Annotated in this window: 56 protein-coding genes, 1 tRNA gene, 1 rRNA gene and 2 riboswitches (1 of these 60 running past the window's edge); of the genes, 20 read left to right on the top strand and 38 right to left on the bottom strand. The window is 40.6% G+C overall.

All coding sequences use genetic code 11. The features are described from left to right. Window positions 1-130, top strand: partial view of a recombinase family protein gene (locus CSV72_RS06615; protein WP_099677698.1) — the 3' end only. 428 nt of this gene lie to the left of the window's left edge; 130 of the gene's 558 nt are visible here — the last part of the coding sequence; its start codon lies beyond the left edge, outside the window; its stop codon occupies window positions 128-130. 220 nt (window positions 131-350) lie between these two features. On the opposite strand, the gene CSV72_RS06610 is transcribed toward CSV72_RS06615, so the two are convergent. Beyond that, entirely contained in the window at window positions 351-1,895 is a 1,545-nt protein-coding gene (locus CSV72_RS06610; RefSeq protein ID WP_099677697.1) for a multicopper oxidase family protein, read from the bottom strand. 185 nt (window positions 1,896-2,080) lie between these two features. Next, window positions 2,081-2,653 (bottom strand): exonuclease domain-containing protein, encoded by a 573-nt coding sequence (locus CSV72_RS06605; RefSeq protein ID WP_099677696.1) that lies wholly within the window; start codon window positions 2,651-2,653, stop codon window positions 2,081-2,083. A 186-nt stretch (window positions 2,654-2,839) separates the two neighbouring features. Further along, a riboswitch (TPP riboswitch) is annotated at window positions 2,840-2,951 on the top strand. A gap of 81 nt (window positions 2,952-3,032) precedes the next feature. Between CSV72_RS06605 and CSV72_RS06600 the strand changes: the two genes are divergently transcribed. From CSV72_RS06600 to CSV72_RS06590, 3 genes are read left to right on the top strand one after another with little or no spacing between them, the layout of a single operon-like run. Then, window positions 3,033-3,602, top strand: a complete 570-nt coding sequence (locus CSV72_RS06600) for an ECF transporter S component (RefSeq protein WP_255407589.1) — start codon at window positions 3,033-3,035, stop codon at window positions 3,600-3,602. Window positions 3,603-3,623: 21 nt separating this feature from the next. Beyond that, window positions 3,624-5,090, top strand: coding sequence for an ABC transporter ATP-binding protein (locus CSV72_RS17220; RefSeq protein WP_099677695.1), 1,467 nt, complete (start codon window positions 3,624-3,626; stop codon window positions 5,088-5,090). Further along, complete coding sequence (locus tag CSV72_RS06590) at window positions 5,068-5,838, top strand: energy-coupling factor transporter transmembrane component T family protein (protein WP_099677694.1); 771 nt, start codon at window positions 5,068-5,070, stop codon at window positions 5,836-5,838. The genes CSV72_RS17220 and CSV72_RS06590 overlap by 23 nt, the downstream gene beginning before the upstream one ends. 71 nt (window positions 5,839-5,909) lie before the next feature. On the opposite strand, the gene CSV72_RS06585 is transcribed toward CSV72_RS06590, so the two are convergent. From CSV72_RS06585 to CSV72_RS06560, 6 genes are all read right to left on the bottom strand, one after another. Then, a complete protein-coding gene (locus tag CSV72_RS06585; RefSeq protein ID WP_099677693.1) occupies window positions 5,910-6,344 on the bottom strand; it encodes a DUF6526 family protein in 435 nt (144 codons plus the stop codon). Window positions 6,345-6,522: 178 nt separating this feature from the next. Further along, window positions 6,523-6,933 (bottom strand): universal stress protein, encoded by a 411-nt coding sequence (locus CSV72_RS06580; protein WP_099677692.1) that lies wholly within the window; start codon window positions 6,931-6,933, stop codon window positions 6,523-6,525. Between the two features lie 267 nt (window positions 6,934-7,200). Next, window positions 7,201-7,332 (bottom strand): universal stress protein, encoded by a 132-nt coding sequence (locus CSV72_RS17145; protein WP_255407588.1) that lies wholly within the window; start codon window positions 7,330-7,332, stop codon window positions 7,201-7,203. After that, window positions 7,305-7,520 (bottom strand): universal stress protein, encoded by a 216-nt coding sequence (locus CSV72_RS06570; RefSeq protein ID WP_099677690.1) that lies wholly within the window; start codon window positions 7,518-7,520, stop codon window positions 7,305-7,307. Before CSV72_RS06570 ends, CSV72_RS17145 begins: the two co-directional genes overlap by 28 nt. 184 nt (window positions 7,521-7,704) lie before the next feature. After that, window positions 7,705-8,256, bottom strand: a complete 552-nt coding sequence (locus CSV72_RS06565) for a biotin transporter BioY (RefSeq protein WP_099677689.1) — start codon at window positions 8,254-8,256, stop codon at window positions 7,705-7,707. Window positions 8,257-8,552: 296 nt separating this feature from the next. Then, a complete protein-coding gene (locus CSV72_RS06560) occupies window positions 8,553-9,071 on the bottom strand; it encodes a TetR/AcrR family transcriptional regulator (protein ID WP_099677688.1) in 519 nt (172 codons plus the stop codon). Window positions 9,072-9,554: 483 nt separating this feature from the next. On the opposite strand from CSV72_RS06560, the gene CSV72_RS06555 reads away from it, so the two are divergent. Then, the gene (locus tag CSV72_RS06555; RefSeq protein ID WP_099677687.1) at window positions 9,555-10,808 is read left to right on the top strand and encodes a dicarboxylate/amino acid:cation symporter; all 1,254 of its coding nucleotides are present in this window, start codon (window positions 9,555-9,557) and stop codon (window positions 10,806-10,808) included. A gap of 69 nt (window positions 10,809-10,877) precedes the next feature. On the opposite strand, the gene CSV72_RS06550 is transcribed toward CSV72_RS06555, so the two are convergent. Next, window positions 10,878-11,981: a threonine synthase gene (locus CSV72_RS06550; protein ID WP_099677686.1), complete on the bottom strand. Its 1,104-nt coding sequence runs from the start codon at window positions 11,979-11,981 to the stop codon at window positions 10,878-10,880. A gap of 92 nt (window positions 11,982-12,073) precedes the next feature. Here CSV72_RS06550 and CSV72_RS06545 point away from each other — a divergent pair, with 92 nt between their 5' ends. Then, window positions 12,074-12,730, top strand: a complete 657-nt coding sequence (locus CSV72_RS06545; RefSeq protein WP_099677685.1) for a reverse transcriptase-like protein — start codon at window positions 12,074-12,076, stop codon at window positions 12,728-12,730. Window positions 12,731-12,873: 143 nt separating this feature from the next. Here CSV72_RS06545 and CSV72_RS06540 read toward each other — a convergent pair whose 3' ends face one another. Both CSV72_RS06540 and CSV72_RS06535 read right to left on the bottom strand, forming a co-directional pair. Continuing rightward, on the bottom strand, window positions 12,874-13,509 hold the full coding sequence (locus tag CSV72_RS06540) for a GGDEF domain-containing protein (RefSeq protein WP_158232166.1): 636 nt from the start codon (window positions 13,507-13,509) through the stop codon (window positions 12,874-12,876). Between the two features lie 109 nt (window positions 13,510-13,618). Next, a complete protein-coding gene (locus tag CSV72_RS06535) occupies window positions 13,619-14,185 on the bottom strand; it encodes a DUF4256 domain-containing protein (protein ID WP_099677683.1) in 567 nt (188 codons plus the stop codon). Window positions 14,186-14,503: 318 nt separating this feature from the next. Here CSV72_RS06535 and CSV72_RS06530 point away from each other — a divergent pair, with 318 nt between their 5' ends. Continuing rightward, window positions 14,504-14,938, top strand: coding sequence for a universal stress protein (locus tag CSV72_RS06530; RefSeq protein WP_099677682.1), 435 nt, complete (start codon window positions 14,504-14,506; stop codon window positions 14,936-14,938). 60 nt (window positions 14,939-14,998) lie between these two features. Here CSV72_RS06530 and CSV72_RS06525 read toward each other — a convergent pair whose 3' ends face one another. After that, on the bottom strand, window positions 14,999-15,484 hold the full coding sequence (locus CSV72_RS06525; RefSeq protein WP_099677681.1) for an STAS domain-containing protein: 486 nt from the start codon (window positions 15,482-15,484) through the stop codon (window positions 14,999-15,001). Window positions 15,485-15,661: 177 nt separating this feature from the next. Between CSV72_RS06525 and CSV72_RS06520 the strand changes: the two genes are divergently transcribed. Both CSV72_RS06520 and sdaAA read left to right on the top strand, forming a co-directional pair. Then, window positions 15,662-16,717, top strand: coding sequence for a M42 family metallopeptidase (locus CSV72_RS06520; protein ID WP_099677680.1), 1,056 nt, complete (start codon window positions 15,662-15,664; stop codon window positions 16,715-16,717). Between the two features lie 181 nt (window positions 16,718-16,898). Beyond that, window positions 16,899-18,476 (top strand): L-serine ammonia-lyase, iron-sulfur-dependent, subunit alpha, encoded by a 1,578-nt coding sequence (gene sdaAA / locus CSV72_RS17140; RefSeq protein ID WP_099677679.1) that lies wholly within the window; start codon window positions 16,899-16,901, stop codon window positions 18,474-18,476. Between the two features lie 87 nt (window positions 18,477-18,563). On the opposite strand, the gene CSV72_RS06510 is transcribed toward sdaAA, so the two are convergent. From CSV72_RS06510 to CSV72_RS06500, 3 genes are read right to left on the bottom strand one after another with little or no spacing between them, the layout of a single operon-like run. Next, window positions 18,564-19,388: a MetQ/NlpA family ABC transporter substrate-binding protein gene (locus tag CSV72_RS06510; RefSeq protein WP_099677678.1), complete on the bottom strand. Its 825-nt coding sequence runs from the start codon at window positions 19,386-19,388 to the stop codon at window positions 18,564-18,566. Window positions 19,389-19,406: 18 nt separating this feature from the next. Next, a complete protein-coding gene (locus CSV72_RS06505) occupies window positions 19,407-20,075 on the bottom strand; it encodes a methionine ABC transporter permease (protein WP_099677677.1) in 669 nt (222 codons plus the stop codon). Next, window positions 20,068-21,081 (bottom strand): methionine ABC transporter ATP-binding protein, encoded by a 1,014-nt coding sequence (locus CSV72_RS06500; RefSeq protein WP_099677676.1) that lies wholly within the window; start codon window positions 21,079-21,081, stop codon window positions 20,068-20,070. The genes CSV72_RS06505 and CSV72_RS06500 overlap by 8 nt, the downstream gene beginning before the upstream one ends. A gap of 120 nt (window positions 21,082-21,201) precedes the next feature. After that, window positions 21,202-21,313: riboswitch (SAM riboswitch) on the bottom strand. 228 nt (window positions 21,314-21,541) lie between these two features. On the opposite strand from CSV72_RS06500, the gene CSV72_RS06495 reads away from it, so the two are divergent. Further along, window positions 21,542-22,708 (top strand): pyridoxal phosphate-dependent aminotransferase, encoded by a 1,167-nt coding sequence (locus CSV72_RS06495; protein ID WP_099677675.1) that lies wholly within the window; start codon window positions 21,542-21,544, stop codon window positions 22,706-22,708. Between the two features lie 126 nt (window positions 22,709-22,834). Here the strand turns inward: CSV72_RS06495 and CSV72_RS06490 are convergent, their stop codons facing one another. The 4 genes from CSV72_RS06490 to CSV72_RS06475 all read right to left on the bottom strand — a co-directional run bounded on the left by CSV72_RS06490 (window position 22,835) and on the right by CSV72_RS06475 (window position 27,233). After that, window positions 22,835-23,797 (bottom strand): tRNA dihydrouridine synthase, encoded by a 963-nt coding sequence (locus CSV72_RS06490; RefSeq protein ID WP_099677674.1) that lies wholly within the window; start codon window positions 23,795-23,797, stop codon window positions 22,835-22,837. Window positions 23,798-24,064: 267 nt separating this feature from the next. Beyond that, window positions 24,065-25,546, bottom strand: a complete 1,482-nt coding sequence (locus tag CSV72_RS06485; protein ID WP_099677673.1) for a glycine betaine uptake BCCT transporter — start codon at window positions 25,544-25,546, stop codon at window positions 24,065-24,067. Window positions 25,547-25,938: 392 nt separating this feature from the next. Further along, a complete protein-coding gene (gene bluB, locus CSV72_RS06480) occupies window positions 25,939-26,586 on the bottom strand; it encodes a 5,6-dimethylbenzimidazole synthase (RefSeq protein WP_099677672.1) in 648 nt (215 codons plus the stop codon). A 233-nt stretch (window positions 26,587-26,819) separates the two neighbouring features. Then, window positions 26,820-27,233 (bottom strand): carboxymuconolactone decarboxylase family protein, encoded by a 414-nt coding sequence (locus tag CSV72_RS06475; protein ID WP_085131854.1) that lies wholly within the window; start codon window positions 27,231-27,233, stop codon window positions 26,820-26,822. Window positions 27,234-27,612: 379 nt separating this feature from the next. Between CSV72_RS06475 and CSV72_RS06470 the strand changes: the two genes are divergently transcribed. Then, window positions 27,613-27,909, top strand: coding sequence for a hypothetical protein (locus CSV72_RS06470; RefSeq protein ID WP_099677671.1), 297 nt, complete (start codon window positions 27,613-27,615; stop codon window positions 27,907-27,909). A 67-nt stretch (window positions 27,910-27,976) separates the two neighbouring features. Here the strand turns inward: CSV72_RS06470 and CSV72_RS06465 are convergent, their stop codons facing one another. Beyond that, on the bottom strand, window positions 27,977-28,885 hold the full coding sequence (locus CSV72_RS06465; protein ID WP_199170066.1) for a DMT family transporter: 909 nt from the start codon (window positions 28,883-28,885) through the stop codon (window positions 27,977-27,979). A 389-nt stretch (window positions 28,886-29,274) separates the two neighbouring features. Next, the gene (locus CSV72_RS06460; protein WP_099677669.1) at window positions 29,275-29,991 is read right to left on the bottom strand and encodes a toast rack family protein; all 717 of its coding nucleotides are present in this window, start codon (window positions 29,989-29,991) and stop codon (window positions 29,275-29,277) included. Between the two features lie 264 nt (window positions 29,992-30,255). On the opposite strand from CSV72_RS06460, the gene CSV72_RS06455 reads away from it, so the two are divergent. Then, window positions 30,256-30,558 (top strand): LLM class oxidoreductase, encoded by a 303-nt coding sequence (locus CSV72_RS06455; RefSeq protein ID WP_233191122.1) that lies wholly within the window; start codon window positions 30,256-30,258, stop codon window positions 30,556-30,558. Window positions 30,559-30,790: 232 nt separating this feature from the next. Then, window positions 30,791-31,528, top strand: coding sequence for a hypothetical protein (locus CSV72_RS06450; RefSeq protein WP_099677668.1), 738 nt, complete (start codon window positions 30,791-30,793; stop codon window positions 31,526-31,528). Between the two features lie 51 nt (window positions 31,529-31,579). Here the strand turns inward: CSV72_RS06450 and CSV72_RS06445 are convergent, their stop codons facing one another. Together CSV72_RS06445 and CSV72_RS06440 are read right to left on the bottom strand one after the other, a co-directional pair. Beyond that, window positions 31,580-33,217, bottom strand: a complete 1,638-nt coding sequence (locus CSV72_RS06445; protein ID WP_099677667.1) for a thiamine pyrophosphate-binding protein — start codon at window positions 33,215-33,217, stop codon at window positions 31,580-31,582. Beyond that, window positions 33,214-35,973 (bottom strand): bifunctional diguanylate cyclase/phosphodiesterase, encoded by a 2,760-nt coding sequence (locus CSV72_RS06440; RefSeq protein WP_099677666.1) that lies wholly within the window; start codon window positions 35,971-35,973, stop codon window positions 33,214-33,216. The genes CSV72_RS06445 and CSV72_RS06440 overlap by 4 nt, the downstream gene beginning before the upstream one ends. Window positions 35,974-36,567: 594 nt before the next feature. On the opposite strand from CSV72_RS06440, the gene CSV72_RS06435 reads away from it, so the two are divergent. The 4 genes from CSV72_RS06435 to glpK all read left to right on the top strand — a co-directional run bounded on the left by CSV72_RS06435 (window position 36,568) and on the right by glpK (window position 41,362). Then, entirely contained in the window at window positions 36,568-38,211 is a 1,644-nt protein-coding gene (locus CSV72_RS06435) for a glycerol-3-phosphate dehydrogenase/oxidase (RefSeq protein WP_099677665.1), read from the top strand. 44 nt (window positions 38,212-38,255) lie between these two features. Beyond that, window positions 38,256-38,810 carry a glycerol-3-phosphate responsive antiterminator gene (locus tag CSV72_RS06430; RefSeq protein WP_099677664.1) on the top strand — a complete coding sequence of 185 codons (555 nt, stop codon included), beginning with the start codon at window positions 38,256-38,258 and terminating at the stop codon, window positions 38,808-38,810. Between the two features lie 188 nt (window positions 38,811-38,998). After that, a complete protein-coding gene (locus CSV72_RS06425) occupies window positions 38,999-39,838 on the top strand; it encodes an MIP/aquaporin family protein (protein WP_099677663.1) in 840 nt (279 codons plus the stop codon). 30 nt (window positions 39,839-39,868) lie between these two features. Continuing rightward, the gene (glpK, locus tag CSV72_RS06420) at window positions 39,869-41,362 is read left to right on the top strand and encodes a glycerol kinase GlpK (RefSeq protein ID WP_099677662.1); all 1,494 of its coding nucleotides are present in this window, start codon (window positions 39,869-39,871) and stop codon (window positions 41,360-41,362) included. Between the two features lie 112 nt (window positions 41,363-41,474). Here glpK and CSV72_RS06415 read toward each other — a convergent pair whose 3' ends face one another. Genes CSV72_RS06415 through CSV72_RS06405 form a run of 3 tightly spaced genes read right to left on the bottom strand, consistent with a single transcriptional unit; the run spans window position 41,475 to window position 43,785 of the window. Then, window positions 41,475-42,416 carry a hypothetical protein gene (locus tag CSV72_RS06415; protein WP_099677661.1) on the bottom strand — a complete coding sequence of 314 codons (942 nt, stop codon included), beginning with the start codon at window positions 42,414-42,416 and terminating at the stop codon, window positions 41,475-41,477. A 16-nt stretch (window positions 42,417-42,432) separates the two neighbouring features. Next, window positions 42,433-43,485 carry a plasmid pRiA4b ORF-3 family protein gene (locus tag CSV72_RS06410; RefSeq protein ID WP_099677660.1) on the bottom strand — a complete coding sequence of 351 codons (1,053 nt, stop codon included), beginning with the start codon at window positions 43,483-43,485 and terminating at the stop codon, window positions 42,433-42,435. 54 nt (window positions 43,486-43,539) lie between these two features. Continuing rightward, entirely contained in the window at window positions 43,540-43,785 is a 246-nt protein-coding gene (locus CSV72_RS06405; protein WP_099677659.1) for a DUF6429 family protein, read from the bottom strand. Window positions 43,786-44,148: 363 nt separating this feature from the next. Here CSV72_RS06405 and CSV72_RS06400 point away from each other — a divergent pair, with 363 nt between their 5' ends. Continuing rightward, window positions 44,149-44,784, top strand: a complete 636-nt coding sequence (locus CSV72_RS06400) for a 2OG-Fe(II) oxygenase (RefSeq protein WP_099677658.1) — start codon at window positions 44,149-44,151, stop codon at window positions 44,782-44,784. A gap of 290 nt (window positions 44,785-45,074) precedes the next feature. Here the strand turns inward: CSV72_RS06400 and groL are convergent, their stop codons facing one another. After that, on the bottom strand, window positions 45,075-46,709 hold the full coding sequence (gene groL / locus CSV72_RS06395; protein WP_099677657.1) for a chaperonin GroEL: 1,635 nt from the start codon (window positions 46,707-46,709) through the stop codon (window positions 45,075-45,077). Window positions 46,710-46,764: 55 nt separating this feature from the next. After that, the gene (gene groES / locus CSV72_RS06390; RefSeq protein ID WP_099677656.1) at window positions 46,765-47,049 is read right to left on the bottom strand and encodes a co-chaperone GroES; all 285 of its coding nucleotides are present in this window, start codon (window positions 47,047-47,049) and stop codon (window positions 46,765-46,767) included. A 195-nt stretch (window positions 47,050-47,244) separates the two neighbouring features. Between groES and CSV72_RS06385 the strand changes: the two genes are divergently transcribed. Then, entirely contained in the window at window positions 47,245-47,976 is a 732-nt protein-coding gene (locus CSV72_RS06385) for a CPBP family intramembrane glutamic endopeptidase (protein WP_233191120.1), read from the top strand. Between the two features lie 423 nt (window positions 47,977-48,399). On the opposite strand, the gene dacB is transcribed toward CSV72_RS06385, so the two are convergent. The 4 genes from dacB to CSV72_RS06365 all read right to left on the bottom strand — a co-directional run bounded on the left by dacB (window position 48,400) and on the right by CSV72_RS06365 (window position 51,748). Then, complete coding sequence (dacB, locus tag CSV72_RS06380) at window positions 48,400-49,890, bottom strand: D-alanyl-D-alanine carboxypeptidase/D-alanyl-D-alanine endopeptidase (RefSeq protein WP_099677655.1); 1,491 nt, start codon at window positions 49,888-49,890, stop codon at window positions 48,400-48,402. Window positions 49,891-50,024: 134 nt separating this feature from the next. Beyond that, window positions 50,025-50,828 (bottom strand): twin-arginine translocase subunit TatC, encoded by an 804-nt coding sequence (tatC, locus tag CSV72_RS06375; RefSeq protein ID WP_099635414.1) that lies wholly within the window; start codon window positions 50,826-50,828, stop codon window positions 50,025-50,027. Between the two features lie 17 nt (window positions 50,829-50,845). Continuing rightward, entirely contained in the window at window positions 50,846-51,037 is a 192-nt protein-coding gene (locus tag CSV72_RS06370) for a twin-arginine translocase TatA/TatE family subunit (RefSeq protein ID WP_029055052.1), read from the bottom strand. Window positions 51,038-51,100: 63 nt separating this feature from the next. Next, window positions 51,101-51,748, bottom strand: a complete 648-nt coding sequence (locus CSV72_RS06365; protein WP_099635413.1) for a redox-sensing transcriptional repressor Rex — start codon at window positions 51,746-51,748, stop codon at window positions 51,101-51,103. 153 nt (window positions 51,749-51,901) lie between these two features. On the opposite strand from CSV72_RS06365, the gene CSV72_RS06360 reads away from it, so the two are divergent. After that, window positions 51,902-53,827 carry an ABC-F family ATP-binding cassette domain-containing protein gene (locus CSV72_RS06360; RefSeq protein ID WP_099677654.1) on the top strand — a complete coding sequence of 642 codons (1,926 nt, stop codon included), beginning with the start codon at window positions 51,902-51,904 and terminating at the stop codon, window positions 53,825-53,827. A gap of 857 nt (window positions 53,828-54,684) precedes the next feature. Here the strand turns inward: CSV72_RS06360 and tsaD are convergent. The 6 genes from tsaD to rrf all read right to left on the bottom strand — a co-directional run bounded on the left by tsaD (window position 54,685) and on the right by rrf (window position 57,653). Next, the gene (gene tsaD / locus CSV72_RS06355) at window positions 54,685-55,704 is read right to left on the bottom strand and encodes a tRNA (adenosine(37)-N6)-threonylcarbamoyltransferase complex transferase subunit TsaD (RefSeq protein WP_099677653.1); all 1,020 of its coding nucleotides are present in this window, start codon (window positions 55,702-55,704) and stop codon (window positions 54,685-54,687) included. Then, window positions 55,704-56,153 (bottom strand): ribosomal protein S18-alanine N-acetyltransferase, encoded by a 450-nt coding sequence (gene rimI, locus CSV72_RS06350; protein ID WP_099677652.1) that lies wholly within the window; start codon window positions 56,151-56,153, stop codon window positions 55,704-55,706. The genes tsaD and rimI overlap by 1 nt, the downstream gene beginning before the upstream one ends. Beyond that, window positions 56,146-56,847: a tRNA (adenosine(37)-N6)-threonylcarbamoyltransferase complex dimerization subunit type 1 TsaB gene (gene tsaB / locus CSV72_RS06345; RefSeq protein WP_099677651.1), complete on the bottom strand. Its 702-nt coding sequence runs from the start codon at window positions 56,845-56,847 to the stop codon at window positions 56,146-56,148. Before tsaB ends, rimI begins: the two co-directional genes overlap by 8 nt. Further along, on the bottom strand, window positions 56,844-57,293 hold the full coding sequence (tsaE, locus tag CSV72_RS06340) for a tRNA (adenosine(37)-N6)-threonylcarbamoyltransferase complex ATPase subunit type 1 TsaE (RefSeq protein WP_233191118.1): 450 nt from the start codon (window positions 57,291-57,293) through the stop codon (window positions 56,844-56,846). The genes tsaB and tsaE overlap by 4 nt, the downstream gene beginning before the upstream one ends. Before the next feature lie 144 nt (window positions 57,294-57,437). After that, window positions 57,438-57,513 (bottom strand) — tRNA-Asp (locus CSV72_RS06335). A 24-nt stretch (window positions 57,514-57,537) separates the two neighbouring features. Beyond that, a 5S ribosomal RNA gene (gene rrf, locus CSV72_RS06330) occupies window positions 57,538-57,653 on the bottom strand. Window positions 57,654-57,671: the final 18 nt, after the last annotated feature.

The raw sequence follows: 57,671 nt of genomic DNA, 5'->3' as shown, positions 1-57,671 counted from the left end.
ACAACGCGCATTCGAAATGTATGATAGTAAGAATTTCACTTTGTTCGATATCAAAGAAGAAACAGGTATTAGTAAATCCACACTCTATCGCTATTTGGATGAGAGAGCAGCTCCGTATGATAAGCAGTAGTTTTTCATCTGGTTAATTTTCTTTATCTGAAGTTTTAGTGTCATTTGCTCAGATAGCAGAAGTATCAAGTATTAAAATGGTTTTGTATAATCAATTCATTCCTATTGGTTTCCTTATTAGAATTCCCTTCTGACGAACTCAATTTGCACTTGCGGTATTTCATAAAAAACGTAAAGTAGCCAGTGAAATGTTCAAATCACTGGCTATCTCCCCAAATATTTTATTTCACTTCTATTTGTCCCATCATTCCGTTGTCTTCATGCTCTAAAATATGACAATGGAACATATACACACCTTTATGCTTAAACTGGATGGCGATTTTCACTTTTTCTCCAGGATGAACAGCAATACTATCCTTCCATCCTCGTTCATTCTCTTGAGGTTCTACTCCATCTCTTGAAAGAATTTTAAACTGTGCCCCATGAATATGGAATGGGTGAATCATACCACCCATCATATCTTTCTTATTATAGATCTCCCATACTTCTGTCACGCCTTGCTTTTGAGTAAAATCTATTCTATCTGGATCGAATTTCTTTCCGTTTATTTCAACATGTTCCATCATCCCGAAAAGCTCTATATTCTTCGTTACCGGCATGTTTTTTTCTTCGTCCGTTACGGCAAAATCATTTAGTCGCTTTGTTGTTTGTGTATCTTCTACTTCTTGATCCAATACATCAAACGGTAAAAGGATGGAGCCATCTTCATTAATTAAAGACAGACTATCTGTAGACTTAAGTTGTGAGAAATCAATAATTATCTCTGCCCGCTCGGATGGCGTCAAAGTTACTTCATTCAATTTGACGGGTTTATTCAAGAAACCGCCATCTGTCGCGATTTGAACAAAAGATTCACCTGTATTCAATTTGAACGTGAAATTCCTAGCGTTTGATCCATTTAGTAATCGAAGACGCACTTGTTCCTTACCTACTGTTAATACAGGATTCACCGTACCATTGACCAATAACGTATCACCTATCGTCCCATCTTCGTTCATGACCGATTTATAATCTAATTGACCTTGCTCATTGAAAACTCGATCTTGGAAAACTAAAGGTATATCATTTTTTCCGTATTCTTTAGGAATTTCTAATTTCGCTGAATTAGAATCCTCAATATAAATCAACCCTGCAAGTCCTTTGTATACTTGTTCGGATGTCTTGCCCTCTGGGTGTGGATGAAACCATAACGTAGCTGCCTCTTGTGTCACTTCAAATTCTATTAGTTCTTTTTCACCTGGTTTAAGTGTTTTATGCGGTCCACCATCTGCTTCACCAGAAACTTCTAAACCATGCCAATGAAATGTTGTTTCTTCATCTAATTCATTTATTGTGTGAATTTTTACCGTTTCACCTTTTTTAAACTGAAGAACTGGCCCTAATAGATCACCATTATAACCCAATGTTTCTGTAGTAACTCCATCAAATATTTCTACCTTACCTGTTTGCGCTTTGATAGTATATTCAGTTCGATCTGCCGCATCACTAGTTAGCAATGGTGGAATATTTAATTCATTTTCACCTGTCGAGTCTTTTAAACTCACTACATTGTCATGGCTCATATGTCCGTTTCCCATTGTAGAGTCATCCATCATGTGGTGATTTCCTTCGTTACTATTTTGATTCATCATGTGGTGATTTCCTTCGTTACTATTTTGATTCATCATGTGTCGATTGTTCTGATCATTCGATTGCGCATCGTCACTACAACCACTGATTAATAGTGCGCTCATTATAAACATAACGGTTTGAATTTTTTTACTCATCTATATATCCCCTTTGTCTATTGATTTCAAGAATAGTATAGCAATAACATATGGAAAAACTATGCACATGCGATAGTTTCAAGTGGTTTTAATTATAGAGAGTCGAAAAAATTTAAAAGATTGCACAACCGATTATCTATTAAAAAAGATGCCCGGAAGTACTTCCCGGGCATCTCTTACTACAATTAAAATCTGGATTTAGCTGGTTTCTTCATCGGCGCTTTATTCATCAAATAGGAGATGAATGTATCATCCACCAGATGAGGATTGGACGAGTTCAACAATACCGCAAGATTCTTTGCATCGTCGAGTGCTCTGTGAGCGTTATGCACTTGAATTCGGTGCGCTCTCAGCAATTGTTGCAGTTTACCATTCTCAAAGCCGTAATTTTTCCATTTGATTTGTCGAACGGAGCAATACCAATCCATGTCGAGCGTTTCAGGCAATAGTCGACTGACGAATCCCCTATCAAATGATGCGTTATGTGCTACTATACCATCTGCTTGATCTAGTATTTTCAGGATTCTATCCATATCCAGCGACTTTCCTCTTACCATTTGATCGGTAATGCCTGTGAGATTCGTAATGGTCGAAGAGATCGAATAGAACGGTTCTTGAAACTCGCAATACTCATCAGCCACCCAAACAATACGATTATTATCATACTCTCCAAGCATCACGCCTAACTCGATTACTTCACTCGCCTCGGCACTCATACCTGTCGTCTCCACGTCAATAAACGCTATATGTTTTGTCATGTAAAAACTCCTTTTACACTCTATTTACATTATATCTACATATAATTATGATCATTTCTATCCTTTTAGTATATCAGGATTTCCATACTATATGTTCAATTTAAACTGCCATCAATTTTGTAAACGCGTAGTAATTTCATAAGTTGCCACACAATTCAACGTGCTGTATACTAGGATTGCTTACATAATTGTCCGTACGGGTGCTTGAGAGAATCAGGCTGAGATAGCAGATTAATCCACTGCTGACCGTTAATCTGATCTGGGTAATGCCAGCGTAGAGAGCGTGATCGATGGAATTATACAGGAATCTCTTTCCTTCCTCGGCCGTCTGCTCTTCAGACGGCTTTTTTGTATAAAAAATAAGAGGGAGTGGAAGAGTTTGAAAAAGTTAAAGTTTACCGATTTATTGATCACCATCATGATCGGTGTGGTGTTTGGAGTGTTAATGAAGTTTTGGGATGATTTATACACGGTCGTCAAACCGATCATGCCTGTTGCGCGTCAACTGCTTTACGGTATGTGGTTTATGGTAGGGCCATTTGCATTTTTATTATTGCGAAAGCCAGGTACTGCATTCATCGCAAGTATAGCAGGAGCTTCATTGTCTGCGTTTGCTGGTCATGGTATTGAAGTATTGATGTATGGATTTGCACAGGGTCTTGCTGCAGAATTACTGTTTGCTGCATTCCGTTATAAACGCTATTCCATTATGATCGCTGGGTTAGCAGGTATCGCTTCATGTCTTGCAAGTTTCGGACTCGATTTAATTTATGGGTACGCAGCACTCGAAACATGGGCACTCATTGTAAAATACGGACTACGTGCTATTAGCGCGTTCATCTTCACAGGTATTTTCGCTGTATTTATTGTAAGAGCGCTAGAAGCTACAGGCGTGACATCGTTAATTCGACCTGTTGATAAGAAAGAATATACATTGCTTGATCAGTAAACGCGGAGGAATGATCCAACTATGAATAACATCAGCGTTAGCGATTTACGATTAAAGTTTCCAGGAGAAGATGGTTTGCTCTTTAAAGACCTCTCCTTCTCTGTTAGGCCTGGTGAAAAAGTTCTCATGCTCGGCCCTAGTGGTTCCGGGAAATCTACTTTACTCCAAGTATTAAGCGGCATTATACCAAACTCTATCGAACTGCCAATGAAAGCAACAGACATTCAGTTGCCTAACTCATGGGGATTCGTTTTCCAAGACCCGGATACACAGTTCTGTATGACCTATGTCGATGAAGAACTCGCATTCGTTTTAGAGAATCTTCAAGTTCCGCGTGAAGAAATGGCACTTCTTATTGAAGAGGTATTGAAACGTGTAGACTTGCATTTGAAAGACCCTCATATGTCCATCAATGAAATGTCGCAAGGTATGAAGCAGCGGTTAGCATTAGCTTCTGTATTATTACTGGAACCTGACGTGCTTTTTTTGGATGAACCCTCTGCCTTACTGGATCCAGAAGGCACGCAACAAATTTGGTCTTCTATTAAAGAAGCAACCGCTGATAAAACCGTAATTATCGTGGAACATAAAATTGATTTGATTGCTGACTGGGTTGATCGCGTAGTGTTGTTTAATGATCATGGGGTTATGATCGCAGACGAGTCACCTGCAGAGATTTTCGCAAACTTCCAGGAAGAACTGAAACGCTACGGTATTTGGTATCCAGGTGTATGGGAAGAATATAAAACTTCCCAAGAATTTCTATCGATGATGAGAATTCGTCAAGCAGTTACATCCGAAGAAAAAATTCAGATTCAAGACTTTCACGGCTATCGTGGTCAAGTGGAGAAGATTTCTGCCAAACAGGCGACCGTACAGGCTGGTGACTGGATTACGATTGTTGGAGAAAATGGTTCTGGTAAAAGCACATTGCTTCTATCTCTCATGCAATTACTTCGCACTGACGGTGTCTATGAAGTAAACGGTGTACCGGTTGTGTGGAAAAAGAAGAAACGACAACTTCCGAAAGGTCTGTCGCTCGTCTTTCAAAACCCCGAACTGCAATTTGTGACGAACTCGATTACGGAAGAGTTAACCGTATCTTTGTACGGTATGCAAAAAACAGATGCCAATCGTTATGCGAAGCAATTGATACATTTATTTAACTTACCTGATTCTGTTTCACGCCACCCTTATCAGCTATCGACGGGTCAAAAGCGGCGTTTGAGTGTAGCAACTGCTCTTACTCCTGATACAGATATCTTGTTACTTGATGAGCCTACTTTCGGGCAGGATGCACGAAACACCTTCGCCATCCTTGAGAAGCTAGAACAGTTACGCACTGAAGGCATGACCATTTTGATGGTTACGCATGATACGGAAATTGTAGAGAACTTTGCCACAGCTGTTTGGACTGTAGTGGACGGCGTACTGCATACGGCTAATGTAGCAGGAGGTGCAAAGAATGTTCAATTGGTTCACACCTAAACGCAAGACCTGGTTATTCCGGGTCAATCCCGCGCTAAAATTCATTGTATTTTTTGCGTTCTTGATTATTACGCTTGTGAATCAAAGTTTGCCTTTTGCTATCTCACAAGCAGTTTTATACGGAATATTGTTTTATGTATTTAGCGGCTATTCACTGAAGAAGCTTTCTTTACTTTCAATTCCGTTAGTCATTTCTTTCCTGTCCACTGGGTTGACGATGTTGTTGTTCGGTAAGGGTGAAGCGGTGTTATGGCAATGGGGATTATTTAAGATTTCCGAAGAGAGCATTCAACATGCGCTGTTGCTCGGAAGTAAGTCCCTTTCATTCGGATTCGTCGGCTTTACGTTTATCTTAACGATCCAACCCGTACTATTCTTTTATGCTATGATGCAGCAGTTTCGTCTGCCGTCCAAATATGCGTATAGTTTCATTGCAGCTTTTCGTTTAATTCCTGCTGTCACTGAAGAACTACAAATTCGCAGGAACGCGTTGAAAGTACGGAATATCCAGTTTTCAAAAGGGATTAAAGGGTTGTATGAGCGATTGCAGTCCTATACCGTTCCTCTATTTGCCCAAAGTATACGTCGCGCACAACGCATTGCAGTTGCGATGGAAGCGAAGCAATATCAGATGGGGGCTGCGAGGACGTATTATTATCCTACACGGTATAATGCAATAGATAGGGTGTTTTTACTTGTCATGATAGGTAGTTTATGTTCAGCCTTTTTACTATCAGTTTATCGATAATTAACACAAAAAGTATGTAACCACATTAAAAGAGAGCACAGATCTAGTTCAGATCTGTGCTCTCTTTTTCATTACACCCGCTGATGATCTGCTCTCCAAGACTTTACAAATTTCTTAATTTCATCAGGTGATAGTTCTTCAACCACTGCTCGATTCGCAAGCTCCACGTACTCTTCATCTGAAGCAAATCTCAATGCAATCAATTGTGACTTCGTCAATCTTGTATCTAAACGGTTGCCCGTCAACATAAAGTAACGAAGCTGTTCCTCAGTGACGATCAATCGATCTTGCAAAGACAACGCATAAATACGTGCAAGCATACCTGGAATAATAGCGAGAACGATAATAGCGAATAATAGCAGAATCTGCATTGAAAAACCATGCTTTACGAATTGATAAATTCCATAGATCGCTGTTGTCAAAAGCAATACAAAGCTTAGTGGCAGCCAAATATAGTGTTGCAATGGTGTTACACGTGTATGATTTTCATACGACTGTTCTTTCATTCTTGTCACCCCTTATATACCGCTAGGGGTATTATATCTTATTTAGTGCAAGATGTGTGCGTAATTGCTCTTCATTAGGACAGTTTTCAATGAATTACGGAGCCTACCTGTCGTATTAACCTAACACAAAAACTGCCATAGCTATCTTAACGATATGCTATGGCAGTTTTGCTTTATATTATTTAATTATCGTGACAGAGCTGTTCACATGTTTGATTACTTTTTGACTGACGCTACCCATAACTAAATTTTTAAGTAATCTTAAACCACGACTACTAAGGATGAGATGATCAATTTCATTAGTGTTTACATGCTTAATGATTTGCTGATGCGGATTTCCTTGAAGTACTGTAACTTCCGCTACTATTCCCTTATCCTTTACTAACTTCAATGCAGATTGTAACTTCTTCTTTTGATGCTTATCAAGACTGTTAGGACTTTGTTTTAATAATCGCTCATCTTCTTTATTGAAGTCAATTACATGGATCAATTCCAGTTTCGCCCCAGAAAATTGTTGCATTAACATAATCGCATAATCTGTTGCCCGTAATGAATTATCTGAGCCATCTACCGCCACAGCAATCTTCATGATAAAACCTCCTAAAACTACTTTCTTCAATTTTATAATTGAGATCTTCTTTCAGCTTCTGTCACCGACATAACATTCCATTCTCATGTTCTATACCCTTTTCATGGATCTTGTAGTCCAGTACTAAATATCTGTTCTAACAATCCAAAACCATTCTACCAATTACTTAACAAAAATCCAACTATCTGCTTCTCATAAAACAACAAATCCTATATAAATTAAAATCGCCATAAAAGTCTAGTACACCAGACTATATGACGACTTCATTTATTTGACGATGGTTACTGGACAATTTGCTTGCTCCATTACACTGCGACTTACACTACCAAGCGCCACTTCTTGCATGATGTTCATTCCACGGCTACCAAGTACTAATTGCTCAACATTTTCCGTCTGCAAATGGTTAATAATTTCTTGATCCGGATTCCCTCGCAACAGCGTGATAGTTGTTCATCTTCCACTTTGTTATAGTCGGTTACAGAAATCACTTCAAGCTCGGCGTCTTGCCTATTCCCTAAAAGCGTCAGCGCATATTTCGCTGCACGAAAAGCATGTTCTGAACCATCTATAGCTACAGCAATTTTCATACTAACAGCCCCTCCTAGTATTTAGAATACTTATTATTGGTGGTATATACCAGAACGCTAGAGTATTCAGTGTTCCAACTGCTCTTCTTATCCGATTAATATGAAACCGCAAAGAACTAACACATCTATAAAAAACGTTAATTCATAGTATATGAATTAACGTTTTACATGATTTAAAATTAAATTATGCGAGCAATAAGCGGTTGGCGAGCAATCTGCCTCGAACCATAATACCAGCCCATGCTGCAAGAAAAGCTTTGATGAAGCCCCCGATTAAAAACGGAACAAAGCCTGCCATGATAGCAGCTGTCCAAGAAAGTTCCGCGATAAACTTTAGCCATACTGTACCAAACGCCAACGCAACGAACATTCCAAGTATATTGGCGATAATCGCATTGGGTAGTTTGAAACTTGTCCGCTCCATATAATAACCCGTAATGAATGCGGTTGGAATAAAGCCAATCAAAAATCCGCCTGTCGGTCCAAAGATTACGCCTAATCCCGAAGACATACCTGAGAATACTGGCATTCCTACCGCTCCCAGCGCTAAATATACTAATACAGAGATCGTTCCATAACGTGAACCTAAAATAGTTGCCGCTAAACCGACTGCAAGTGTTTGTCCTGTGATCGGAACTAGTGGAAGTGGAATTGTTAGCTGAGCCATAATGCCGATAATGGCTGCGAATAAAGCGGTTACAATCATCATTTTTAATTTATTTCTCGAGTCCATCATTTCTCTAATCCCCTTTGAGTAAACCATTATCCAAGTAGTGTTGACATTGATTTTATAGTATATAAATAGTTGTGTCAATCCTATATGACAGTTTGTTTACTCAAAGAGCACATTAAAAATGCAGTAGCTATTTAGTAATTACTCCGGTAGAAGTCTACTATCGTATAGTATATTTGTGAATTCACTTCAATTTCCGTAGAAACCTTAATTCAGTATACGCTTCACCATATTTTGAAGGTCTTCGAAATATCAAAATGCATAAACTCTACAAGAGAGTTTATCCTCCAATTCTCCAGTTATTTTTTCAACCCATGTAAAAATAAGTATGTGATCTCTTCGGCCAGTTCATCTGGTGTATGAGAGCCTGGCCAAAGTTTAGTGATCGCTAGGTATTCAATCGCTCCAACTAGGGCTGCAGCGACCACGCCGAAATTTACATTAGTATGAAAGTAACCAAGTCTTGCTTCTTCCGTAAGATTATTTTCTATTTGTGCTGTCATTTGCGCTTTAATAGTAGTTGCTTCTTCCGAAACTACGAAACCAATCCGGGCAACTTCTTCATTTTGCTGGAAGAGTTCAAAAACAGCCCGTAATCCATAAGCGATTCGCTCGGATACTCCTTCTTCTGCCACATCTGCAGGAAGTTTGCTTTGTGCTACATGATGATATAATTTTTCTTTAAATACATCGACTAATTCCTGGAATACAGCTTCTTTGCTTTTAAAATATAAGTAGAACGTTGGCTGTGTGACATTTGCTTCTTTCACGATTTCACTAATCTTGGTTTTATGAAAACCATGTAGAGCAAATTGCATTGCCGAAATTTCTAAAAGTAATTTACGACTTTTTTCGCCATCTGCTCCTACTTGCCGTCCTCTTTTCTTCAGTTAAAACACTTCCAATCATAATATAAAAAATTATCAATAGATACATTAATTGTACAGTGAGATTCACAAAAAACCAAACAATACATTGAATTTTAAAAGCAATTAATCTATTTACTCAACCTCTATTTATGCAGTTTGAAATGTCTAAGGTATTAACTATTATCATTCCGTTCATAACATATTACTAGCTATAATTATTACTAATAAAAAAACGTTTCTTCTACGAACTATTTAATTAGGAATAACTACAACGATTAGTCTACTATTCTTTATTTCTCTTTACCTATTTAATAATCTGCCAAACATCTACCTAATTAAGTTGACTTTCTGCGAAATATATCGAATAATATTAAGTAAGCGCTTTCATGTTTATGCGTATAGTTGAATATATTATGTTAAGGAGGGAACTGTATGAAGTTGGCCAGAAATATTATTATTGCACTTATTGCTGGGGTAGTTGTTGGTTTAGTATTAAATATTTTCACGCCTGGTATTTTCACACAAGCTGACGCATTTCTATTTAAACCACTCGGTACCATCTTCTTGAATCTAATGAAGATGCTAGTTGTGCCCGTGGTATTCATTTCAATCGTCCTCGGAACGGTTGGAATTGGTGATCCAAAGAAATTAGGGAGAATTGGTGGCAAAACAATCGGGTTTTTCTTAATTACAACTGCTATTGCTTTGGTTATCGCAATATCTCTTGGTCTATTATTAAAGCCTGGTGAAGGTGGCAATTTCGAAACAGCTAATGCCACATATGAAGCACAAGAAGCACCACCTGTAGCAGACACGTTATTAGGCATTATTCCCACAAACCCGATTAGTGCTATGGCAGAAGGCAATATGCTTCAGATTATCTTCTTTGCAGCATTGGTTGGCTTTGGAATGGCGATGATGGGTAATAAGGTTGAAAGAGTGAAAGAGTTATTCGAGCAATTAAATGAACTTATTATGTATCTGATTACATTTGTTATGAAGTTTGCTCCATACGGGGCATTCGGTTTGATTGCATCCGCTGTAGGAAGTCAAGGTATGGATGCACTGAAAGTCATGGGGATGTACATGGGGGTCGTTCTCGGCGCGCTTCTAATCCATACGATTGTTGTCTATGGTGGATCGGTCGCATTCATTGGCAAGAGGAGTCCCATTTGGTTCTTCAAGAACTTCTTTCCTGCCCAAGTTGTCGCATTCAGTACGGCAAGCTCTGCCGCGACACTACCGATTTCAATGAAAACCGCTCAAGAGAAGTTAAAAGTACCCGAATCTATCAGTTCGTTCACTCAATCGCTTGGGGCCACAATTAATATGGATGGTACCGCGATCATGCAAGGGGCTGCTGTCATTTTCATTGCACAAGCTTATGGTATCGAATTAACTATTGGACAGTTACTCACTGTTGTTTTAACTGCAGTATTGGCTAGTATTGGAACAGCTGCTGTACCAGGTGCCGGCCTAATCATGCTAGCAATGGTTTTGACTTCAGTCGGTCTGCCAGTTGAAGGAATCGCACTCGTTCTCGGAGTTGATCGCCTACTTGATATGGTGCGCACAGCTGTCAACATTACTGGTGACGCTGCATGTGCCGTTGTCGTTGCGAAAACAGAAGGTGTGTTAGGCGAGCCAGATGTTGAAGAAATTCAAGGAAAAACGGAAATCGCATAATTTTCAATAATACCTGTACGGAAAACCATCGTGTTTACTAAACATGACCGCTTTCCGTGCAGGATTTTTTCATGTTGGAGACTTGATTCCCGCTCCGCATAGCGGGATGACAATGACTTCATCTTTAGAATTCGCATACTTTATATATCCAGCATAATTAATGGCTGAAGTGATTTCTACATAGAACCCTTTTGCTGCAAGCATTGCACGGGCTACTAAAATTTCATCTTCCGAAACAGTAATGAATGTACCTTTTGTCTCCCTAATGGCTTCTACTATTTGTTTGGATCTGGCTGGTGACGCAATGGCAATACCTTCCGCAAGAGTTCCTTCATTCACGACTGGCTTTCCTTTGAGATTTTGGCCTTCGAATGCTTTAGCAAGTGGTGCACAATTCTCGGCTTGAATAGCGATGATTTTCGGCATATGATCAATTTTCTCCGCCTCAAGTAACTCTCTAAACCCATAGTAGGCGCCTAATAATAAGGTGCCATTTCCTACTGGAATTAGTAAGGTATCAGGTGCTTTTCCCAATTGTTCATAGACTTCAAAAGCATACGTCTTTGTACCTTCGTAAAAAAATGGATTGTAGACATGGCTTGCATAATACACTTGCTCTTCTTCCACTGCAGTTTGAGCTGCAGTCGCCACATCTTCCCTTGTTCCTCTCACTGTTTTAATACTTGCGCCATGCGCTTCGATTTGCGCTATCTTTTTAGGCGATGTATCCGCACTCACATACACATCACAGTCTATTCCTGCTCTGGCACTGTATGCAGCGATGGCTGTTCCCGCGTTACCACTGCTATCTGCAATCACTTTTTTGGCCCCCAACCGTTTTGCCAGTGTCACAAGTACCGCTGCACCTCGATCTTTAAAAGATAATGTTGGCATCATAAAGTCTACTTTGATATAAGTGTTGGGCTCTAATTCATCTAATTGTAGTAAAGGTGTTTGACCTTCACCAAGTGTAATTGAACGCCAACCACTTAGATATTCTCCACCTACCATTGAAGAAGCATATCTCCAAATAGATCTTTGACTCGTCCAACTACTACAGGTTGTGTCCGATTCCGGCTGTAATAAATCTAGCAGACCGCCACATTCACACTTCCAGCGTCTTGCCTCAATAGGATAAACATTCTTACATTCCGAACAGCTATATAGTGTCATACTCGTGATCTCCTTTATGCAGTTATAATTTACTTATAAATAGGTTTTTATATATGTTTATTGGATAAACTGAATATATGGGAGGGAAGACATTGAATGTTATAATTGAATGGCTCTATAAATCAAAAAAAGAAACACAAACCGTTTTCAAGTCTGAGGAATTACCTGCAGAACAAGCGCTAAAAATTGCTGAGGACTTAGAAAAAACAGGTCGTACAAAGCAAATATCGTTCACAGATCAGTTCGATAGTTCCTGGACTGTTAAGGAATTAAAAGGTTATCTAAAAGGAATCGAGACAGAACCACATAATATCACGGTATATTTCGATGGAGGATTCAACTGGGACACAAAGTTGGCTGGTCTCGGTTGCGTACTCTATTATAATCAAAATGGTAAATCCTATAGACTCCGAAAAAACGCCACGGCTACACACTTATTCTCTAACAACGAAGCGGAATATGCAGCACTTCATCTGTGCTTGCAAGAACTTGAAACTCTAGGAGCGCATCACTTACCCATCGAGATTATGGGTGACTCACGAGTCGTCATTAATCATTTAAGCGAAGAATGGCCGGTTATTGAAGAAGAACTTTACAGTTGGGCGAATAAAGTGGAAGAAAAGATGGAGTCTTTAGGATTCCAGCCGCGGTATGAACTAATTTCCCGCAAGAAGAACAGCGAAGCAGATCGTCTAGCGACGCAGGCTTTGACGGGTGTGGAAATTACAGCGACCATTGAGAGAACATAAGAAGTTCAAGCGTAATTACTATTTATCCTATATACGCCCGGCACTCAATCAAGTTTAGATTCGTCTGGTGTATAGGGATACTTACTTGTTTCAAAAATCCTCGCTAAGTCTGTTTGGCAGAATTAACAAGGTTTAGAAATTTCTCACGCTTTTTTCATCTCATACATGGATGCATCTGCCCTCTGAATAAGCTCCTCAAAAGTCTTTCCATCATCCGGATAAACTGCCATTCCGATTGAAGCACTGACAGTGTTGACTAATTCCATGTCTAGATCGGATAATTTACTTCTTAAATTCCGAACATAGTCTGAAAGTGCATCCTCTTTAAGATCAAGAATGACATGCACAAATTCATCGCCACCCCATCGCACGACATAGTCCTCTTTTTTCGCACTGCTCGTGATAAGGTCTGCAACATATCGTAATAATTCATCACCTGTTTGATGACCGAATGTATCATTTATTTCCTTAAAATCATCAAGATCTATCAATACTACGCCGATCTTCTTTCCTTGACCACTATATTTGGAAATCCGTTTCCTAAATACTTTATCTATCGCACGTCGATTATACGCATTGGTTAGTGGATCTTTCTCTGCGTAAAACCTGGCTACGTCGTATTGCCTCCCACCTGTCCAGGCAACCAGCAAGAATATTCCTGTTAAAACAAAGAAACTCCTATCAAACAGATAGCCTAAATAGATATGATAATAGCCATAACGCAAGATATTGAACAATATAACAACACAAACAGCAACTACTCTGCCTCTATACCCCATACTATATCCCCATATCAAATTACACTTTTCTCCCATCTTATCACAGATGAAATGGACGAGAAAAGAAAATGGGTAATAGAAATTACACAAATAATATTACCCTAGTATTTCACAGTCTGAGTAACCCTCGAAATCCCCTTGCAGCATAATACGACTCTGCTCCATTGTGATACAAAAATACTTGATCGTATCGACGATCACAAAAAAGAGCACCGCCACGTTTCCTAATATCTTCCGGAGTCTGCACCCAGCTAGATGTTTTTCTATCAAACTCTCCAAACTGCTGAAGCCATCTGTATTGTTCTTCTGTCAATAATTCAATACCCATTTCATTAGCCATATCCAAGGCGTTATTTTCCGGCTTGTTCTTTTTTCTGGATTCCAAAGCCTTTAGATCATAGCAAACACTTCGGCGGCCCACAGGACTCTCTGCTGAACAATCAAAAAAGATGTATTGGCCTGTCGTTTCGTCATAATCTACCACGTCAGGCTCACCTCCCGTAACTTCCATTTCATTGAGGGTCCATAGCTTTTCTTCGTTCTCTATAAGCTTGTCATGTAACGAAGACCAGTCCATATTTGTGTGGCGATCCATATGACTAGCGAAACGGGATTGGAGTGTTTCGAGTATTTTTTCTTGTTGCTCTGCTGACAGCTTCTTATTTACATTTGTCATGTTTTATTCCTCCTAACTTATTCTAACGCTTTGGTTAATAAGTGTTAGTATGTTCACAATAAAATTTTATACCAGTAGTAGGACCCGTTTTCTCCACGTATCATACTTAATAAATTGTAATACTGCATGTGGTGTAAAGTAAATATACAACGAAAAAACAAAATTTCATATATCTCTTTGATTTTTCTGTGAATCAGCAGAATATATGTATAAATATGGTATAATTAAGGTAGATTAAGAAGCAGATTATTACCATGATATCGTTGTTACATCGAATTTAGGTGAAACTATCCTGATTTTCGGGAGGGGATTTGACAGATGAATGAATACATGAACATTCTAGTCGCGGTAGATGGTTCAAGTGAGGCAAAACTTGCTTTGCATAAATCCATTGAAATGGTAAAACTAGAAGAAAATGCGTGTTTGCACATTGTCAACATCATGGATATCTTTTCGATTGATGAAGATGATGCATCCTATCTAGAGCGAGAACAGCAGCGCATAGAGGATTTGCTCAATAGCTATAAAGCCATTGCCAAAGAAGAAGGTATTGACCATGTGGAAACACATATCAAACATGGCGATCCGAAAGTAAATATTTCCAAACAACTTGCCCATGAACTAGAAGCCGACATAATCATCTGTGGCGCTCAGGGTTTTAAAAATGCTGAACATTATTTTCTAGGCTCTGTCTCTGAGGCAATTGTTTTCACTGCTTCATGTGATGTATTAGTCGTTCGACGTAATATGTGATAATAAAATAATGCCTGTGTAACAGTAGACTACAAAATCTGCTGTTGCACAGGCATTATTTTATTTTTTATACACAATTTCCATTCCCTTTTGATCCAATAAATAGCGAAGACCTTCACGGAAATTCGTAAATGCCCGAATTTGATTAAAGTTCGATACATTGGATAAAATCAAGTTTTGAGCAAACTCCGGTGAAAATCCTACGAAAACTGTTTCTGTGCCCATCAATTGCAATACACTGACTAATTCATTGATTTTTTCACTCAATAGTTCGTATCCCATATTTTCTTCTACTGCCAAGGTACTGATATCGGTAAAATCAAAGACTACTGTCAGTATGTTGTTATCAGATATTCTTTGCACTATTTTTTCTTGGATATGCATAAAGCGTCCTACTGAAAGAGCGCCAGTTAGCGGAACTAAAATTGTTTCCGGTACAATAGAAGGAATAATTGGCGCTGATAAATCCTCTATGATCTTCTCATACTTTAATATTTGTTCTCTAAGTTCTATAATTTCTTGTGCTGAATTTGTTTCTTCATTCATATTAGACTCCCCTACCTTGCTCGTCATATTGTATATTCACTTATTTATAATTTCATTGATTAATTATACCATAAATTGATCATATGGGACTTATTCAGTTCGTTGTAAATCGTTGAAACTATGCATCTAACGCGATAGACTAAACTAATATACGTCCAATAAAAGGAGATTAAATATATGGCTTATCAACCAGATACAAAGGAGACTACAGAACTCATTCAACAACTTGTATCCATTCCAAGCCCTTCAGGATATACGAAACAAGTGATTTCGTTTGTAGAAACCTTCTTACAAGAATATAATGTAAAAACGAAACGCAACCGTAAAGGTGGGTTAATCGCTACACTCCCAGGCAAAAACGACAAAGAGCACCGAATGTTGACAGCTCACGTCGATACACTGGGAGCGATGGTCAAAGAAGTGAAAAGCAACGGTCGCCTGAAGCTCGATTTAATCGGTGGCTTTCACTACAATTCAATTGAAGGCGAATATTGTAAGATCCACACAGCTTCGGGCGAGTCTATTACGGGAACGATTTTGCTTCATCAGACATCTGTTCACGTTTACAAAAACGCTGGTGCAGCAGAACGCAATCAAGCTAACATGGAAGTTCGCATCGATGCAAAAGTGAATACAGCAGAGGAAATTCGTGCACTTGGTATTGAGGTAGGAGATTTCATCTCATTGGAGCCACGCGTGGAAGTCACTGAAAGCGGCTATATTAAGTCCCGCCACTTGGATGACAAAGCAAGTGTCGCGATGCTGTTGCAGCTCATTAAACATATCCAAGTCGAAAACATTGAATTGCCTTACACGACACACTTCCTTATATCGAATAATGAAGAAATTGGTTATGGTGGTAACTCAAATATTACTGAAGAAACCGTCGAGTATCTAGCAGTCGATATGGGTGCCATGGGTGACGGTCAGACCACAGACGAATACACGGTATCCATTTGCGCCAAAGACTCTAGTGGCCCGTACCATTACGGACTGCGTAATCACCTAGTGGAGCTGGCAAAACAACACAACATCGGGTATAAAATCGATATGTATCCACATTACGGATCTGATGCATCTGCCGCTATTAAGGCAGGACACGACATCATCCATGGCTTGATTGGACCGGGAATTGACTCCTCCCATGCGTTTGAACGTACACATGAAGAATCATTAAAAAACACTTTACAATTAATCTATTATTATGTGCTTTCCGATCTTCAAAGCTATTAAACATGTATACAAGGTACTGGGCATTTGATGCTTCAGTATCTTTTCAATTGATTGACATTTCACGTAAAATAACAAATAATGAGAGGTAAGCGCTTTCAATATATCGGTAATTATATCAAATACAGCGAAAGCGGTTCCAGTATTTTTGTATGGAACAGCTTTCTTTAAGGAGCAATCACAAATGGCATTCACGAGTTTAAACCAACTGATCGAGCATGCAGAACAGGATCATACGCCGATTTATGAGCTAATGATTCAATCTGAAATCAAGCAAAAAAGCATGCAGAGAGATACTATCATCAAGAAAATGTCAGAACAATTTACGGTAATGGAAGAAGCTGTTCGCAAAGGAACGACTACATCTATCATGTCACGCACCGGACTAACGGGCGGCGATGGACAGCGGTTATATGATTATGCTAAAAAGGGAAATTCATTTGTTCATCCTTCTACCCTGCACACCGCCGCAAATGCACTGGCTGTATCAGAGGTGAACGCGAATATGGGACGAATCGTCGCAACGCCTACTGCGGGATCTGCAGGGATTTTACCTGCAGTTCTCGTTCATGCGCTCGATAGTGGAAAGTACACCCGCGAACAAATTGTCTTATCTATGTTTACGGCATCTGCCCTAGGGTTAGTCATCGCAAATCGTGCTTCCATTTCAGGAGCTGCGGGAGGATGCCAAGCGGAAGTCGGCTCTGCTACCGCAATGGCGGCAGGTACATTAGTGGAACTTGCTGGCGGCACGCCTGACCAAGTCGGTCACGCAATAGGTATCGCACTGAAAAACTCATTGGGTCTTGTGTGTGATCCGGTGGCGGGTCTGGTAGAAATTCCATGTATCATTCGAAATGGACTGCATGCTATCACAGCTGAAGCTGCCGCAGATATGGCGATGGCAGGGGTTGTAAGTATCATCCCTCCTGACGAAGTAATCCATGTCATGCACGAGGTAGGACAGAACATGCCAGAGTCACTGCGCGAAACTGGAATCGGTGGACTTGCTGGTACGCCCACGGGTCAAAAACTGAAAACCCAAGTATTTGGTAAGGACAAAGAGCAAAAAGCAAAAAGCAGTGGTGCACCAGCTAAATATCAAAGCGCTTATGAAATCATCGGCCCAGTCATGATTGGTCCATCAAGCTCACACACTGCTGGAGCTGTTCGAATTGGGAACGTTGCACATCAGCTATTGAACGAGAAACCTATTCGTGCGAAGTTTTCATTAATGGGTTCTTTCGCCACTACTTATCAAGGACATGGTACCGACTTAGCTCTTCTGGCTGGTGTCATGGGTTACAATACTACCGATGAAAGAATTCCTAACGCTAAAGAACTTGCGAACGAAACAGGTTTAGAATACGAATTCACGAAACGTGTGCTGGGTAGCTATCATCCAAACACCGTACTTGTGGAGTTAACAGGATTGACCAACACAATAAAAGTCCTCGCCAGTTCACTTGGTGGAGGTAAAATTGAAGTACAGGAACTCGATGATTATCCGATAAAATTCTCTGGCGAACGTCCAGCACTATTAATTCGCCATACCGATCAAAAAGGGGTCATTGCCGATCTTTTAGGTATTCTCTCGAGAAAAGGAATCAATATTGCTCGTATGGCGAATGAACGGTTTGCAATTGACGGTCCCGCTATTACGATTTGTGAAATCGACGGCTCTGTGGACGAGGAAATGCTTGCAGAGTTAAAACGCGATGTACCTATTATTGATGATATTGTATTGGTAGAAACAGAATAATTCTGCAGTAAAATACCAGACGTGAAGACACTTTTTATTGTCTTCACGTCTGGTATATTTTTTACCTTGCTACTATATAGTTGTATCTTACTTTTCCATCCAAGCTGGTTTGCCGAAACCTTTAAATTCGGATTCGATTATTTCTAAAAATTGCTCAGATTCTACTACTTCAATAATATCTTTCGCAAATTGCTTATCTACATTATCTGTTTTCACAGCTACCACATTACGGAACTGATCCGGCATATCTTCTAAAGCTAGTGCGTCTAATAAATCCATATTTGCTGCAATGGCAAAGTTACCAGGTACTGCTGCCAAATCAGATCCCTCAACTGAACGTGGTAATTGCCCTGCTTCAACTGGCTGAATCACTAAGTTCTTCGGGTTCTCTGTGATATCTTTTTCAGATGCCGTTAATTGGTCAATTTCTTCATCCATTTTCACTAACCCTGCATCTTCCAATACATATAACGTTCTCGCTGCGTTCACTGGATCATTTGGAATAGTAATAGTTGACCCATCTTCAATTTCCTCAAGAGACTTATATTTGTTTGAATAGATACCTAATGGCGCTGTCGGTACTATAATTAACTCAGAAAGTTCCATATTGTTTTCTTTCTCGAAGTTTTCCAAGTACGTGATGTTTTGGAATAAGTTCGCATCAATATCTCCACTGTCCAACGAAATATTCGGCTGAATATAGTCGCTGAATTCTGTTATTTTAACAGTATATCCTTTTTCCTCAAGTGCTGGTTGAATGGCTTTTTTTAACATGTCACTATATGGACCTGCTGTTGCACCAAAACGAATGTTTTTATCATCATCCGACTTTTCAGTAGACTTTTCTCCTCCACAAGCTGCTAATGCCGCAACCAGCGCAGTAAGAATGAATGCCAGTACTAGTTTCTTCATAAATCCATCTCTCCCCTTTTATCTTTTATCTATCATTTTTGAAAAACGATCTCCACCAAATTGAATCAACTGCACTAGCACTATTAAAATGGCGACGGTAACTAGCATAATACTGTCATCATATCGGTAATAGCCAAAACGAATGGCCAAATCTCCAATTCCGCCTCCCCCAACAAATCCAGCCATTGCTGAATAGGCAACTAAGTTGATTAACGTCAGTGTAAGTCCTTGGATAATACTCGACTTAGATTCAGGTAGTAACACATTCCAAATAATCATCCATGGTGAAGCACCCGTTGAAATGGCTGCTTCTATAACACCTTTGTCTATTTCACGCATGGACGTCTCAACAATCCTCGCAAAGAAAGGAATCGCTGCAACAGAAAGCGATACACTTGCAGCTGCCGGTCCAATCGTATTTCCAACAATCAGTTTCGTCAAAGGTATTAGGGCTACAAGTAGAATAATGAATGGAATCGAGCGAATAATGTTGACGAAAAATCCAACAACCGAATTAATTGCACGGTTCTCTAAAAATAATCCTTTATCTGTTGTAAATAATAGAACACCAAGCGGCAACCCAATAATCAGCGCAATCGAAAGGGAGATGCCTATCATATAAAGTGTTTCACCAAATGCTTTTATAATATCCGGCATAAGTTCCATGATGTGGGCTAGATCAAACATGTTGTCGGATCACCTCCACTTGTGCGTTTTGTTCAAGTATGTATGCAATCGCTTGCTCTACTTCTTCATGTTCACCTTGTAATTCCATTAAGAAAATCCCAAGTGCTCGTTCTTGAATATATTCAATCGACCCATGCAGGAAGTTACCTTTGACTTTATACTTCTGCATCGTATCGGAAATCACACCTTCCATCGCTACTTCACCTTTAAATGTAATTTTTATCAGTGTACCGACCAAATTAGATATGACAGCTTTAGGGATGTCATAAGACACTACACTGCTAATAAACTCCTTTGTCAAAGGTTGAACCGGGTTAGAAAAGATGTCATACACTTGTCCTTCTTCAATGACTTTACCATCCTGCATAATCGCCATGCGATCACAAATCTCTTTTACCACATTCATCTCATGCGTAATTAACACAATGGTAATATTCAATTCTTTATTGATCTTTTTCAACAATCGTAATATAGACATCGTCGTGTTGGGATCCAGTGCGGATGTCGCTTCATCACAAAGCAAAACGGATGGATTATTGGCTAAGGCTCTCGCAATACCAACGCGTTGCTTCTGTCCTCCGCTCAACTGCGCTGGATATACATTGCGTTTTTCAGACAATCCCACCATTTCCAGTAGTTCCATTACACGAATCTCTATTTTATCTGATGGCATTTTTGCTGCCTGTAAAGCAAATGCGACATTTTCGAAAATCGTCTTTTGGCTAATTAAATAAAAGTGCTGAAATATCATTCCAATCTTCAAGCGCGCCTGCCGAAGTTGAACTCCTGATAGTTTCGTTAAATTCACATCATTAATTAAAATCGTACCGCTCGTTGGTTTTTCCAACAAATTCAAACAGCGTATGAGAGAACTTTTCCCCGCTCCTGAATAACCGACAATACCAAATATTTCTCCAGTCTCGATGTCTAGTGATACATCATCTACACCCTTTACCACTCTATCTTTTGTCTGATATACCTTAGACAAATGTTGAATTTGGATCATGTTCTCACTTCTTTCTACATTCAAGTAAATAATAATAATTAATTGATAGCATTAACACTTCTCTTTAAATTAAAAAAATTCTTTCATTTTTCTAAATGAAAGAATTACTGAAATATTCTCAGCTTATCTCTCAGATGGAAAACCATGCTGTAGGATTTGGCACCTTCCTTGATTCATTCAAGGGGTTGCTGGACTTCAACGGGCCTTTTCCCTCAGTCGCTCTTGATAAGAGATTGATATTAAACTATATGCGTAAAACATATACTAATCTGAATTAATAAAACTGTCAAGGTGAATAACGACAATTCAACAGAATATCCGACCTTTTCAATCAACTTTGTTTATTGCACTCAATTTTTGCAATCGTCTGGAATCGAATAATAAACCTTCTATTGAAAAGTCTAGTATGATCTATGTATACTTAACGCAAATACCCTATCAAAGAAAGAAGGAATAAACTATGGCACTGTCCAACCGGTTACAGAATCTCCCTCCGCATTTCTTTACGATATTATTAAATAAAGTAGAAAAGGCTATGGATGAAGGCAGAGATGTGATTAATCTAGGGCGTGGAAATCCTGATCAGCCAACACCTCCTCATATTATTAAAGCGTTGCAAGAAGCCGTTGAAGATCCAGCGACACACGGTTACTCTCCATTCAGAGGGACACTTGCTTTAAAACAAGCAGTCGCTGAATATTATCAGCGTGAATACGATGTCACGATTGACCCTGAAACTGAAGTTGCGGTTCTCGGCGGCACAAAAATTGGTGTTGTAGAACTACCTTTAGCTATTATGAATGAAGGAGATCTATTATTGCTGCCAGACCCTGGTTATCCCGATTACTTGTCAGGTGTAAGTTTAGCTGGTATTCGATATGATACGATGCCGTTACGTAAGGAAAATGAATTTCTTCCTGATTACGATGAACTAACCGATGATCAGAAAAAAGATGCTAAATTAATGTACTTAAACTATCCTAGTAATCCTACAGGCGTCACAGCAACTCCCGAGTTTTATGAAAAAACTGTAGCATTTGCTAAAGAAAATCAGATTGCTGTCTTACAAGATTTTGCATATGGGGGCATTGGTTTCGAAGGCAAGAAACCGATAAGTTTCTTACAAACAGAAGGGGCAAAAGAAGTCGGCATTGAAATGCTGTCCCTTTCCAAAATGTATAATATGGCAGGCTGGCGTGTTGGTTTTGCAGTCGGTAACTCTGAAATAATAGAAGCTTTAAATGTATTGCAAGACCATTTATTCACTAGTATCTTCCCAGCAGTTCAACGTGCCGCAATTGAAGCATTGACGGGACCACAACAATGTGTTGAAGAGTTAGTTGCTCTCTATGAAGGTCGCCTGACAGTATTGCTAACGGAGTGCGAACGCATCGGTTGGGATGTCACAGCTCCTACCGGATCATTTTTCGCTTGGCTACCTGTCCCAGAGGGCTTTACAAGCGAAACTTTCGCCGATTTATTACTGGATAAAGCAGACGTCGCAGTATCACCAGGGAACGGATTTGGTGTTCATGGAGAAGGATATATTCGTGTTGGGTTGTTAGAAAGTGAAGAACGGTTGCAAGAAGCGGTTCGTCGTATTGAAAAGCTCGGTTTATTTAAATAAGAACATGTAATTGCACCTAACATCCATTATGCAAAAAGCCTCCTTACTCATCCCAGTATTTCTGGAATGGCAAGGAGGCTTTCACATGTCTAAAATCATTTTCGTTACAGGCTTTTCTGAAATATATTAATCGAGGTCTGCGGTGTCCAATAGTGCACGCACTTCATCTGTCGTATTCGTGCTCATCAATTCATTTCGAAGTTCGGCTGCTCCACGGAACCCTTTAATGTAAATCTTGAAGAAACGACGTAGTGGTTTAAATAGTCGAGGTTCAAGTTCTGTCGAATATTTATCAAAGAGATCCAGGTGTAGACGCAAAAGATCCAGCAACTCTTTATGATCATGCTCTTTCTTCTCTTTTTCAAATGCAAATGGATTATGAAATATTCCACGTCCTATCATAACCCCATCCACACCGTACTTTTCCACAAGCTCCATACCCATATGACGATCAAGAATATCCCCGTTGATCGTCAGCAATGTGTCGGGCGCTATTTCATCACGAAGCTTTTTGATTTCAGGAATCAATTCCCAATGTGCATTGCCGTTACTCATTTCCTTACGAGTACGTAGATGGATCGAAAGGTTCGCGATATCTTGCTCCAGTACATGTCTGAGCCATGTGCGCCACTCTTCAATGTCAGTGTAGCCAAGACGCGTCTTGACACTGACAGGTAATCCGCCAGCTTTTGCAGCTTGAATAATTGCCGCGGCGGTTTCAGGATGGTTAATCAGCCCACTGCCTTTACCTTTTGTTGCAACGTTCGGCACAGGGCATCCCATATTAATATCCAATCCTTTGAAACCAAGTTCCGCCATCCCAATACTCATCTCGCGGAAATGTTCAGGCTTGTCTCCCCATATGTGAGCGACGATTGGCTGTTCGTCTTCTGTAAACGCCAAACGTCCGCGCACGCTGAAGATTCCTTCTGGGTGACAAAAGCTTTCCGTATTTGTAAATTCCGTAAAGAATACATCCGGACGTGCAGCTTCGCTTACTACATGGCGAAAAACAACATCCGTTACATCCTCCATCGGTGCTAGTATGAAAAATGGCCGTGGTAGATCACGCCAAAAATTAGTACTCATCGTTACGTTCAAATCCTCTCTTCATAACTTGCAGCTGTGTGTACCAAAAACGGTTTTATTACATATACTCAACCCTTACAGATGCCAGTCTCACTATTATACAAAAAATGCACAGATGAATTCCACTTCTTTGAGCTACCACTAAAATTTATTATTAAGCGACTCTATTTGATGTTGGTTTATTGGTCAAATAGAGTCGCTTAATACCGTATGGGAAATTAAAAACCGTTGCTATTTACAGCAACGGCTTCAACTACTATTTCACTACTACCTACGCATTGGTTTCTCTCTGCGCAACTCTTTCATTAAAGAGATGACCATCAATAACATGACGAACGAGAATGGTAAGGCGGCGATAATGATCGTATTTTGTAAGGCAGCCAAGCCACCCACTGATAACAGAATTAATGCAATGGACGATTGGATAATACCCCAAATCATTTTCACACTTGTAGGCGGTGTCAACGATCCATACGTCGATTGCATACCGAGCACAAACGTCGCAGAGTCAGCGCTAGTCACGAAGAACGATGCAATCAACAGAATGGCGATAATCGAAATAATAAATGACCATGGCATTTCGTTAAACATTTCAAAGACCACCAGCTCAGACGAAGAACTTGCGATATCCGCTATTCCTCGACGCTGCATGTCGACAGCTGTCGTGCCGAAAGTAGAGAACCAGAATGCACAAAGCAATGTAGGTGCAAGAAGTACGCCCACCATGAATTCTCGGATTGTACGACCCTTTGAGACACGCGCGATAAACATACTGACAAACGGTGCCCATGAAATCCACCAAGCCCAGTAGAAAATCGTCCAATCAAACAGCCATTGCTGATTACCTTCATTAAGCGGTGCCGTACGAAGACTCATTTGAACGAGATTTCCTACGTAACCACCTAGTGATTCAGTAAACATGTTCAATATTAACAACGTCGGTCCCAACACAACGACGAATGCGAGAAGTAACACAGCAAGTACCAAGTTTGTATTGGATAAATACTTGATCCCTTTACTGAGTCCCGAAGAAGCGGAAATGATAAACAGTACTGTAACTATAGCGATAATGATAAACTGGGAGAGTGTCCCGATCTCAATCCCAAACAAATAATTCAGCCCTGCATTAATTTGAACAGCACCGAAACCGAGAGTTGTTGCAACACCAAATGCGGTAGCAAAGACTGCAAGAACATCAACGAATGTTCCCCACGGACCATCCATCTTCTTGCCAAAAATCGGTTTCAATGTTGCTGAAATTAAACCTGGTGCATCTTTACGGAACTGAAAATAAGCGAGAGATAAAGCGACTATTCCATACATCGCCCATACATGAAGTCCCCAGTGATGGAATGATTCACGTAATCCTTCCTTAAAGGCTTCATCGGTGTTTGGATCTTCTGTTGCAGGATTGACGAAATGTGATAAAGGTTCAGCTGCTCCGTAGAACACTAATCCAATACCCATTCCTGCTGAAAATAGCATAGCAATCCACGTAACGGTAGAAAATTCAGGGCGGTCGGTATCTTTACCGAGTCGAATCTTACCGTACGGACTAAAAATGAGGAAAATGCTTAATAATAGTAGTAATGAAAGCAACAGCAAGTAGTACCATCCAAATGAGGATGCGACAAAATTCTTTGCATTCATTGTAATGGTTTCGAAGCTTTCCGATGCAAATACGCCGTATCCAACCGTAACGACGATCAATGCGATCGTAATGTAAAAGACATTTGATATTTTTCTCATGTTTCTCCTTTCAAAATAAGGTTACTTGTTCGTCTAATGAACGATTATATACTATACATATACTTTCTGAAGAAGGCAAAAGGTAAAAAAAAAAGACAAATATCAAATGAGTTACTTTATTTATTCATAAAGCACGACAAACGTAGACAGGATATAACAAAAAGGAGTTGTTTTATGAAATTACTTATCTCAAATCGATTACATTGAATGAATTAATAATGACCTTATACCTAGTCGAAAGTAGATTTGACACTATATTTCTTCCGCTAGTAATGTGTGGTATTTTGTAGAATTACTACTCTTGTAAATCTAATTAAAAAACATTGTATATCATCAGCTACTTCACAGTTGATGATATACAATGTTAATGAGCTGAGTGCATCTGTAAACCGTTATTTATTATTCCACTGATTGGTAAAAATCAAACCATCTAAACTTCGCCGTTTCTCCCAATTAGCTGTTTCCAATATAGGCGCAGTCGGATAATTCTCCGTGTACCCAATAGATAAAAGTGCAATCGGTTCTATATGAGGTGGTATGTTCAAAATATCGCGCACATCATTCTTTTTATAAAAACTCACCCAGCCCATCGCTAAACCTTCCGCACATGCTGCTAGCCACATATTTTGGATGGCACAAGCAGTCGATAACATGTCGGTTTCAGGGATGGAATTACGTCCTAACACATGTGAGCCGCCACGCGTAGGATCACATGTCACGCAAATAGTGATAGGTGCTTCTTTTATTCCTTGTATTTTTAAGCCAAGAAACTTTGTCTCTTTTTCTCCTTCATCCTCATAATGAATCGCTAGCGCACGCCTTTCTTTATCGGCCGCCCAAGCCAACTTTTCTTTCGTTTCATCAGATGAAACGATGATGAAATTCCATGGTTGCATGAAGCCTACTGAAGGTGCGTGATGAGCCGCTTTCAATATATTATGTATCTGATCCTCAGGAATGGGCGTCGGCAAAAAACTTCGCACATCTCTTCTATTGTAAATCACTTTGTAGACCGCATCTTTTTCTTCTTCAGAAAACATGTAACATCTCTCCTCTAGACTTGTATGTCATTTAGTTTGCTGTTCGTTATAGATCATCACGGTTTTATTATAGTGAAGTTTTGTAAAGAAAGACAGGTTTGTCAAAACGCCGCTTACATATATTGGTTCAGTAAAATAAATGATCCATTTCAATAACCAGAAAAGTGGTTTCAACCGTTTTACAAATCACCGGTTGAAACCACTTCACAAAATACCATTCCTATTAAATATACTCACTTCTCGTCCATTTTCGTAATTGAAACTCCGCGTTCTGCAAATACTGTTTGTGCAACAGATAAAGCATTCAGAACGCTAGGGAATCCAGTATACGGAATCAGGTGCATGATGCAACCGATAATCTCGTCGGGCGTCAAGCCTACATCAAGGCCTGTTTTGATGTGCATCTGAATCTGCGGCTTACCTTGTGCTACAAGAGCCGTAATCGTTGTAAGAACCTTTTGTTTATTATCCAATCCAGGTCGGGAATAGATATCCCCAAACGCAAATTCCACTACATACTTAGTCAAATCCGGTGCTACATCTTTGAAGCTCTCGCCAATTTCCATCTCACCTGCTGGGTTATCTTCACCCGATAACGTAAGTTCCATTAACTTTTCCAAACCACGTTGATAGCGATCTTCCGCCATTCCAAAAACCTCCTTGATTATAGTGCCCGCCATTTCTTCAAAATTGTACGTACACGTTCTTTTCTGTTATTAACTAGCAGTCACACTACTATTATAACAAAATTTATAAATAACCAAAATTTTTCGTCTATTCGTCATTCTATAGGCGAGCCGTCAATATATAAGTTGCATAACTTGTTAACTGGCTTTCCTAATTAGTGTCGTAAAGAGTAGTGCTGTCGTTCGTTTTTCCGTATAGGAGTAATGATCACCTTTTCTTTTTCACCCTAAGCTGCTAATTTTATATGCATTCATCTAATAAGCAAAGCCCCATTGCTTACAAGAAAACCTTCCTATCGTTTATACTTATAAGAAACAATCGACCAAGGAGGTTTGCACAATGGAATTTAAAAATATTGAGGAACAGATCATTCAAAAGTACAAAGACGACGAAAACTTGATGATTCGCCTATTTGTTCAGTGGTGCGCCAATCATAAACTGAATCCACAAACTCTTTATCAGCAAGCATACCCTGAACAACGGGCAAATCCCGCACTAAAAGAAGTCATGGAAAGCGATGATGGATTTGAGGAACTTCATATAGATAATGAAACCATGCTGGATGTACTTCAAATGTTCGGGAATGATGATTTAGCATTTGTAGTCGCGGATGAAATACAGAAATTCAAATCATGATGTGTATCTGCGGGGGAACTATTCCGTTTGTTTATGCTATCAAACGCGGGCAGTTCTTACGCAGATTCTATTTTTCAAAAGTACGCTCTCTTTTATCAAAGCTCTTACTTTTCACTTGCTTACCTACTATGAGTACAGCGGAATATAACACAAGTGCGATGCCAAGTATCTGTAACGGAAGCAGTTGATCACCAAGGAACAATACACCAACTAAAACTGCAACAATTGGTTCAATGGTTGCAAGAATTGATGCCTTCCCCGCTTCCAAATACTTTAGACCCGATGTATATAAGACATATGCCGCCACAGTAGAAATCAGTGCCAGTAGTAGGGCAGCAATCCAAACGTCAACATACTGGAATTTGGCAACCTTGCGCCATACATTACTAGTCAGCGACATGAATAAAGCCATATACAAGAATGTGTACGTAGTAATCGTCAGGGCCGAATACCGTTTCGTTATCGGCTTGGTGAAAACACTGTATAGCGCATAACAAAATCCCGAAAGAATTCCCATTAATAGCGTCTTACTAGGAATAGTCTGCGATCCTAGCGGCAAGAGCCCGACCACAAATGCACAACCGACAATAGCAAATACTAGTGCTAAACCTTTACGGGCAGTTAGTAATTCCTTAAAGAAGATCCTCGATAGAATCATCACGAATAACGGTCCCGTATATAATAACGTCACGGCAAGAGACAAACTGGAACGTGAAAATACTTCGAAGTAAAGGTAGTTAAATAGCGCAAGACTAAAAATACCTGCACTCGCAAAAAATACGTGATCCTTTATTCGTGTCCGTAACTGATCACGAAAGAACAACATCATGATGACAAATAAAAACACAAAGCTGAAAATCCCTCGAATCGCTACTACATCCCAAGCCGTGAATCCCCGTGCATATAGTGGCGCTATGAATAAACCGATCAAACCCCAACAGACTGCTCCTGCAATTGTGATTACATATGTCTTCATACTTGGCTGTGTTTCCACCCTCGTCCCCTCCGTTCCGATACACGTGTAGATGAATTCACCTAATATATAGTTATGTACTGAATTATACTGCATACTTGTAGACGAAACCATTTCAATAGTTACTACGCCTATCTAGTAGATTAGTTTATAATATTATCTGGACGAAAAAAAAGCGCGATAGTCTTGTCTTCAATCATGACAATGCTCTCACACATTTTTTACTACTCTAGATTTTCTTTATAGAACAATACTTTGTAATGAGCAAGAATCTTTCATTAGTCATATTAAGTACTGTCTCTAGTCGGATTATGCGTTATATGGGTACAGATATCTTTATGCGTTACTAACTCAATCATGTAAGGTTTAAGCGATAGACTATAAACTTTCCGCTACTCAACAAGTATGAAATCTACACCACCTACACCGACATCAACTTTCAAATGAATAGTAGTATCCGAGTGCCCGTAAGCTTCATTTACATAGATGCCTTTACCTTTAGCAATTAAACCTTTCGTTCCCACGCTACCTATCCCCTTTGAAACAGATAATTTAACTCCAGTCTCTTTAGGTAAATGAATCTTCGCATCGCCCGCTCCCAGGTTGATGTCCACGTCAAAGCTATCCTTCCATTCGCCGCCTAGATTGATCGTCGTATCCCCCACACCAGCATCTATTGACACTTGATTGAGATGGATTCCTGCCAATCTTAGTTCTGAATCGGATACACCCATTTCGACATCGAGGTTCACAGGTATTTCATTTGTCAGTTGAAGATTCCAATCGTTTCGATGCTTCCGCAAAGCTGAAAAACCTTTCATTTTCTGCTGAATCTCTACATAGCCAACATCTCTTTTATTCTTATACGTAACGGATGGATACCATTTTTTCACGTTCGTATCAATGTCCCCATCCACCCATTGCGTTGCCCCGCCCTCAATTAGAAGAGTACCGGCACCAAAACCGATAGCCACATCGAGCGACTTCGCGTTATCCTTTTCAATTGACAATTCACCAGAGACACGGTCCGTTTTCATCCAGTCATATAACCAAAAGCTAACTATACCTAACAGTACTACGCCTGTAATAACTATCAGTATTTTCCGCATATTCACACCCCTTTACTCTATTATAAGCGTAACTCAATAAAATTGAGTCCATCAGATGACTGAAGTGTATATCAGACTTAGGACTGAGCGGTATATTTTCTCTCCATTGTCATGAAAAGAAATTACCCGCATACCCTTGCCAAACCCTAGCCGTTACACACATTCTGTAATACGCCACATATAATTATGCAATTAGTGCCTTGATACCTGGCATGACACATGTGGTGATTTAAGACACTGAATGATACATACACAATAATCCACATGACTAAAGAGAGGACGATGCATGTGAGGAAGAAGTTGAAGCTAGGAACGATGATTCACGGTATCGGTGAGAAGTTTTCCGACTGGCGGCATTCTACTATGCATTCAGTTGAAAGTATAAACTTTGAATTTTATAAACAACAAGCTCAAACACCAGAACGCGGAAAGTTCGATTTTGCTTTCATCGCGGATGCTTTATACATTAATGAAAAATCCAATCCACATTATCTGAATCGATTTGAACCGCTCAAGATACTTTCTGTAATGACAGCGATGACGGCTGAATTGGAAATGACAGCATAAAATTTTAGTAAATACGTTCATGAGCTATACGGATCACATTAAATCTGAAGCACGCAAACAAAACGAGAACTCGTAGTTGCCGGATGGGGACAATGACTATTCACTTAAGTAGATAATTTTTTCTCTCAAGTACAAATTACTATCATTTTATCAACACTTTAATACTTTACACATTTTTTGCTGTATGATTATCTAATAAACATAAGTATGTTCTACAATGAGGAGGCTACGCATGAAAATTGCCCCGATAACGTATTCCGATGAAATTCAGGACATGATTAAACGTTTGCATCAATTGGATGAATGCTTTTCGGAAGCAGAAGTGATTGATTACATCAGCAAGTTGGAAAAGATTGATGTAATGGATATGTATATTAATCAATATAAGAATAAAGTAACTAGTCCAGTCATTTACGAAGCAATTGCACAAGCTTTCAAGTTCCACTTAGAACAAGTTCCCGTGTTGACCAAAGATAAAATTGGTACTTTTGAGATCCCGCCTTCAACGAATTTGGAAACCTGCAACTGTTTTCCTTCACAAATGATTTTAGATTTATATTTAGCGCATCATCATCATCACGTGACTGGTGCCGATGTGCGGACGATGATTAACCACTATTTTGGGATGAATTTAGCCGGCATTGATGGATTGGGAAGGACCAGAATCTCTTTGTATTCAAAAGGGCAGTGGTTGGTGAAAGATGAAAAAGACTTATTTGTTATTCATACTGGAACCAAAGATATTGACGTGAAAATCTACGGAACAAATTACTTTATGCAGCGTACTGGATCAAAAGACATACCGGCTGAATTACAGTACTCCTTAATTAACATGGGGTATAGTTATAACCCAGAATTGGATGCGTATTACTTTTCAAACCCTTCAGGACTCACTGTTTCCAATGCCTTTAAAGGTAAAACAATAGATGCAATCATTGAAGTTACAAATGCATTATACAAATCTATATAACTATTAAAAGTAACCCAGAGAAGAGGCAATCAAGCCTCTTCTCCGGGTTATTTATTTTCCAAAAGAAGATAGAAACTTCACGCGATCTCCCATTGGAGGTATTGTATTATCTATCAAGGAAACTTCGAGGACTGACGGCCCCTCTACATTCATAAGCTCGTCTATCACTTCTTGTGTCAGATCCTCCATCGCTTCAATTCGTTTACCCGGTATGTTCATGGCCGCAGCCATAGCTGCAATATTCACCGGTTCTTGTTCGAATGCTGGGTGGGAGCGTTTATATTGCAATGAATGTCCATGATAGACCATTCCTAAGCGCGCATTATTCATCACTACAAATAAAATCGGCAACTTATGTTCTTTTGCAGTCAGGATTTCCATACCATGCATGAAGAAACACCCGTCACCCGTAACGCAAACTACTGGACGTTCAGGTTCAGCAAGCTTCGAACCAATTGCAGAACCTATTCCACTCCCCATCGCCCCAAAATGCACATTAATATCAAATGAATCGGACTCCACCACATTCATGTCATGAATGATATACGCCATGAACTCACCGATATCGACGGTATATCTAGTTTTGCGGGGAGCGTAATTTTGCAGACGCATCAAAACATTTTTCGTATTGTACTCTTCACTATCTACCATTCCTATTTCCTGTTTAATAAACGCTTGTTCTTTGGTCGGCAAGTTTAAACTTTTTAATTCATCTAGTAACGCGGTCAAACTTAAATCTATATCTCCCCAAACAGCAGCATCCACTTCATATTTACGATTAAATACGGATGAATCGTAATCCAATTGAATGGTATATCGATTTTTAGTGAGATTGACGTTCCAATTATTCGTAGCCGTCTCTCCTAAACTAGAGCCGACTACGAGTATAGCTTCACCATCTTTTCCATTGATCAATGCAGAAGCGGCCTCATGACCGGCAAAGCCGAATACACCAACGAGCAGTGGATGATCATCTGTAATATAACCTTTTGCCTGCGGTGTTGTAATGATCGGCCAACCAAGCTCCTCCGCTAACTCAAGTAACTGATCGACAGAGTTCCTAATACCTTGTCCTACAAAGATATATCCATCCTGTTTACTAGCAATCTCTCTTGCCACAGACTGTATGATGTTTTGATCTGGAACAATCGGCGTTCTTTTTGGCGGAGCTGGTATTTCGGGAGATTGAATTTGATTGATTTGGATATCTATCGGCATGGCGATATGGACAGGACCTGGTACACCAGAAACCGCTAGTTCACATGCCTTTGCCACTTCTCCAAGTAAATTCTTCGAGTCCGTTACAGTTACACTATATTTCGTTACTGATTTGAAAAGCGGTTCAGCATCTAATTCTTGAGAGGCATTTAAACCGACAGTATCGACGGGAACTGCGCCCGTCAAAAATAAAACAGGGACATGTTCACGCAATGCATTTGCGGCACCCGTTAGTAGATTAGTACCACCAGGTCCACTGCATCCAATACACACACTCATAGTAGCTGTATATTTGGCATATGCCACTGCCATATAGGAAGCCGCGCCTTCATGCTTCGTAACAATAGGCGTCAGTTCAGGTATTTCATACAACTCATCAAAAAATGCATTGACAGAACCTGCTGGGATGCCAAAAACATGTTTTACTCCTGTAGCCGTTAAATAATCCAATACTGCACGAACAGCTTTCATAACAACTCTCCTTTAGTAACCAGATATGTGCTTTCGAATTCATTGACCTTTAGCGGTACATTAAAGTAATAACCTTGCATAATATAACATTCTCTCGAAGCCAAAAATTCGGCTTGTTCCAGTGTTTCGACACCTTCAGCTACTACATCTAATCCCAGATTTTTTGCTAATGTGATAATTGTATTTGCGATGGCTGAATTATCGTCATTGCTTTTCAATTCTTGAATAAATGATTTATCTATTTTCAAAGCATTAATTGGCAAGTTTTTCAAATAACCCAATGATGAATAACCTGTACCAAAGTCATCAATGGACATCTTGATTCCAATTGCCTGTAACCTTTTCATCGTCTGGATAGTCAGTTCTGTATTTTTAATGATTTGATTTTCCGTAATTTCAAGACATAAAAGCTTTGCTGATACGCCTACTTCATCCAAAATCCCTTTAACCGTTTGGAATAAATTATTTTGTTCAAACTGGCGGGCTGATAAATTTACGGATACTACAATCGATGGATACCCTTTTGCTTGCCACTGCTTGATTTGGTTACATGCCTTTCTAATCACCCACTCTCCGATAGGAACGATTAGTCCAGTCTCCTCTGCCAGCGGGATAAATCGATCCGGCGAGATTAACCCTTCTGTTGAATGATTCCATCTCAATAATGCTTCAGTTCCAATGAGTGTATGTGTACTGTAATCAATTTGTGGTTGAAAATAAATTTCCAACTCCTCACGATCGAGCGCTTTATATAAAGCATTTTCAAGTTTCACATTTTCAAACGTCCTAATATCCATCGCCAAGTGATAAAATTGATAACTGCTGCCAGATACGGTTTTAGACTGATACATCGCAATATCCGCGTTTTTTATCAATAACTCCGCCGTTTGTCCATCTTTCGGAAATAAACTAACCCCAATACTGCTGTGGATATGCATTTCATGGCCTTTCAGATTGAATGGCTTGTTAAATTGATCCACAATCTTTTCGGCCACCTCTACCACTTCCGCTTCAGATTCAATATAAGGCAAGTAGATAACAAATTCGTCCCCGCCTTGACGTGAAGCTGTAGCGCCTTCAGGAAGGCACGCGGATATACGTCTAGCTACATGTACCAATAAAATATCGCCATAGCTATGCCCTAATAAGTCATTGACTGATTTGAAACGATCCAAGTCCATAAACAGGACCGCTGCTTTTTCTTTACGAGAATGAGCAATGCTCAAACCTTGTTGCATTCGATCTTTTAATAGCACTCGGTTGGGTAGATCGGTCAAGCTATCATAATACGCATGGTATCTGATTTCTTTCTCCATCTTCTTTCTTTCGGAAATATCTTTAAACGTAACGACTTCCCCAACAATTCTATCGCCTTCCTTGATAGAAGACCTAACATATTCTACAGGGAAATTAGACTGATCTTGCCTGAAAAATGTAACTTCATCAATATTCGTATGGTTTTCATTGTAAATAATACTGACAGGTTTACCTATTAGTTCATTCTTACTATCATAGCCTAGCGTCGTAGCAGCCGCCGGATTACAAAACGTAATGACGCCATGTAAATCCAACCCGAATATTCCTTCACCTGCCGAATGGAGAATTAGTTCTTTCTCCCGGCTAAGCCGCTGTAATTCCTTCATTGCTGTTTCCAGTTCGTTGTTCTTTTCGGTTATCTCTTCAGTTCGCTGTTTTATGATCGACTCTTGCTTTTCCATATTCAATAAGTTTAATAAAGTGGAAGCCGTTGTATCGACAATAGATTGCGTCAGCTGTTGACTGGCCTGGGAGTAATCCGGATTTTTTTTAAAAAGGTCTGCAATGACTATTAAACCTAATACTTTACCCATGGAAACGATAGGAAGTATAAACATCGATTGAATGCCAAAGTGTCGACATGCTTTATGGTTCACTCGATCGTCTGAAAAGACATCTGGAATGAGTTCTGCCTTTCTAGTTGCGATCACTTCCTCGAACACTTTATCATTTTCCACATCAAATTTTATCTCGTCATGGGATTTAACCCATGCTTCTACCGACCAGTCGCTCTTACGATTAATTGTTGTAGGCTTAATCTTCATATGAACTAACGGATCAACTAAATGTATCCCTATATTATTATTTCCAAGCACCTTTTCTATATAAAGAAAACATATATCCAGCGCTTCCTGCATGGTAGAACATAGTGATAAATCCCGAGTTATATCCAACAATAATTGCTTTTCCTTAATAAGTTCTTCTTTATTCGTTAACAGTTTGGCATTTTGAATAGCAACAGCAGCCATATTGACATAAGATTGGACCGTTTGAATCTCAATCTCCGTCAGGTTCATCGGTGTTCCATAGTCGAACAAGAAAACTAGTCCAAATAATTCCGTCTCGCCAGTAATGGGCAAAACCAATAGAGATTTTATCTTAAACGCTTCGACTGCCCTTGGGTCAGGTCGATGATCTTTGGATGTATCCGGTATATATATCGTTCGTTGTGTTTCAATTACTTCTTTCGCCAGCAAATCGAAGTCGGTATCAATTGTATGCATATCGAGCGTCATGCCATTGATCACTTCAGGTTTTCCTACGAAGCCCCTGAACGATCCATCTTGTTGTGGCAAATAAATTCCGACCGAGTCACATCGAACAATCTCCTCTGAGATAGCAGTCACTACGTGATTCAGTACATCTCTTAACTCTAGCTTTGTATTTATTAGCTTTGTTATATTCGCTAGTCGAAGATATCTAGTTTGATCTTTCACTATTCATACCTCCTCTTCTGCCCAATGTATTATCTATTGATAGTATATTTAATACCCTCATCTATGGTGGGATATCACCTCTTACTCTACTATTCGACAAATTATTTAAAATAGCCTTTAGTAGATGATACAACTATATTAAATATATAACGAACAGGAGTATTTTGTATAAGCATATAGTAGCAATAACAATACGTATAACAAAACACCCCCCTCAACAGTAGATTCGCTGCCACGAGGTTATAAACTTGTATAGTTAGTGTCCAAGCGATAATGTAACTACACTTGCTCTAGGTTTAGTGACAGTTGCAATAGGCTCAATCTAAGCCACTATTTTATTGAGTAATGACATAGCCTTTTAGAAGCGTTCAATCTGAAAATTAAACCTTTCTTTTCACCCAATCTACTAATTTCCAACTATTGTAAATAACGAATTTTATAATTTGAATTTTAATTCAGGTATGTTACTATAGAAACTAAGTTAATAGCTCGGGTTTGAGTAACTGAGAAGACCTCAAGAAGTGATTGCGCATAATGCAATCACTATCTTGGGGTCTTTTTTGTTCTCTAATCCTCTATAAAAGGGAGATGAAAGAAATGACAACATTTTCATCAATGAATCGAAATGAAATCGCGAATACGTTACGTACTGAGAATTTTGACGTTTTAATTATAGGTGGCGGCATTACCGGTGCTGGCATCGCATTGGATGCGGCGGCGAGAGGGATGAAAACTGCACTTATTGAAATGCAGGATTTTGCTTCAGGTACGTCTAGTCGTTCGACCAAACTTGTCCACGGCGGATTACGTTATTTAAAACAATTTGAAATTAAAGAAGTTGCCGAATTGGGGAAGGAGCGCGCGATTGTCTACGAAAATGGTCCACATGTTACAACACCTGAATGGATGCTATTGCCGTTTCATAAAGGAGGTACATTCGGTCCTACAACCACAGCTCTTGGATTAAAAGTATATGACTTACTAGCTGGAGTTAAGCGCAGTGAACGGAGAAGAATGCTGAATCTCGAACAAACTATACAACGAGCTCCTCTCATCAAAAGGGAAGGTCTTCAAGGAAGCGGCTATTATGTAGAATATCGCACAGATGATGCTCGCCTTACAATTGAAGTTGCTAAATCGGCTGCGGAAAAAGGCGCAACTCTGTTGAATTATGCAAAAGCGGAAGGTTTCATCTACAATGACCATAACCAACTATCAGGCGTTCAAGTCCGCGACATGATCACAAACGAAATGATGTCCGTACACGCGACAAAAGTTATCAACGCTGCAGGTCCATGGGTTGATGAAGTGAAAGAGTTCGATGGCCACTCCAACGGTAAAAACTTGATATTGTCCAAAGGGATTCATCTCGTATTCGATCAAAGCGTATTCCCTTTACATCAAGCAATCTATTTCGATACACCTGACAAACGTATGATTTTTGCAGTACCACGTGATGGTAAGGCATATGTCGGAACAACGGATACATTCTTTGATGGTGACCCGAAAGAAATGCAAATCACAGAAGATGATCGCACATATATTTTAAATGCCATTCACTATATGTTCCCGGATGTATCTGTTACTGAAAAAGATGTTGAATCCAGTTGGGCAGGTGTTCGACCACTGATTCATGAAGACGGTAAAAACCCCTCCGAGATTTCTCGTAAGGATGAAATTTGGGAATCCGAACGAGGACTAATCACCATTGCTGGGGGAAAACTAACAGGCTACCGTAAAATGGCGGAAACTGTTGTGAATAAAGTCTCTACTCTTTTGCAACAAGAAAAAGGATTACATTTCAAACGATCCACTACGAAGAACATGCCCATCTCGGGTGGTGATGTCGGTGGCTCTGCTCATTACTCTCGCTACTTCAACCAAGCTGTCAGTCGTGGCAAGTTGCTCGGTTTCACGGAACGTGAAAGTCGACATTTGGCTGCTCTTTATGGCTCTAACGTGGATAAAGTTTTAACGATTCCTTATGATGAATCCGAATCCATGCCACGTATTCTCTATGTTAAGTTACGCTATGCTATTGAACATGAGATGACTGTGAAACCGACTGATTTCTTCATTCGACGTACAGGCGATTTGTTCTTCAATATCAAAAACGTGCAAGACGCAAAAGAAGATGTACTAGTTAAAATGAGTCAATTGTTGAACTGGTCTGCAGAAGAACAGAAGCGTTATCAGTTAGAATTGGAAGACGAGTTACTAAAGTCAACATCTGTTGTGTAAATACTATAATATAAACGTATATCTATAGACGGGGGTTACTTTATATGTCTTTTCATAACCAAAAAGTGTTGCCAGCTGCACGTACATTGAAACAATTTGAAAAACTCTTAGATAGTACTTTTGAATACATTGTCCTGCTAGAAGTGCATATCAGCAATTTAAAAACCGTAAAACAAGAGGCGGATAAGCGGTGCAAGAAACTAATTATTCATGCCGATTTGGTTCAGGGTCTAAAAACGGATAACTTTGCAGCCGACTTTTTATGCAATGATATTCGTCCTGCAGGTATTATTTCCACTCGATCAAATATTATTATGAAAGCAAAATCTAAAAACATTATCGCTATTCAACGTATGTTTTTACTCGATACAATCGCATTAGAAAAAAGTTATTCTCTAATTGATCAAACTGCTCCAGACTTCATTGAAATGCTACCAGGTGTTATTCCCGAACTCATTGAAGAAGTATATGAGCGTACGGGTATTCCCATTATTAACGGTGGACTCATTCGGACAAAGCAACACATCGAGGATGCACTAGCAGCAGGTGCTGTAGCCGTGACGACCTCTGATAACCAATTGTGGGAACACTTTATTTAAATGGAGAACTTTCTACGTCATTGTTGACAGAATAAACTTACCACTCTATACTTGAAAACAAGTTAATATAAGTGGTTGAGTTTAGGAGTCCACAATTAAGTTCTTGCACATAGCAAGATTTAATTGTGGACTTTTTTGCGTCGTAATTGCTCAACTACCAAACTTAAATTGGGTAGGAGGAGATATAAATGACACCTTTTGCAGGTGAATTGATCGGAACGATGATATTAATATTATTTGGTGGGGGCGTAGTAGGCGGTGTAGCACTAAACAAATCTAAAGCAAATAGTGGTGGATGGATTGTTGTTACTGTAGGATGGGGTCTTGCGGTTACGCTTGGTGTTTACGCAGTGGGCCAAGCAAGTGGTGCTCATTTAAATCCAGCAGTCACGATCGGTTTCGCGAGTATTGGTAATTTCCCTTGGTCAGATGTTCCTATGTATCTTTTAGCACAGATGATTGGCGCAATTCTAGGTGCTGTATTAGTGTACTTCCACTACTTACCTCATTGGAAAGAAACAGAGGATCCAACTGCCAAACGTGATGTATTTGCTACTACACCTGCAATTTACAATCCGCTGTCAAACATAACAAGTGAAATAATCGGGACGTTCATTTTAGTACTTGGTTTATTATCTATTGGTGCCAATGAATTTACTGAAGGACTAAACCCGTTAATCGTTGGCGCTTTGATCATCGCAATTGGGTTATCACTTGGCGGTACAACTGGCTATGCGATCAACCCTGCACGTGACCTTGGTCCGCGGATAGCACACGCTTTCTTACCTATTCCCGGAAAAGGGCCATCCGGATGGAAGTATGCATGGATTCCAGTAGTAGGCCCAATAATTGGCGGTACATTCGGTGCCCTATTCTACAAACAATTTTTCCTTAATGAAAACAGCATGACATTTTGGATTGTCGGTGCATTCATACTTGCAATTCTTCTCGCAGCTCAGTTTTCAATCCGTAAAGAAGTAGTACAATCAAGTCTTCTAATTCAGACTCATAAAACTACGAATGACTAATCGTCTTCATAAATACTGGAGGAATAAATCATGACTGAAAAATATATTATGGCATTAGATCAAGGTACAACAAGTTCAAGAGCAATCTTATTCGATAAAAAAGGTAAGATTTTTCACACTGCACAACAAGAGTTTACTCAATATTTTCCACAGTCTGGTTGGGTAGAACACAATGCTGACGAAATTTGGAGCTCCATTTTGTCTGTCATTGCTGGAGTATTATCAGAAAAGAATATTTCAGCAGAGCAAATTGAGGGCATTGGAATCACGAATCAACGTGAAACAACGGTCGTTTGGGATAAGCACACAGGTAATCCCATTTATAATGCGATTGTATGGCAATCTCGTCAAACTGCAGAGATATGTGAGGATCTTAAAGAAAGCGGTTACAACGGTTTGTTCAGAGATAAGACCGGATTGCTTATCGATGCATACTTTTCGGGCACTAAAGTCAAGTGGATTTTGGATAATGTAGAAGGCGCACGTGAAAAAGCTGAAAATGGAGACTTGTTGTTTGGTACGATTGATACGTGGATTATTTGGAAGTTATCCGGTGGTGCGGCACACGTAACAGATTACTCGAACGCTTCTAGAACTCTTATGTACAATATACATGAACTACAATGGGACGAGGAACTATTGTCTATCTTGGATGTGCCGGCATCAATGTTGCCTAAAGTGTGTCCTTCATCTGAAGTCTATACACATGCAGATCCCGAGCAATTTTTCGGTCACGCAGTTCCTATCGCGGGTATTGCCGGTGATCAACAAGCCGCATTATTCGGCCAAGCTTGTTTTGAATCGGGTATGGTGAAAAACACATATGGAACAGGTTGTTTTATGCTAATGAACACGGGCGAAAAAGCGGTGAAATCCGATAATGGGCTGTTAACGACCATCGCTTGGGGAATTGATGGCAAGGTAGAGTATGCGCTTGAAGGAAGTATCTTCGTAGCAGGTTCAGCAATCCAGTGGTTGCGCGACGGTTTACGCATGTTCCGAAACTCTTCCGAAAGTGAGCAATACGCAAAACGGGTCTCTTCTACAGATGGTGTCTATGTCGTACCTGCATTTGTTGGTCTTGGTACCCCCTACTGGGATAGTGATGTGCGTGGTGCCGTATTCGGTTTAACACGTGGAACGACGAAAGAGCATTTTGTACGGGCTACGCTAGAATCCCTTGCATACCAAACGAAAGACGTCGTTGATGCAATGGAATCGGATTCGGGTATCTCCCTAAAAACGTTACGGGTAGATGGCGGAGCAGTCGAGAACAACTTCCTGATGCAGTTCCAATCCGATTTACTAAATGTATCGGTAGAACGACCGACTATTAACGAAACAACAGCGCTCGGTGCCGCATACTTGGCTGGACTTGCTGTAGGCTTCTGGAAAGATCGTTCAGAAATTGCAGCTCAATGGGCGATAGATCGACCGTTCCAACCAAATATGGAGGATTCTGAACGTGAAAAACTGTACAGCGGCTGGCAAAAAGCTGTACAGGCAGCGACTGTTTTTAAATAAGTTCTTTGCATACGTTCCTGTGGGTTCCTGTCGTGACTGTTTTGATTGTCATGCCTTTACCCACAGGTATTTTTATCCCGTTGTCTTTTCTAAACTCGCGACCCGTATGAATCTACACGGATAATTTGTAGTGGCTAAAGACATCGAATATAGAGTAATAATAAAGTTCGCTACCATCTAAAAATAATAGCCGATCCGCACGATTGGAAGTTAATTGTGGCTGCAAAGGATTTCCATCAGGTTTACGGAAATCGAGCTCTTGAACTATTTCATAGGAATTGGCTTTTCTAACCAATTCAAAAAAGTGATGATGATCAAAGTACTCTCGATGCACGACCATTGTATCGCCATTGATCGCAAATGTTTGAAATCCAAGTGCTTCAGTAGAGAATTGGAACTCGCCACTCTCATTCATTAAACCAATCTGTGCATCCATGCCAATGAAATACCAAATCTCATCATTTGCCGCCACATTCAGCGCCAAACATTCTCCCATAAGCTTTCTATCGTTCCCGTCATCTATAATATTCCCTTCATGATCCCAGCCTACCAGCCCTGAATTACCAATTGGTTTCTTCCAACCATAATTACCGTATACGCCTTCATCAAAATAACCTGTCCATATCTGATTATTTCTCGTCGTATACATATGGTCGATTCCATCGCCTAAACAGAATGAACGAATCAAGTTCCCGTCCCAATCATAGACGCGTCCATTTTGATCAACATGGGTTTCATCATGATTAATAGATCTTGCGCAGGCAAGCAATATATGGTCATCATCAATCGATTCGACTATATGGTAATTCCACTGTTCATTCGGTAAATGCAATACCGTCTCCTCACCATCCTTCAGACGAAGTACTTTATAGGAGTAATATTCCTCCGTTACAGTTGCCGGAAATCTGTGGTCGACTAGCGGTGGTTGCTCTTCTGCCAATAGTATAAGCAAATCTTGTTTCGGACCAATAGAAGTGGATAATGGGAAGAATCCTTCGATATGCTTTTGGATATTTAGAATTGGAGTTATCGGAATGATTTGTTTTGAGTGCATATAGATCACCTCACATTTAGAATTTTTTCAATGTCCAGTTCACCGATCTATTATCAAACTCATGATGCGATTGGCCTTCAGCCCACTTGCTCAGATCTTGATAATCCTCATGTGACGGGTCTCGCATCACACTAAGGAAATGATCGAATCCAGGTTCTCCACCGCAATCTTCAGGGGGTGCTGTTCCTTCGCCTTCCAAGCAAAGTGAGGAACGGACTGGCTGATCCACTTTAACTTCTTCTACTACTATCTTGTGCTCCCAGCAATCGCCAAAGTCATAGATATATTTTATGCAATTGTAGGGTGGAATGAATTCAGAAAGCAGTATATGATCTTCTTGTTCCATTTCAAAGCCATCTCCAAATCCTTCTTCATTCGATTCAACTTTAAGAAATTGAAATTCATGCAAATGCGAATTATGCCAATCGAAAAGAACCTGTAGTATTTGATGAAATCTGTGAAACGAAATATGTAGAGGTACGATTACACGTCTCCATATTGAATGCTTTCCGAGTACCAAGGAAATATGTAGTACTGCACTACCTCCTGTGAAAATACTCTTATCACCCGCAAGCCTTTGCAATTCTTTAAACATCTCTTCGTGGGGCTCAATCATAGGTTGCTTTGCGCCACCAGCCAACATACGACTTGCCTTTTTCGACGCCTCTATACCGAATAATTCTACTGGATCTAACTTATCTGGAAAATACCCTACCGATTCGCAAGATTTATTAAGGCGCGCTACTAACGTACGGTTTTTTGATTTATGGAATGTTACCTTACCGGCTTCTTCAATATATTGTTCTATTAGATCTTCGCGAATACGCTCCGCTTGTAACGTTTTTCTTATAGCTTCCACAATCAACTCATCTAAACGTTTACTATCTTTAGCTTTAATGCCATGCAGTGCCACAATATAGCGAGTTTTATCGTTCATTAAAACGATGGTCTTTCTACGATTGATGAGTACTACATTCGCATGCCAAGAAAAGAATGGATTCTCTTCTTCATGAACTGCCACTGTAAACGGAATAAGATCCAACAGTTTTTTCGTTCCTGAAATTTGCACAAAATCACTCCTTCTATAGTCTACTAACTATATATGCCTAAACAAACGATCCTCTCATTCTTTATCCACATCGGGGAAGTACTTCTTCATTAACGCCTCAGCCTCTGCTATGCCAGCCTTTGTAAGAGCTACAGACTTTGATCGCCTACCTCCACGTATTAAATCCTCTTCCTCTAACTGATTCAACGCATCAAACGAGTAACCTTTCCAACTGCGTAAAGGCCCTTCTGGAAAATCTTGATCTTTCCAAGATGTTGCGTATAACAATAACAAAGTTAGTTCTTCGATTTGTTGATCCATGAACAGTCACTCCTCTTCTTGAAGTATTTTCATCAGTATATAGTAAGTAGAATACATATCCAATGACTACTGTTTACTATACGAATAAGTCTGATAAATATATCGAACTGCTATCAATTCATACTTTCCCATAGTGTACAGGTATATCAGATGGAAATAATGACATGTAAAAGACAGTTATATATCACTATCTTTTTCATTACATTTCGAATATACGTTAACCAATGCAGCGTGCTAAAATATATTAAATGCAATTCCAAAGAGGATGTGTAAAACTCAAAAGAAGTCCGTTATTGGCTGTACACTCATCACGTTACACTGTATTTGATTTATAAAATCAAACGATTAAAGAGGTGTTCAAAGTTGATAGCAGAAAATAAAGAACAAACGATATTTACTCATACAGGAAAGAAAATCATAACAGATCGTGTTATTGATATAATAGCGAAAGTCGATGAACCACTAGTCGTTGTACTCGGCAATATGTTAAGCGACGAAGAATGCGACGAACTGATTCTGCTTTCTACAGATAAAATGAAACGTTCTAAAATCGGCGTAATTCATGCAGAAAATGAAATTAGAACTAGTAGCGGTATGTTTATTGAAGAACCTGATAACTTGATCGTCCTACGAATCGAAAAACGGATTGAAACAATTATGAATATCCCCATCGAACACGGCGAAAGTCTCCAAGTTCTTCACTATCTACCTGGACAAGAATATAAAGCACATCATGACTTCTTCTCAGCAACTAGCAACGTTACGAATAACCGGATTAGCACACTCGTCATGTACTTGAACGATGTCGAACAAGGCGGCGAAACATACTTCCCTCACCTCAAACTGTCCATCACACCTAAAAAAGGAATGGCTGTCTACTTTGAGTATTTTTATAATGATCCGCTGATCAATGACCTAACGTTACACGGTGGTGCACCAATAGAAATCGGAGAGAAATTTGTAGCTACGCAGTGGATGAGGAAGCAAAGAGTACGGTGAGAGACTTAAAATCTAACTTATCATCATAAAAACCGTTCGAGGCCGCAATAACAGTCTCGAACGGTTTTACAATATCAGCCCACTTGTTCAACCGTGAGTATATCACTTCACTTCCAATTTATGTTTTCGTGAATGTTCAAAACCACCTTTATTTAGGCCGTAACAAAGCTCCATAATCATTGCGCTTAACTACTTTTGGTGTTGTAAATTGGAATTATCGATCATTAGTAAAAAAGCGCCAACCCCATAAAACTGGAGTTGACGCTTTAAATATATTTTGGGAGAATGACTTACATCATGCCGCCCATTCCACCCATACCGCCCATATCAGGCATACCGCCACCTGCTGGTTCTGGTAGGTCTGCAACAACAGCTTCAGTAGTCAAGAACATTGCTGCTACAGATGCTGCGTTTTGTAGTGCGTAACGAGTTACTTTCGTTGGATCCACGATACCTGCTTCTACCATATTAACCCATGTGCCTTCTGCTGCGTTAAAGCCGACGCCGACTTCTTCGCGCTTCAAGCGATCTACTACGATAGAACCTTCAAGGCCCGCGTTTGTTGCAATTTGACGTACTGGCTCTTCAAGTGCACGAAGTACAATCTTGATACCCGTTGCTACGTCGCCTTCAGTATCTTCAAGTAATGCTTCTACTTTCTTATACACGTTTACTAGTGCAGTACCACCACCAGATACGATTCCTTCTTCAACTGCTGCACGTGTTGAGTTCAATGCGTCTTCGATACGAAGTTTACGCTCTTTTAACTCAGTTTCAGTTGCAGCTCCAACTTTGATGACTGCTACTCCGCCAGCTAGTTTAGCTAGACGTTCTTGCAATTTCTCTTTGTCGAATTCAGAAGTAGTTTCTTCTAACTGTGAACGGATTTGGCCGACGCGTGATTCAATAGAACCTGCATCCCCGATACCTTCAACGATAGTTGTGTTGTCTTTTGTTACTACGATTTTCGCAGCACGTCCTAGTGATGTCAGGTCAGCAGATTTAAGATCAAGTCCCAGATCTTCTGTGATTACCTGTCCGCCAGTTAGGATTGCGATGTCTTCAAGCATAGCTTTACGGCGATCGCCAAAGCCAGGTGCTTTAACTGCAACTGCGTTAAATGTACCGCGAAGTTTGTTGACAACTAGCGTAGCTAAAGCTTCACCTTCAACGTCTTCAGCGATAATCAACAATGGCTTACCTTGTTGAACTACTTGCTCAAGCACAGGAAGGATTTCTTGGATGTTGTTAATTTTCTTATCTGTAATCAAGACGTATGGGTTATCAAGCACTGCTTCCATTTTGTCTGTGTCTGTTGCCATATAAGCAGATGCGTAGCCACGATCGAATTGCATACCTTCTACTACATCCAGCTCTGTTACGAAGCCTTTGGATTCTTCGATTGTGATGACACCATCGTTACCCACGCGCTCCATTGCTTGTGAAATCAACTCGCCGACTTCTTCATCTCCAGAAGAGATTGCTGCAACTTGTGCAATTTCTTGTCTAGTTTCGATTTCATCGGAAACACTTTGAAGGCCTTCAACTGCTGCGATTACCGCTTTTTCGATTCCTTTACGGATACCGACAGGGTTTGCGCCAGCTGTTACGTTCTTCAAGCCTTCACGAATCATTGCTTGTGCAAGGACAGTTGCTGTTGTTGTTCCGTCTCCTGCGATGTCATTTGTCTTGGATGCAACTTCAGCTACAAGTTTTGCGCCCATGTTTTCGAATGCATTTTCAAGCTCGATCTCTTTTGCGATGGTTACACCGTCATTTGTAATAAGTGGTGAACCGAATTTGCGTTCAAGTACGACGTTACGACCTTTTGGCCCAAGTGTTACTTTTACAGCATCTGCTAGTGTATCTACACCGCGGAGCATTGCGGAACGTGCATCTTCGTTAAATTTAAGTTCTTTAGCCATGTAAATGATTCCCTCCAGAATTTCTATTTGTCTACTACATTTTCGTTATAATTAATTATCCAATAATTGCAAGAATGTCGTTTTCACGAAGGATCAAGTATTCAGTACCTTCATACTTCACTTCAGTGCCTGCGTATTTAGAGAAGATGATGCGGTCGCCTTCAGATACTTCTAGTTCGACGCGCTGTCCGTTCTCAAGAACACGGCCTGTACCAGCAGCAATTACTTTTCCTTCTTGTGGCTTTTCCTTCGCAGAGTCCGGTAGAACAATGCCGCTTGATGTTTTTTCTTCTGCTTCGATTAATTCGATAATGATACGGTCACCTAGTGGTTTCAACAAATGAAACAACCTCCTCGAGATAATGGGTAGTTTTTATTTTTCTTAGCACTCACTTACAACGAGTGCTAACACAACTCTTATATTAAAGAATTTCACACATAATTGCAAGTAAAAGCGTTCGACATTTTCTTCTTTTGCCAAACGTCTTTTTTCGCGTTAAACTAGTCAACATGTATGAAAGAAAGGTTGTGCACCGTGAAAAACTGGGTTGTTGCTCTGATGATCTTCATGTCGTATGTGTTGCTCCAGATTGCCAGCATTTTTCTTGCCCCTGAATTAATTGTTTACTTCACCGGCAAAGACTTGTCCAAAGTAGAAGCCATGTCCCAAGGGTTCGCTTGGACGTTATTCATTACGCAAGGTGTCGCAGCGCTCATAATCGCCGCGATCCTGTTACGAAATAAAAAGTTCTTACCTGTATTTAAAGGAAAGCCATCGGGATTCGGAAGCGTTCTTCTATGGGGGATACTTGGTTTCTTCCTCGCCATGGCTGGACAAATTGTAGGAGCTGCGATTGAGTCGGTGTTCGGTGTGACCGCAGGCTCCGAGAATACGGAGTTATTGTCGAATATCTCGAAAACCGCACCTATTATCATTTTTGCCATGGTGTTGTTTGCACCGTTCCTAGAAGAAGTCGTGTTCCGCCGGATTATTTTCGGTAGCTTGTACAGAAAGACGAACTTCTGGGTCGCTGCCATTGTCAGCGCCATCGTCTTTGCAGCTGTGCATGGTGAGTTGCAACATTTGCTCATGTACTTGATGCCAGGTCTCGCATTCGCCTTCGTCTATTACAAGACCAAGCGTTTGCTGACTCCGATGATTGCCCATTTCCTCATGAACAGTTTCGTCACTGTCGTGCAATGGAATGCGGATAAACTGCAACAATTACAAGATATGCAGCAGAGTATCGTATTATTCCTGCAATAGAAAAAATCTCCCCGTGAATGGGGAGATTTTTTAATATGGATATGCAGAAAGATGAATCTGGCCTGTGGTTCGGGGATTGGAGTTCCAGCAGGGGACGCTTTCCTGAGGGCGCGGCCCGAGCCTCCTCGTCACTGCGTTCCTGCGGGGTCTCGAACTCGCGCTGATCCTCCAGGAGTCGCCCCTGCTTCCACTCCAATCCCTACATTTAAAATATATGGATATAGATCACTTACTGGCAGTGTCGTCTGAATTATTTTTAGTCTTTTACTTTTTTAGTTCAAGTGCAATTGTCTAGGTTTCTACTTATACTTTTCCAATCAGATTTCAGAACACAACAGTAGTTGATCGTAAGTGGAATGCTCCCGATGGATCAGCGTCCACCTGGAACGTCGATCAACGGCGCCTCACCCACTCTCAAAATCATTACTGAGCCGCCATAACCTGAACCATCTTATCAATATCAGGCTTCGCTGTTCCTCTCACGTTCTCTGTCAAAATACTAAAGATCAACTCTTGGCCGCTCTTTGTCTTCACATAGCCGGATAGCGAATCCGTACCGTTAAGCGAACCGGTCTTCGCCTGCACCTTGCCTCTGACAACAGGACTCGTCAAACGGCTGCGCAATGTCCCGCCTAGCATGCGGTCGTTCACGCCTGCGATTGGCAATGAACGCTCAAATGCTGGATACCATTCCTTAGACTGAGCGGCATACAACACTTCCGCAATCTTCTCGGAAGGGATTTTATTCTTATGCGACATGCCTGAACCATCCTCTAAATACATACCTTTCGTGCTAATGCCATCTTTTTCTAACGTTTCCCTAACGACACGCAAGCCGGCATTCCAGCTTCCTTCATTATATACTTCACGCCCCATGGACTTGGCCAAGATCTCTGCATGTGAGTTGTTGCTGTACTTCATGAATGGCATCATCAAATAATATAAGGACATCGACTCTTTCTTTGCGAGTAACTCCGCATTCGCAGGAGTTTTCCCACGTGTTACACGAGCAGTCGATTGAAGTTTGATGCCTTCTTTAGCTAGCGCACGTTTAAAGACGTCTGCTGTAAAGGCTGTGGGATTGGATACCGTCACCCATTGGCGCTTGCCATTCGAATTGAGTGGAACATTACCTGAAACGATAATTGTGTTCGTGCCTTGTTGACGTTTAATTGTAACGGTGTTGCGTTGGTTTTTCGGTACAGTTCGTGTGCGATTTACGACTTTTACGATGTCTGTGTGCGGTGTCAATGTCACTGCACCCGCCCTACCGTTCCGTGTCGGCTTCGCATGGACAATTGTCGTACCTGCGTCGTAGTCTTTATTCGGCGAGATTGTCAGTGCTGAAACTTGCGCTGCGTAGTAATATGTTTCATCTGATTTATGAATACCGGGTGATAGACGCTGTGTATCAAACCATGTATCGTCCGCCACGATATGTCCGGTTACGGAATGGATGCCTGATTCACGCATTTGACGTGCCATACGCAATAAGTCGGCTTCAAGTAATGTCGGATCGCCTGTCCCACGCAAATATAGATGACCATCGAGGATACCATTTTTCACTGTGCCGTTCGTTAAGATATCTGTATCGAATGTATAATCTTTCCCTAACACTTCAAGTGCAGATGTACTTGTCAGAACTTTGACATTTGATGCAGGTGTGACTCCTTGATTGCCACGATATTGATAGACAATGCGATTAGTATCTGCTTCACGCACGATGACGCTGCTTCGTGTACCACGCATACGCTGACTTGAAATCACTTGATTAATCCCTGTTTCTAACCCTTTATAGGACTGCTGAGCCGCAGCTGCTTGACCTTCTATAACTGGAGTTGTAACACTCGCTATAAGCAACATTGCACCTAGTAACCACTTGCTCCATCTAGTTGGAGTCTTTTTACTGTTCACTTGTATTCATTTCCCCCTACTCATTCTATTCTTAGATAGTTTACCATAGGGGCATTGGTAAATGAACCCATATTTGACCACGTCACCGTAAACGCAAAAGATCCCCCTGCGTTAGCAAGAGGATCTAAATAGATTTACTTATCGTCTGTTTTATTCATCACTTCATCAATCTGACGCTGTTGCTCTGCTTTCACTTCTTCCATCTGGCGCAGACGTTCCGCTTTCTCGAACTTCCGATAACCTAGACGTGAAATCACAATACTGACCTCATACAAAATGAATAGCGGAACCGTAGTGAATAAATGCGATACGATGTCAGGTGGTGTAATGAACGCTGCCAGTACGAACAAAACGAAATACGCAACTTTTCGTATTTTGACAAGTACCTTAGGTTGCAACACACCGAGACGTGATAAAAATAAAATGACAATCGGTAACTGAAAAACGAAACCGAACGGCAATAGTAGCGAGAATAAAAAAGAGAAATACTCATTAATACCGATTGTCTGCTCAATGTTTAATTGGCCTGACAGATTAATCATGAATTTCATGACATACGGTAGCAATATAAAATAAGAGAAACTGATTCCTGCTAAAAACAGGAGAAAAGCAAACGGGATATATGACAGCGTGACACGCCGTTCCAAGTCACGAAGTCCCGGTGAAATAAAGGCCCAAAATTGATACATGATGACCGGTGAAATAATAACAATCGCAAGAAATACAATGACTTTCAAATAGATCACGACTGGATCTACGACGTTAAATGCATTCAATGTGACTTGTTCAGCCGGTGTATCAAACTGTATGAAATTAATGAGCGGCTTCGCCAAGAAAAAACTACCGATTGCCCCAACAATAAAGAAAACGACGATTACCATCAGCCGTTTTCGAACTTCATCTATATGTTCAATGATTGTTAAGTCTTTATCTGCCATCAGAATAACACCCTAACTCAGCGCACTTCTTCTTTCTTGTCTTCAACCTTTTTTACGTCATCTTCGTCGTCTGTAAGGCCTTTAGTTGCGTTTTTGAACTCGCGCAATGAAGAACCGAACGCTTTACCGATTTCAGGTAATTTCTTAGGACCAAATATAAGCAATGCAATTACAGCGATAATCAGTAAACTTCCGATACCTGGAGCCATGTTGGCCACCTCCTCGTAATAAGTCTATTCTACATGAAAACCTATAATTTTACTATCACAGTGTCATGTAATTTGTGAATCTTTTACGTCCGTTTTGATGAGGTAAATCAATGTTTGCAACTCAACAGACAAGTCGATTGTCTGAATGCGGATTGTATCTGGTACTGCCAGCCGTTCTGGAGTAAAGTTCAAAATCCCTTTTACAGAAGTTGTAGCGAGACGATCTGTCAATTCCTGTGCAACACGTGATGGCACAGTCAAAATAACCATTTCAATACCTAGCTCATTAATTTTCTCTTCAATACGATCAGGTGGATAGATAAGAATATCGTTCTTCAGTTCGCCCTCATACGGTGCTTTCGGATCGAACGCGACCACAATTTTCGTGTTATGAATCTTTTGGAAATTGTATTTCAAAAAGGCGTTCCCGAGACTACCTACCCCGATCAATGCCACATTGGTTTCTTCATCTTGATCAAGCGTTTCACGGAAGAATTGCAACAAGGAGTCGACGTCATAGCCGTACCCTTTGCGTCCAAGCGCTCCAAAATGGGAGAAATCTCTGCGAATCGTTGCCGCATCAATCTTCATCGCTTCACTTAACTCACCTGATGAAATGCGTTGTACACCTTTATCTGCATAATTTCGTAAAAATCTATAATATAAAGGCAACCGTTTTGATGTTGCCTGCGGAATTCTAGGTTTCCTCACAGCTGTGCCCTACCCCCATTGTCACTTCAATGACCAACCCCTGAACAAGGGTATAGCCGCTTTTATCGTACAGCACAACGAGTTCATTGTAAAGCCGATTATTGCATGAGGCGCCCCATTCCATTAAACTGATAAGGAATAGAGGTGTGGGGCTTGATTATTTTACAAGTGAATGGACTAACCAAGTCTTTTTCAGGTACGGATCTACTAGAGAACGTCCGTCTCGAAGTACAGCATCGAGATCGTGTCGCACTAGTTGGACGAAACGGTGCTGGAAAATCGACATTATTGAAAATTATTGCAGGTGAAATATCCGCGGACGAAGGAGATATCATCATTCCAAAAGATGTACGTATGGGCTACCTCGAACAGCACAGCGGACTCGATTCGGAATTAACGATTTGGGATGAAGTGATGACGGTATTCGCACCACTTCGTGAAAAAGAAAGTCGTCTACGCACGCTAGAGCATGAAATGTCGAATCCTGCGGTATATGAAGACGCGGATCGTTACGCTCGCGTCATGACAGAATATGATGAACTACAAATTGAGTTTAAGGAAGCGGGAGGCTATCAATTTGAAGCAGATGCCCGTTCTGTGCTTCATGGGATGCGTTTTTACCCGGATGATTTCGAGAAGCCTGTACATTTACTATCAGGTGGTCAAAAGACTCGTCTAGCGCTTGCAAGGATGCTTCTGAGCAAGCCAGACTTGTTAATACTCGATGAGCCAACGAATCACTTGGATATCGAAACACTGAACTGGCTCGAACGGTATTTGTCAGGCTACGAAGGTGCGATTCTAATCGTTTCACATGACCGATACTTCCTCGATAAAGTCGTTACCACTGTTTATGAAGTGTCTCGACGGAAAGTCTCAAGGTACAGCGGTAATTACAGCTCGTACTTAGACGAAAAAGCGAAGAACTATGAACGTGATCAGAAGTTGTTCGTTCAAGAAAAGGATGAACGGGCAAAGCTAGAGGAATTCATTCAGAAGAATATTGCACGTGCGTCCACTTCCAAAATGGCGAAAAGTCGACGGAAGCAACTAGAACGCAGGGACTGGATGGACTCCCCAGACGGCGACGAGAAATCCGCGAACTTCTCTTTCTCTATTGATCGACCTAGCGGTAACGATGTCCTGTCACTAGATGATGTCAAAATCGGCTATGGTGAAGAGCCTGTATCGAAGAATATTAATCTGCGTATTTATAAAGGGGATCGTGTGGCATTTGTCGGACCAAATGGTGTCGGTAAATCCACATTACTTAAAACCATAGTTAAGCGCAACGAACTAATGGGCGGCGAGATCCGCTATGGGACGAATGTTCAGTTCGGTTACTACGACCAAAACCAGGCAACACTCATCGGGTCCGGTACCGTCTTGCAAGAAATATGGGATGACTGGCCACTAATGAATGAAAAAGACGTACGCTCACTACTTGGACGCTTCTTGTTCACTGGTGACGACATAGAAAAACTCGTCTCCTCCCTGTCAGGCGGAGAAAAAGCCCGTCTTTCATTAGCACAATTAATGCTCGAAAAGTCCAATACATTAATCTTGGATGAGCCTACGAATCATTTGGATCTCGACAGCAAGGAAATACTAGAAAACGCACTAGACGACTTCCCTGGAACGATTCTATTCGTGTCACATGACCGCTACTTTATCAACCGACTCGCAACCAAAGTTATTGAAATGAGCGACGATGGAGCAGTTGAGTACCTTGGCGATTACGATTACTTCGTCGAGAAAAAAACTGAGATGGAAGAGATATTAGCGGCTACACAACTCGAACAACGATCAAAAGAACCCGTCGTCAAGAAGGAAGTGGCGAATAAAGAAAACCAACGCCACGAACGCAGGCTAACGAGATCCATTGCGGATTTAGAGAAAAAACTTGAAGCGTATGATGAAGAAATCGAAACTTTACAAGCCAAACTACTAGAACCCGAATTGGCGAACGATCACATCGAACTAATGGATATTCAACGTCAAATTGATGAAATCCAAGCCGTCCATGACGAACAATCAGAAGAGTGGTTGTTACTTCAAGATGAGTTAGAGAACTTGTAAAGATGTATGGAGCCTTACGATTGTTTAATACAAAACGAGCATTGAGAACTGATTGGTTCTCGATGCTTTTTTGTTTATGCTATTTTGGTTATGAGCGTTGGCAGCGTTGTGTAGGGCGGATGCGGGTGCGACATTGCATAGAGCGGACACGGGTGAACTATGAGCGGGTGCAGCATTGCATAGAGCGCATACGGAAGAACTATGAGCGGGCGCGAAATTGCATAGAGCGCATACGGGTGAACTATGAGCGGGCGCGGCATTGCATAGAGCGCATACGAGTGAACTATGAGCGGGTGCGGCATTGCATAGAGCGGACACGGGTGAACTATGAGCGGGCGCGGCATTGCATAGAGCACATACAGGTGAACTATGAGCGTTTGCAACATCTCATAAAGCGGACGTCACATCCTATAGAGCAATCCAGGTATTTTATGAGCACTTCTGCGATAACTTTCAGCATTTGTAGAAAAACACCATACTTCAACTATATTAGCCAAACAATTACACGACAAAATGCGACAAGAAACCCTCCATTCCTCTTATCATTCGTCATTTTATTACTTTCATAAAAAATCGCAAGCTAAAATACACTTTATTTCTCCACAATCTTCTCCACAGTTTAAATCCCCATTTGAACACATATGAACATAGTTATCCACGTTACCCACAATTATATGTTTATTAGTCCACATAGTTATCCAATATGTATCCGTTTACCATACACAGGTTATGAATGTTACCCACAAACTATCCACAAACTGTGTATAAGTACGAATGTTCCCTCTTGACAAATTAATATTCGTCTAACAAAAAAAACACACAATTTGCTGAAAGTTAGCAAACTGTGTGTATCTTCATTAATTCCATGATTTTAATGGCATTCCAGGTCGACCATTCATACTAGAATCACTTCGAACGCCGCTTTTCCACATCTCATAGCCAGCTGCAGCAATCATCGCTGCATTATCTGTACACAATGAAATAGGCGGAACATAAAAGGGAATTCCCTCTTTTTCAAGCGCAGTAGTCAGCGATTTTCGCAGTCCTTGATTCGCAGCTACACCACCCGCTGCGATTACTTGCTTCACATCATATTCTTTCGCTGCTTTAACTGTTTTGACTGTCAGTACATCGACAACACTTTGCTGAAAGCCCGCCGCAACATGATCATGATTGATCTTTCCGCCCTTTTGCTCGATATTATGCTTATAATTGATAACGGAAGATTTCAATCCACTAAAACTGAAGTCATACGAATCTTTTTCGAGCCAAGCACGCGGGAAATCAATACTTTCATCACTCGCCTGCGCTAGCCGATCTACCTGTGGACCTCCTGGATAGGGCAAACCAAGTACACGAGCTACTTTATCATAGGCCTCGCCTGCTGCGTCATCACGCGTTTCACCGATCAATTCGAATGAACCATGTGACTTCATAACGACAAGCTCCGTATGACCACCTGAGACGATGAGCGCCAGCAAAGGAAACTCCATTTCATGAATCAATTGGTTTGCATAGACATGTCCTGCAATATGATGCACACCAATTAACGGTAACTGATTCGCAAAGGCAAAAGCCTTCGCGGCATTGATACCGATCAACAATGCCCCCACTAACCCAGGTCCTTCTGTCACAGTGACTGCTTCCAAATCACTTGGTACAAGTTTCGCTTCATTTAATGCTTCCTGGATCACCAGTGTGATTTGTTCCACATGTAAACGCGAAGCTATTTCAGGAACGACACCGCCAAATTGCTTTTGCTGCTGGATTTGTGATGATACTATAGAAGAGATAATTTCCGTTCCATTTTTCACTATAGAAGCTGCGGTTTCATCACAGCTCGTTTCAATACCTAAAATATAATGATCTTTATCCATTAGAATTCCACCCACATGACGAGCCCATCTTCATGGTCGTCTGTATAATAGTTTTTCCTGATGCCGCCTTCTTGAAAACCTAACTTACGATACAACGTCCGTGCTGGTTCATTACTTACACGTACCTCAAGCGTCATGGTCTTTACTTCATTCAAGCGGCACAACTCCATAGCCTGACGCATCAAATCTTCTCCATACCCTTTACCTCGGTAAGCTGAAAGTACGGCCACATTGGTAATATGACATTCATCGAGAACAATCCACATACCGCAATGCCCAATCACTTCACCGTTCAGATCCGCAACAATATAATGAGCATACGCATTTCCTGTTAATTCATGCTCGAAAATCTCTTCTGTCCAAGGCGTTGCAAATGATTCGAGTTCTATACTCGCAACCGCTGGAATATCATCATGTGTCATCTTTCGAAATACCACTTCATTACTCATGGGAAGACTCCTTCTTCACCAAATTGGCTTCTGCCTCAGTAATTCTTTTATACTGTGGCGTAAACGTATGCACTGTTTCCGCTTGCTCTACACTTTGAGCCAGTAAAATAGCAGAAGATGCACGTGGCACATTCAGTGCGAATGAAGCAAAATGTGCTTGTTCTCCAAGATGCTCACGAATAATTGATTCATGCAGTTTCACATCTTCTCCAACAAATAAAATCGCCTCGTTATACTCTTTTAACTCCTTCAGCAACCCTACAAGTGCACAGTGCTGATCTTCGAGCACATTGACCAGTTCAGTCCCCTTCGCACGATAGACACCAGCGTAGACATTAGATCTTCTTGCATCAATCACGGAACAGATAAATCCGTTGAATAGTTGTCCATTCAATGCTAACGCCTTCAGACTCGATACACCGTAAAGAGGCTTATCAAGCGTCCAGGCTAGCGTCTTCGCAATCGTCACGCCAATGCGGACACCTGTATACGAACCTGGCCCCTCAGAAACGGCAATTGCATCTATTTCCGAAGGAGTAATGTCTGCCTTACGACACGCCTCTTCCACTGCTGGCATTGCGCGTAGCGAGTGATTAATCTTCATCATACTTGACTCTTCGATAAGTAATACATCATCTTTAACAATGGCTACAGATAAAGGTGAATTTGCTGTATCTATACCTAACCATATCATGTAAAAATCTCCTCACAAATACGTGTAAATCGTTCACCTTTTGGCGTACATTCAACTTTACGGGAATCGGGCCCTGTATGACGGATGACCAATTCCAACCGATGTTCGGGCAACTCTTCTTGAATATATTGTGCCCATTCCACTACAGAAATCGCATCTCCATAAAATAGCTCGTCCCAACCTAAGTCTTCCTCGCTATTGGCTAACCGATATACATCTAAATGATTGAAAGGGTAATCCCCTTCATACTGCTTGATAATCGTAAAAGTAGGACTACTGACTGTGCGTGTGATACCGATTGCTTTTGCAAGCGCTTTTGTAAATGTTGTCTTACCGGCTCCGAGATCACCTTCAATTGTCAGTACGTCAGGTGGTCTTAGATAGTGACCGATCCTAGCAGCTAGCTTCTCCATCTCTTCAACGGACTCGATTTCTTTCTCCCACACGGCTAACTCACCCTTCTCTTCCTATTATAGTACTAGTGTACAGAAAAACCTCGTAAAACAAAAGCTAAGAAGACAGCATTGATTATTTACAATAAAAAAACGATCGCACCCGTTAAGGTGAAATCGTTTTGAAATGTTAAATTATGGCGGTCCCGACGGGAATCGAACCCGCGATCTCCTGCGTGACAGGCAGGCATGTTAACCGCTACACCACGGGACCACTGAAAAGAAGCAAAAAAATAAAGCCTAGCAACGTCCTACTCTCACAGGGGGAAACCCCCAACTACCATCGGCGCTGAAGAGCTTAACTTCCGTGTTCGGTATGGGAACGGGTGTGACCTCTTCGCCATCGTTACTAGACTCTTTGAGTAAAGCTTG

Source organism: Sporosarcina sp. P20a, assembly GCF_002743175.1.
In the GTDB taxonomy this organism is placed as follows: Bacteria; Bacillota; Bacilli; order Bacillales_A; family Planococcaceae; genus Sporosarcina.
The sequence above is the reverse complement of the archived record's forward strand: the minus strand, read 5'-3'. Positions and strand labels throughout refer to the sequence as shown.

What these genes read in the sequence shown, in the direction of transcription:
- CSV72_RS06530 (WP_099677682.1), top strand. Translation starts at nt 14,504, where the DNA reads ATGAATGAATACATGAACATTCTAGTCGCGGTAGATGGTTCAAGTGAG.
- CSV72_RS06560 (WP_099677688.1), bottom strand. Translation starts at nt 9,071, where the DNA reads ATGCAATTTGCTCTACATGGTTTTCATAAAACCAAGATTAGTGAAATC.
- CSV72_RS06550 (WP_099677686.1), bottom strand. Translation starts at nt 11,981, where the DNA reads ATGACACTATATAGCTGTTCGGAATGTAAGAATGTTTATCCTATTGAG.
- CSV72_RS06540 (WP_158232166.1), bottom strand. Translation starts at nt 13,509, where the DNA reads ATGGGGTATAGAGGCAGAGTAGTTGCTGTTTGTGTTGTTATATTGTTC.
- CSV72_RS06495 (WP_099677675.1), top strand. Translation starts at nt 21,542, where the DNA reads ATGGCACTGTCCAACCGGTTACAGAATCTCCCTCCGCATTTCTTTACG.
- CSV72_RS06415 (WP_099677661.1), bottom strand. Translation starts at nt 42,416, where the DNA reads ATGCACTCAAAACAAATCATTCCGATAACTCCAATTCTAAATATCCAA.
- CSV72_RS06605 (WP_099677696.1), bottom strand. Translation starts at nt 2,653, where the DNA reads ATGACAAAACATATAGCGTTTATTGACGTGGAGACGACAGGTATGAGT.
- CSV72_RS06525 (WP_099677681.1), bottom strand. Translation starts at nt 15,484, where the DNA reads ATGAATGAAGAAACAAATTCAGCACAAGAAATTATAGAACTTAGAGAA.
- CSV72_RS06450 (WP_099677668.1), top strand. Translation starts at nt 30,791, where the DNA reads ATGAAAATTGCCCCGATAACGTATTCCGATGAAATTCAGGACATGATT.
- CSV72_RS06580 (WP_099677692.1), bottom strand. Translation starts at nt 6,933, where the DNA reads ATGAAGATTGCTGTGGCGGTAGATGGCTCAGATAATTCATTACGGGCA.
- CSV72_RS06570 (WP_099677690.1), bottom strand. Translation starts at nt 7,520, where the DNA reads ATGAAAATTGCTGTAGCTATAGATGGTTCAGAACATGCTTTTCGTGCA.
- CSV72_RS06430 (WP_099677664.1), top strand. Translation starts at nt 38,256, where the DNA reads ATGTCTTTTCATAACCAAAAAGTGTTGCCAGCTGCACGTACATTGAAA.
- CSV72_RS06405 (WP_099677659.1), bottom strand. Translation starts at nt 43,785, where the DNA reads ATGGATCAACAAATCGAAGAACTAACTTTGTTATTGTTATACGCAACA.
- CSV72_RS06585 (WP_099677693.1), bottom strand. Translation starts at nt 6,344, where the DNA reads ATGAAAGAACAGTCGTATGAAAATCATACACGTGTAACACCATTGCAA.
- CSV72_RS06500 (WP_099677676.1), bottom strand. Translation starts at nt 21,081, where the DNA reads ATGATCCAAATTCAACATTTGTCTAAGGTATATCAGACAAAAGATAGA.
- CSV72_RS06455 (WP_233191122.1), top strand. Translation starts at nt 30,256, where the DNA reads ATGACTAAAGAGAGGACGATGCATGTGAGGAAGAAGTTGAAGCTAGGA.
- CSV72_RS06490 (WP_099677674.1), bottom strand. Translation starts at nt 23,797, where the DNA reads ATGAGTACTAATTTTTGGCGTGATCTACCACGGCCATTTTTCATACTA.
- CSV72_RS06535 (WP_099677683.1), bottom strand. Translation starts at nt 14,185, where the DNA reads ATGACAAATGTAAATAAGAAGCTGTCAGCAGAGCAACAAGAAAAAATA.
- sdaAA (WP_099677679.1), top strand. Translation starts at nt 16,899, where the DNA reads ATGGCATTCACGAGTTTAAACCAACTGATCGAGCATGCAGAACAGGAT.
- CSV72_RS06425 (WP_099677663.1), top strand. Translation starts at nt 38,999, where the DNA reads ATGACACCTTTTGCAGGTGAATTGATCGGAACGATGATATTAATATTA.
- tsaB (WP_099677651.1), bottom strand. Translation starts at nt 56,847, where the DNA reads ATGATATGGTTAGGTATAGATACAGCAAATTCACCTTTATCTGTAGCC.
- CSV72_RS17220 (WP_099677695.1), top strand. Translation starts at nt 3,624, where the DNA reads ATGAATAACATCAGCGTTAGCGATTTACGATTAAAGTTTCCAGGAGAA.
- glpK (WP_099677662.1), top strand. Translation starts at nt 39,869, where the DNA reads ATGACTGAAAAATATATTATGGCATTAGATCAAGGTACAACAAGTTCA.
- CSV72_RS06505 (WP_099677677.1), bottom strand. Translation starts at nt 20,075, where the DNA reads ATGTTTGATCTAGCCCACATCATGGAACTTATGCCGGATATTATAAAA.
- bluB (WP_099677672.1), bottom strand. Translation starts at nt 26,586, where the DNA reads ATGTTTTCTGAAGAAGAAAAAGATGCGGTCTACAAAGTGATTTACAAT.
- CSV72_RS06460 (WP_099677669.1), bottom strand. Translation starts at nt 29,991, where the DNA reads ATGCGGAAAATACTGATAGTTATTACAGGCGTAGTACTGTTAGGTATA.
- tatC (WP_099635414.1), bottom strand. Translation starts at nt 50,828, where the DNA reads ATGGCAGATAAAGACTTAACAATCATTGAACATATAGATGAAGTTCGA.
- CSV72_RS06510 (WP_099677678.1), bottom strand. Translation starts at nt 19,388, where the DNA reads ATGAAGAAACTAGTACTGGCATTCATTCTTACTGCGCTGGTTGCGGCA.
- CSV72_RS06435 (WP_099677665.1), top strand. Translation starts at nt 36,568, where the DNA reads ATGACAACATTTTCATCAATGAATCGAAATGAAATCGCGAATACGTTA.
- tsaD (WP_099677653.1), bottom strand. Translation starts at nt 55,704, where the DNA reads ATGGATAAAGATCATTATATTTTAGGTATTGAAACGAGCTGTGATGAA.
- CSV72_RS06465 (WP_199170066.1), bottom strand. Translation starts at nt 28,885, where the DNA reads ATGAAGACATATGTAATCACAATTGCAGGAGCAGTCTGTTGGGGTTTG.
- groL (WP_099677657.1), bottom strand. Translation starts at nt 46,709, where the DNA reads ATGGCTAAAGAACTTAAATTTAACGAAGATGCACGTTCCGCAATGCTC.
- CSV72_RS06555 (WP_099677687.1), top strand. Translation starts at nt 9,555, where the DNA reads ATGAAGTTGGCCAGAAATATTATTATTGCACTTATTGCTGGGGTAGTT.
- rimI (WP_099677652.1), bottom strand. Translation starts at nt 56,153, where the DNA reads ATGAGTAATGAAGTGGTATTTCGAAAGATGACACATGATGATATTCCA.
- CSV72_RS06470 (WP_099677671.1), top strand. Translation starts at nt 27,613, where the DNA reads ATGGAATTTAAAAATATTGAGGAACAGATCATTCAAAAGTACAAAGAC.
- CSV72_RS06565 (WP_099677689.1), bottom strand. Translation starts at nt 8,256, where the DNA reads ATGATGGACTCGAGAAATAAATTAAAAATGATGATTGTAACCGCTTTA.
- CSV72_RS06485 (WP_099677673.1), bottom strand. Translation starts at nt 25,546, where the DNA reads ATGAGAAAAATATCAAATGTCTTTTACATTACGATCGCATTGATCGTC.
- CSV72_RS06590 (WP_099677694.1), top strand. Translation starts at nt 5,068, where the DNA reads ATGTTCAATTGGTTCACACCTAAACGCAAGACCTGGTTATTCCGGGTC.
- CSV72_RS06370 (WP_029055052.1), bottom strand. Translation starts at nt 51,037, where the DNA reads ATGGCTCCAGGTATCGGAAGTTTACTGATTATCGCTGTAATTGCATTG.
- CSV72_RS06475 (WP_085131854.1), bottom strand. Translation starts at nt 27,233, where the DNA reads ATGGCGGAAGATCGCTATCAACGTGGTTTGGAAAAGTTAATGGAACTT.
- CSV72_RS06610 (WP_099677697.1), bottom strand. Translation starts at nt 1,895, where the DNA reads ATGAGTAAAAAAATTCAAACCGTTATGTTTATAATGAGCGCACTATTA.
- CSV72_RS06445 (WP_099677667.1), bottom strand. Translation starts at nt 33,217, where the DNA reads ATGAAAGCTGTTCGTGCAGTATTGGATTATTTAACGGCTACAGGAGTA.
- CSV72_RS06520 (WP_099677680.1), top strand. Translation starts at nt 15,662, where the DNA reads ATGGCTTATCAACCAGATACAAAGGAGACTACAGAACTCATTCAACAA.